This is a genomic window from Pantoea sp. CTOTU50773 (assembly GCF_032082325.1).
GTDB lineage: Bacteria > Pseudomonadota > Gammaproteobacteria > Enterobacterales > Enterobacteriaceae > Pantoea > Pantoea communis.
This window is the reverse complement of record NZ_DAMDQC010000021.1, coordinates 1-42,676: the sequence shown is the minus strand read 5'-3', so window position 1 is coordinate 42,676 and position 42,676 is coordinate 1. Positions and strand designations below refer to the sequence as shown.

Sequence of the window (42,676 nt, the reverse complement as noted above, 5' to 3'; positions counted from 1 at the left end):
TTCATCCATAATGATGACCTTCGACTCGAAGCTAAGTACTTTGGCGATCTCAACCATCTGCTGATCGCCAATCGATAAATCGCCCACCAGCTTATGGCTGTTGAAGCGCAGGTTCAGACGATGTAATAAGGCATCCGCCTCGGCGTACATCCGGTTCCATTCGATGCGGCCAAAGCGGTTAACAAATTCGCGACCGAGGAAAATATTCTCTGCAACGGTCAATTGCGGAATCAGGTTGAGTTCCTGATGAATAATGCCAATGCCCGCTTCCTGCGACGCTTTCGGTCCAGAAAAAGCCACATCCTTGCCCAGCCACTGCAGAGAGCCCGCATCCATGCTGTAAATGCCGGTCAGCACTTTCATCATGGTGGATTTCCCCGCGCCGTTTTCACCCACCAGCGCCATCACGCGCCCCGGATAAACAGCCAGCGAAGCGCCATTCAGCGCTTTCACGCCGGGAAACGACTTTTCAATCCCTTTGAGTTGCAATAACGGTTGCATAACGACCTCAGAAGGTTACGCCAGCGCTCAGGATGACATTCGCATACGGAGAACACTCTCCGCTGCGAATGACGGCCTGACTACGCTGCGTTTCTTGTTTGAACTGTTCATGGCTGGTGTAACGGATGGTGATGACATTCCCCTGGTGCCGTTGCAAGGCATCGAGCACGGCGAGCAGTGCGCTGTGGAGTTGCGGATTGTGTTGCTTGATCTCCTCCGCCATCAGGGCGCTTTCGACTTGCATCTCCTGAGTGACAACATCAACCACCTGTAAAAATTCGGGCGTTCCCGGCGTCAACGCCAGGTCGATTCGCTGTGGTCCGGCCGGAATCGGCAAGCCCGCATCCGCAATCGTCAGCGTATCGGTGTGCCCCAGGCGGGCAATCACATGAGAGAGTTCAGCGTTTAACAAGCGACCTTTTTTCATTTCTTCCACTCCACAGCGAAACGTTTCGCTGAGCGGGAGTGTATTAAATGTGCGCGGCAACTCAATGACGTCATCACGGAAATGTGATCGCCATCGAAACGTTTCGCTTGTGCCGGGAATAATTTGAGTTTGGTGGGGGATGCGAGCCGCCTGAGCGGCTCTGAAGGGTGTTATGGCAGCTTGCGGACCTGCTTAACGTCCAGTTCAATGGAATTAAAGTCCTTATCCAGCTCGCCGGTCAGTTCAACCTGATCCTTCGGAGTGATGGTCTGTCCGTGCCAACGCTTATGGTCGATTTCCACTTTCATGTTGCCGCTACCGTCACGGAACAGATAATCCTCATCGCCGATTTGCTTATCCAGATAACCGCGCACGGTGATCCAGCTGTCATCTTTCATCTCTTCAGCCTGCTTCACTGTTACGACGCTGGTGTTATCGGCCTGGAAGCCGCCGGCGTGAACCTGAGCCTTTGGCGCACTGGGATCAACAAAGCCACCCTGCTGCGCGGCCAGAACCGGCGTCGATGCCAACATCACAATCGCAATTAACGCTGCACTCTTTTTCATTTTTCACCTCTGTTCCATGAATGTGTGGGATACGGAAGCCATTACAGCATAGGGTTCTTAACAGGATCTTAAGGGTTAAAAAAACACGAAAAATAGCCAAAATGCAGCGATTGACGCTGTACAAGCCGGTTTTGGCTTCGTATAACGACTCCTGCACTAAAGGAGAAACGCATGCGCATATTATTGATTGAGGACGACAAGCTTATTGGCGATGGCTTGAAAGTGGGGCTAACGAAACTCGGTTTCAGCGTTGACTGGTTCGTCTCAGGCGAAGCGGGATTCCAGGCCCTGCCAGCCGCGCCATGGGATGCCGTGGTACTGGATCTTTCGCTACCCGAGCGCGATGGACTGGAGATCCTGCGTCAATGGCGTGAGCAAGGCGCAGATGTGCCTGTATTGATCCTCACCGCACGTGATGCGCTCGATCAGCGCATACAAGGATTACAGTCAGGCGCTGACGACTATTTGTGTAAGCCCTTCGCGCTCGCTGAAGTCGCCGCGCGTTTACAGGCGCTGATTCGCCGCCGTCATGGACAACTACAGCCCGAGTTGAAACACGGCAAGGTGGTGATGTCGCCCAGCAGCCACAGCGTCTGGATTGACGGCGAAACCATCAGCCTGAAGAGCCGTGAACTGGCGCTGCTGGAGCTGTTTATGCGCAATCCAGGTCGCGTGCTAACCCGCAGCCAGCTGGAGGAAAAACTCTATAGCTGGGATGACGATGTCTCCAGCAACGCAGTAGAAGTGCATATTCATCATCTGCGCAAAAAGCTCGGCACAGCGTTTATTCGTACCGTTCACGGCGTGGGTTATACACTCGGTGCGGCAGAATGAGTCTATTTCTACGACTCGCCATCGGCTTTGTGCTGCTGATTACGCTGTGCGGTGGGGTAGCCAGTTACAGCGCCTGGCATCAGACCCGCGACACCGTTAATGAGCTATTCGATACCCAGCAAATGCTGTTTGCCAAACGCCTGCTGTCACTCGATCCCACCAGCTTGCACGCCGCCTCTCTGCCAAAAACCAAATCCATTTTGCGCCATCACCGCGGCGATCAGGATGATGATGCACTGGCGTTTGCCATTTTCCGTGCGGACGGCCAGCCGTTGCTTAACGATGGCGAGAACGGGCGCGATATGCAGTTTGATGATAAGCGTGACGGTTTTCGCGAGGGTCGTCTGCGCGGCGACGATGAGAGTTGGCGACTGCTTTGGCTGACTTCTGCTGATAAACAATATCGCGTGGTAGTGGGCCAGGAGTGGGAATACCGCGACGATATGACGCGCGATCTGGCACTGGCGAGTTTGATGCCGTGGCTTTACGCCATGCCCTTTATGCTGCTGATGCTGCTGGTATTGGTGTGGTTCGAATTGCGCCCGCTAAAGCGCCTGACGGCATCACTCCAGTTGCGAGCACCCGATGACGCCACACCGCTCGACGAAGCACGCTTGCCCAAAGAGGTGCAGCCGTTGGTGGCGGCATTAAACGGGCTGTTTCACCGTATGGCGCAACTCGTGCAGCGCGAGCGCCGTTTTACCTCCGATGCGGCGCACGAACTGCGCAGTCCGTTAGCTGCACTGCGCGTGCAGAGTGAGGTGATTCAGCTGGCGGATGATGACGAAGCAATGCGCAAACGGGCATTGCAGCAGCTTGATAGCGGCATCCAGCGCGCCACACGGCTGGTGGATCAACTCTTGACGCTATCAAGAGTGGAAGCGGACGATCTGCGCAGCGAATTTCAGCCGGTGCCACTGGCACCGCTGCTGCAAAAGCTTCTGATAGAACATTTTCCACAGGCCGAGGCGCAACAGATGGATCTGCAATTGCATGCACAGGCCGAACCGGTGATGAACGGTCATCCTCTGCTGTTGAATTTGCTGATGCGTAACCTGCTGGATAACGCGCTGCGCTATGCGCCGCCGGGCAGCCAGATTCAGTTCACGTTAAACGCGCGGACGATAACTATTGAAGATAACGGGTCAGGTGTTAGCGATGAGCAGCTTGCGCGCCTTGGTGAGCGTTTCTGGCGACCGCCGGGGCAAACGCAAACGGGCAGCGGTTTAGGAATATCGATTGTGAAAAACATTGCGCAACTGCACGGTATTCGCATTGCATTCAGCCATGTGCAGCCTCAAGGCTTGCGCGTCACCTTGAGCTGGTGACGCGCTTAATCCTTAAATCTCGACTTGCGTGCCCAGCTCGATCACGCGATTAGGCGGGATTTCAAACTGATCCGGCGCACGCAGCGCATTGCGTTGCAGCGCAAGGAACAGTTTGCCGCGCAGACGCAGATACCACGGGCGATCGCCAATAATCAGCGATTCATGGGACATGAAGAATGAGGTTTCCATCATGCGGCAGTTGAGACCTTCCAGCCCGCAGCGGTGGAAAATTTCTTCCACGTTCGGGGTCTCACGCCAGCCGTAGCTCGCCACCACGCGCCAGAACGTCGGCGACAGCTGTTCGATGGTAACGCGACGCACATTGTGCACGTAAGGCGCATCCTCAGTACGTAGCGTCAGCAGTACCACACGCTCATGCAGCACTTTGTTGTGCTTGAGATTATGCAGCATGGCAAAAGGGATCACGTTCAGGGCACGCGACATATAGACTGCGGTGCCCGGCACGCGTACCGGCGGAGATTTCTCCAGCGAAGCGATCATCGCTTCAAGCGAATTGCCGTGCTCATGCATACGACGCAACAGGCGGAAGCGCTCGCTTTTCCAGGTGGTCATCACGATAAACATCATCAGTGCCAGGGTCAGCGGCAGCCAACCGCCGGAGAACACTTTGACCAGGTTTGCCGAGAACAAGGACACGTCAATACACAGCATGCCAATCAGAATCAGCACCACCAGATAACGGTTCCAGTGCCAGTTCTGAATTGCCACCGTGGAGCAGAGAATCGCAGTCAGCACCATGGTGCCGGTGACTGCGATGCCGTAAGCCGCCGCCAGGTTACTGGAGTGCTCAAAGCCAACAATCACGATCACCACGGAGAAGTAGAGCAGCCAGTTGATCACCGGAATGTAAATCTGACCCGACTCTTCTTCCGAGGTGTGCACGATACGCATCGGCGGGAGATAGCCTAAACGTACCGCCTGACGTGTTAAGGAGAACACACCAGAGATCACCGCCTGCGAGGCGATAACCGTGGCCAGCGTCGCCAGAATCAGCATGGGAATCAGCATCCAGTCTGGCGCCAGCAGGAAGAAGGGGTTTTTGATCGCTTCGGGATGTTTAAGTAGCAGCGCGCCCTGACCAAAGTAGTTCAGCACCAGCGAGGGCAGCACCACGATAAACCAGGCAAGACGAATCGGGAATTTGCCGAAGTGACCCATATCCGCATACAGCGCTTCCACACCGGTAATGGCCAATACCACCGCGCCGAGCGCAAAGAACGACACCGTTTTGTACTGGATAAAGAAGTGCATCGCCCAATACGGGTTCATGGCATGCAGCACATCAGGGTTACTGATGATGCTACGCGCGCCCAGCACGGCCAGAATGATAAACCACACCAGCATCACCGGCGCAAACAGCTTACCCACGATGCCGGTACCGTGCTTCTGAATCACAAACAGCAGCGTCAGCACTGCAATCGCAAGCGGAACGATATATGCATCCAGGCTCGGTGCCGCAATCTCCAGCCCTTCAATCGCCGACAACACCGAGACGGCGGGCGTGATCACCACTTCACCATAGAAGAAGCTGCCACCAATCAGCCCCATGATGACAAGAATCGCCGTTGCACGTGCGCCGGTATTGCGCCCGGCCAGTGACATCAAGGTCAGGATCCCACCTTCACCGGCGTTATCGGCACGCATCACGTAACTGATGTACTTCAGTGACACCACTAAAATCAGCAACCAGAAGATCAGCGAGAGAAAGCCAAATACCGCTTCGCGTTCTACGCCAAAGCCGAACTGACCGGAGAGACATTCACGCAAAGTATAGAGCGGGCTGGTACCGATATCGCCATACACCACGCCAATCGCGGCGAGTGTGACTGCGCCAAGGGACTGCTTCTTATCCGAGCTCATAAGTTGTCTTTTGTTGGAGCCGATGAGGCACTTGCCTACCGCTCAGGCCATCAAAAAGCGCACAGTATGCACATATTCCCAAAAAAACCTACTCTTACAACATGTCATCATGACGTCAGCGAGGCGGTTTTTCGCCGAAATTAGGCGCCAAAAACCGTCTGAAGCAGCGAGTTCTCCCGCCTCAACCTTCTGAAACAAAAAAGCTGACGGCTATCAACGCAATCAAGCATGATAACCAGTAGAGTATTGCGCTCGCCAGAATATGACGGCTCCAGGATCAGAAGGACAATGATGTGATTATGGCTCAACCCCATCTTTTGGCAGAAAGAATTTCTCGCCTGAGTAACGCCCTGGAGAAAGGGCTGTATGAACGGCATCATGCGATCCGCCTGTGCTTATTAGCTGCACTCAGTGGCGAGAGCGTATTTTTGCTGGGGCCGCCCGGCATTGCCAAGAGCTTGATTGCTCGCCGCCTGAAATACGCCTTCCAACACGCCCGCGCCTTTGAATACCTGATGACCCGTTTTTCTACCCCTGAAGAAGTGTTTGGCCCGCTGTCGATTCAGGCGTTAAAAGATGAAGGTCGTTATCAGCGATTAACCAAAGGCTATCTGCCGGATGCCGAAATCGTCTTCCTTGATGAAATCTGGAAAGCCGGTCCGGCGATATTGAACACCTTACTCACCGCCATCAACGAACGCCGCTTTCGCAATGGCGACAGCGAAGAAAAGATTCCGATGCGCCTGCTGGTGACCGCTTCCAACGAATTGCCGGAGGCCGATAGCGGGCTGGAAGCCTTGTATGATCGCATGTTGATTCGCCTATGGCTGGATAACGTGCATGAGAAGCAGAACTTCCGCAGCATGCTCACCCACCAGCAGGACGAAAATGATAATCCGGTGACGGAAGCGCTACGCATCAGTGATGAAGAGTATCACCAGTGGCAGAAAGGCATCAGCCAGGTCTCCTTACCTGATCATGTGTTTGAGCTGATTTACCAACTGCGTCAGCAACTGGAGAATTTGCCCAGCGCACCTTACATTTCCGATCGCCGCTGGAAAAAAGCGATTCATCTGCTGCAGGCAAGTGCGTTTTACAGTGGCCGCGTGACCATTGCGCCGATCGATCTGATTCTGCTCAAGGATTGCCTGTGGCATGACGTCGCATCGATGCAGCTATTGGATCGCGAAATTGATGCTTTGATGACGCAGCACGCCTGGCAACAGCAGGCGTTGCTGCACAAACTGCAGCAGATCAAAGCACGTCGTCTCGCCTTGCAACAGCAGCAGAGCGTGGCACAAGCGCTGACGCTGGAGAAACACAGCGGTATGTTTAGCCGCAAACCTCATTACGAATTACCTGCTGCCATCAGCGATGAACAACTGACGCTCATGCTGCAACAGCCGTTAACGCTGCACGACATGCAAGTGACGCATGTGCTGATTGCCCGTGAAGCCTTAACCCAGTGGCTGATTAAAGGCGGTGAAATTCGCGGCAAACTGAATGGCATTGGTTTTGGCCAGACGCTGGATCTGCTGGTGGATGCGCATCACTGCCTGACGCTACGCGATGTCAGCCTGCAATCCACACGCTTAACGTTGCCCGGAGCCAGCAACAGTAGCGACATGCCGCAGGAAATCCAGGATGAATACGAAGCGCTGGATACCCAGCTCCGCGCACAGCGCACGCTGTTTAGCCAGCACCAGCGCTGCTTGTTTATCAGCGATGACTGGCTGGCACGTATTGAAACCAGCCTGCAGGATGTGGCAGAACAGCTGAAACAGGCGCGTAAATGATCTCACTGGAGACGCTGAGCACGCTGTTATCGATTGGCGAAACGGAGTTAATCGAAGAGTTGATTCTGGCCCTGCTTGCGTCGCCACAGCTGGCGCTGTTCTTTGAAAAATTTCCGCGCATGAAACAAGCCTTAATGCGCGATTTACACCGCTGGCGCACTGAAATCGCGGAACAGATGAAAACCACGCCGGTGCCGGAAGCGCTGGCGCAGGAGTTTCAGCTGTTTCAGCAAATGCAATTGATCAGCACGCAGGATTTCAGCCACCAGCTTCCCTACATTATGTTGCAGCTAAAAAACCTGCCGTCGCCATTTCTCGATGAAGCCAGCAAACTGCTGCTGCACAACGAAGCTGAACAACTGAGCAATGCTCAGCACACGCTGTTTTTGCAACGCTGGCGACTCAGCCTGACGCTGCAAACGCTCACGCTCAACGAAACCCTTCTTGAGGAGCAGCGCGAACGTCTGATGGCCGAGCTGCAGCAACGGATGGCAATCAGTGGCCAGCTGGCGCCAATCCTTACCGACGATGATGAAGCCGCAGCCGGACGTTTGTGGGATATGAGCAAAGCGTCACTTCAGCACGGTGATTATGAGCTGATTGTGCAATATGGTGATTTCCTCGCACAGCAGCCGGAATTAATGAAACTGGCGCAGCAGTTGGGCCGCAGCCGCGAAGCCAAATCGGTGCCGTCGCAGGATGCACCGCTGGAAGAATTTCACCAACTGGTGCGCGAGCCCGATCATGTGCCGGAAGAGGTCAGCGGCATTCATCAGAGCGACGATGTGTTGCGCTTGCTGCCGCCCGAACTGGCTGCCTTGAGTATTAGCGAGCTGGAGCTGGAATTTTATCGTCGCCTGGTGGAAAAACGCCTGCTGACTTACCAGTTACAAGGTGATGCCTGGCACGAGAAAGTCACACTGCGCCCGGTCAGCCACCAGCAACATGAAGCGCAGCCGCGCGGCCCTTTTATTGTTTGTGTCGATACATCAGGCTCGATGGGCGGATTTAACGAGCGCTGCGCCAAAGCCTTCTGCCTTGCGCTGTTAAAGGTGGCATTAGCCGATAAGCGCCGCTGCTACATCATGCTGTTCGCTCACGAAGTGATTGGCTACGAACTTACTGCCGATAGCGGCATTGAGCAGGCTATCCGTTTTCTTAGCCAACGTTTTCGTGGTGGCACCGATCTGGCGGCTTGCCTTGCTGCGGTGGTTAAACGTATGGAGGGCAGCGTCTGGGATGAGGCCGATGCGGTGATCGTGTCGGATTTTATCGCCCAGCGTTTACCGGATGACACCATCAACGCGATCAAGCAACGCCAGCGCCAGCATCAACAACGTTTCCACGCGGTGGCGATGTCGCTTCACGGTAAACCGGGCATTCTGCGTATCTTCGATCATATCTGGCGCTTCGATACCGGACTGAAAAGCCGCCTGCTGCGCCGCTGGAAACGCTAATTCATCTGGCAGAAATGCTTATTTGCTATAGTGAATAGTTCGCACACTGAGCATCTGGAGCATCTTGTGAACACCGCCCAACTTCCTGCACCGACCCGCACTTTGCAGCTCTCCGGCCAAAACGCCGAACAAAAACGGAGCGAGCTGCTGACGTATTTCACCCAAACCTGGGAGCTGTACGAAAGCCTGTTTGATTGCCTTGCCGACGAACGCGCGTATTTCAACAAAGCGATCTCATTACGCCATCCGCTGATCTTCTACTTTGGCCACACCGCTACGTTCTATATGAATAAGCTGATCGCTGGTCGCTATCTGGACAATCGCGTGGACGATCGCATCGAAGCCATGATGGCAATCGGTGTGGACGAGATGAGCTGGGACGATCTCAACGACAGCCATTACGCCTGGCCGACGGTCGAAGAGGTGCGTGACTACCGTGGAAAAGTCAAAAACGTGGTGAGCGAGTTTATTCGCACCATGCCGCTGGAACTGCCGATCACCTGGGAAAGCCCGGCGTGGGTGGTATTGATGGGCATTGAACATGAGCGTATCCACCTGGAAACCTCCAGCGTGCTGATCCGCCAGCTACCGATAGAATGGGTAAAACCGCAGGCGCATTGGCCGGTTTGTCCGCAGGCGCGCCACGATCGCGCATCGGTTCCAGATAACTCGCTGATTGCGATGCCTGGCGGTCGCGTGCAACAAGGCAAAACGGATGATACTTACGGCTGGGATAACGAATACGGCAATCAGGTAACTGAACTCAAACCATTTAAGGCCAGTAAAATGCTGGTCAGCAACGCCGAGTTTTATCGCTTTATCGCCGCTAACGGCTATCAGGATCAGCGCTGGTGGGATGAGGAAGGCTGGGGCTGGCGTGAATTCTCTGGCGCGCAAATGCCCACCTTCTGGGTCGGCGAGATTACGCAACCCGATCAACTGAAACTGCGCTTAATGACTGAAGAAGTCGCTCTGCCGTGGGACTGGCCAGCGGAAGTGAATCAGCTTGAAGCCGCCGCGTTTTGTCGCTGGCTGGCGGAAGAGACGGGTAAATCTATTCAACTCCCTTGTGAAGCCGAATGGATGCAGCTACGCGAACAGGTGAGCGGCGATCAGCCCGACTGGATCGAGGCGCCCGGCAATATCAATCTGGCCTATTGGGCTTCATCCAATCCTGTGGATCGCTTTGCGCAGGGCGAGTTTTTCGACATTGTTGGCAACGTCTGGCAGTGGACCACAACGCCAACTAACGGTTTCGAAGGTTTCAAAGTTCATCCGCTGTATGACGATTTCTCGACGCCGACCTTCGACGGCAAACACGCGCTGATCAAAGGTGGCAGTTGGATTTCCACCGGCAACGAGGCGTTAAAATCGGCTCGTTATGCCTTCCGTCGTCATTTCTTCCAGCACGCCGGTTTCCGCTATGTGGTCTCCTCACATAAAGAGACCATGGCACTCAATCCGTATGAAACGGACAGCATGGTGTCACAGTATCTCGATTTCCAGTACGGACCGGGCTACTACAACGTGCCGAATTACGCCGTGGCGCTGGTGGAAAAACTGCTGCCACACTGCAAACAACGTGGTGCGGCACTGGATCTCGGCTGCGCGACCGGCCGTGCCAGTTTTGAACTGGCACGCCATTTCGCGACGGTCACAGGCATGGATTATTCCGCGCGCTTTATTGATGTGGCGCTGCAGCTGACCTCCGGTGAGGACTTCCGCTATGTGGTGCCGGAAGAGGGCGAGCTGGTGGAATATCGCCAGGTGCGCCTGAAGGACTTCAATGTTAGTGACGAGCAAGCGGCACGCATTCAGTTTGTGCAGGGCGACGCCTGTAATCTTAAACCGCAGCCGGATCGTTACGATCTGGTATTGGCTTCAAACCTGATCGATCGTCTGCGTCAGCCGAAACGTTTCCTGCAGGACGTCATCCCGATGATCCGCTCTGGCGGGCTTTTGGTGCTTTCGTCGCCTTATACCTGGCTGGAGGAATTCACGCCCAAGGAGAACTGGCTGGGCGGCGTGCGTGAGAACGGTGAAGCTTTGACGACCTATCAGGCATTGCAGCGTTTGCTGCGTGATGCCTTTGAAGAAGTGGTGCCGCCGCAGGATGTGCCGTTTGTGATCCGCGAGACGGCGCGCAAGTATCAACATACCGAAGCGCAGCTCACAATCTGGCGTAAGCGATAAAAAAAGCGTGCAGACTGCGGCTACCACGCGGTCTGCACCTTGCCTGCACTGCTAATTTGCTGCACATTCTCCACTGTTCATAGAAGAAGAACTTAAAGAGGATGGATGATGGCAGAACAACTGCAACTGGATAACCTTGATCGCGGCATTCTCAATGCGCTGTTGGAAAACGCGCGCACCGCATATGCCGAGCTGGCCAAACAGTTCAATGTCAGCCCCGGCACCATTCACGTTCGCGTAGAAAAAATGCGCCAGGCAGGCATTATCCTGGGCACTCGTGTTGAAATCGATCCTCGTCAGTTGGGTTTTGATGTCTGCTGCTTTATCGGCATCATTCTGAAAAGCGCCCGCGATTATCCCGCAGCACTCAGCAAGCTGGAGGCGCTGGATGAAGTGGTAGAAGCCTGGTACACCACCGGCCACTACAGCATCTTTATTAAAGTGATGTGCCGATCCATCGATGCACTTCAGCAGGTGTTGATCAACAAGATCCAGACCATAGACGAAATCCAGTCCACCGAAACCCTGATCTCGTTGCAAAACCCGATCATGCGTACCATCAAGCCGTAATTCCCTCTCTTTCCTGTGCACAACCTTTTCCCAGGCGGATCACTTGTGTGATGCGCCTTGTCGGCTGATGCTTTCTGTTATTAACCCTGTTTTCCACAGGTGGATCACGGCTTGATCACAGCGTACAATGCTCGCCTTTAGTGCGGGAGAAGATCATGGCCGATATTACCTTAATCAGTGGCAGTACCCTTGGCAGCGCCGAATACGTCGCCGAACATCTGGAAGCAAAACTGCAGGAAGCGGGCTTTTCAACCGAGGTGCTGCACGGGCCAGAGCTGGACGAGCTGCCACAGGAAGGGATCTGGCTGATTGTGACTTCCACGCACGGTGCGGGCGAACTGCCAGACAATCTGCTTCCTTTATATGAAGCCTTGCAGGAGACGCAGCCGGACCTTTCCGCGGTACGTTATGGCGCAGTGGGTATCGGCAACCATGAATATGACCTTTTCTGCGGTGCCATTAAACTGCTGGAAGATCAGCTCAACCAGTTAGGCGCCAAACGCATTGGCGATCGCCTGGAGATCGACGTTCTCGAACATGAGATTCCTGAGGATCCGGCTGAAGTGTGGGTTGAGACCTGGAAAACGCAAATTTAAGACGATCTTTGCCGGTTGGGGATCGGGAAAAGTGAAAGATCCCCAGTTTATTTCGCTGTTTTATTGTTTTTTTTATGCCATTGTCTGTGGATAACACAGCCTTAATCTTGCGTATAACCGGTAGTTATCCCAATAACAACCCGTGATGCTTTTTTCGGCTGTGTATAAGTCGCCATTTAGATCCCAGCTTATACGGATCAGGATCACCGATCATTCACAGCAAGCGATCCTCTCTAATCCTCTGTTAATGCTTTGCTTTTCGGGGTTATCAACAGACCCTGACGATCCTAATAAGAGATCTAACAGAGAGATCATATAAAAGAATAAAGATCCTTTCTTTTAAACCGAAGGATCCCGCGGCTTTCGCAGTCGACAGAATTTCAGTAGAATCCACCGCCTAGGGCAACGATCCCTGTCCGAACATTAACGAGGACCCACTTCATGTTTTATCCAGATCCTTTTGACGTCATCGTAATCGGTGGTGGTCATGCGGGCACAGAAGCCGCGATGGCAGCTGCCCGAATGGGTCAGCAAACGCTGTTACTCACCCATAACATTGATACGCTTGGACAAATGTCCTGCAACCCGGCGATTGGTGGCATTGGGAAAGGACACCTGGTGAAGGAAGTGGATGCCTTAGGCGGTTTGATGGCAACGGCAATTGACCAGGCCGGCATTCAGTTTAGGATACTAAACGCAAGCAAAGGCCCTGCTGTGCGGGCAACGCGTGCGCAAGCCGACCGCGTCCTGTATCGCCAGGCGGTACGCACTGCGTTGGAAAACCAGCCGAACCTGATGATCTTCCAGCAGGCCGTTGACGATCTGATTGTGGAGAACGATCGCGTCGTCGGTGCTGTCACGCAGATGGGCCTGAAATTCCGTGCCAAAAGTGTGGTGCTGACAGTCGGGACATTCCTCGACGGCAAAATTCATATTGGTCTGGATAACTACAGCGGTGGCCGTGCTGGTGATCCGCCATCCATTCCACTGGCGAAACGCCTGCGTGCTTTGCCGCTGCGTGTAAATCGTCTGAAAACCGGTACGCCGCCGCGTATTGATGCACGCACCATCGATTTTTCGGTGCTGACACCGCAGCATGGCGATACGCCAATGCCGGTGTTCTCGTTTATGGGCAATGTTTCTCAGCACCCGCAACAAGTACCGTGCTGGATCACTTACACCAACGAACAAACACACGATGTGATCCGCAATAACCTCGATCGCAGCCCGATGTATGCCGGGATCATCGAAGGGATCGGACCACGTTACTGCCCATCGATCGAAGACAAAGTGATGCGCTTTGCCGATCGTAATGCGCATCAGATCTTCCTTGAACCGGAAGGGCTGACCAGCAACGAGATCTACCCTAACGGTATCTCCACCAGCTTGCCGTTTGACGTGCAGATGCAGATCGTCCGTTCGATGAAAGGTCTGGAGAACGCAAAGATTGTGCGCCCAGGTTATGCCATCGAGTACGATTTCTTCGATCCGCGCGATCTGAAGCCGACGCTGGAAAGCAAATTTATCCACGGGCTGTTCTTTGCCGGTCAGATTAACGGCACCACCGGTTATGAAGAAGCTGCGGCGCAGGGCTTGCTGGCCGGTTTAAACGCTGCACGTGCCTCAGCAGACAAAGAGGGCTGGGCGCCGCGCCGCGACCAGGCTTATCTCGGTGTGCTGGTTGACGATCTCTGCACCCTCGGCACCAAAGAACCGTACCGTATGTTTACCTCGCGCGCGGAATATCGTTTGATGCTGCGCGAAGACAACGCCGATCTGCGTTTGACAGAAAAAGGTCGCGAGTTGGGTCTGGTCGATGATGCGCGTTGGGCGCGTTATAACCAGAAGCTGGAAGCGATTGAGCAGGAGCGCCAGCGCCTGCGCGATCTGTGGGTACATCCGAAATCAGACAATGTGGGCGAAGTGAATAGCGTCATCAGTGCGCCACTGACGAAAGAAGCCAGCGGTGAAGATCTGTTGCGTCGCCCGGAAATGACCTACGAACTGCTGATGACGTTACCGAGTTATGGCCCGGCATTATCTGACGAGCAATCTGCAGAGCAGGTTGAGATTCAGGTGAAGTATGAAGGGTACATTGCACGCCAGCAGGAAGAAATTGACCGCCAGCAACGCAACGAAAACACCTTGCTGCCTGGCGATCTCGACTATCGTCAGGTTAATGGCTTGTCGAATGAAGTGATCGCCAAACTCAACGATCACAAACCTACCTCCATTGGGCAGGCCTCGCGTATTTCAGGCATTACACCAGCAGCGATCTCCATTTTGCTGATTTACCTGAAAAAACAGGGCCTGCTGCGTAAAAGTGCCTGATCGACCCTGGGGCGAGGTCACTCGCCCCCGTTTATGGAACGTTCCTTGTGATTAACAAACTCTCCCAGCTGCTCGATGCGGCAAATATTTCACTTACCGATCAACAAAAACAGCAGCTCGTCGGCTATGTAGAATTGCTGCATAAGTGGAACAAGGCGTACAACCTGACATCGGTGCGCGATCCGCAGCAGATGCTGGTGCGCCATATTCTCGACAGCGTGGTCGTCGAACCGCATTTACAAGGCGAGCGCTTTATTGATGTGGGCACCGGGCCGGGTCTGCCAGGGATTCCGTTAGCCATTGTCCGTCCGCAGGCGCATTTTACGCTGCTGGATAGCCTGGGAAAACGCATCCGTTTCCTGCGTCAGGTACAACATGAGTTAGGGCTCACTAACATCACCCCGGTACAAAGTCGTGTGGAAGAGTTCCCCGCAGAGCCTCCGTTTGATGGCGTTATCAGCCGTGCCTTTGCTTCGCTGGAAGACATGCTGAACTGGTGCCATCATTTACCGGGCACCTCGGGCCGCTTCTACGCATTGAAGGGGGTGCGTCCGGATGATGAAATTTCAGCCTTGCCTGCGGACTTTGTGGTGGAGAAGATTGAATCACTGCATGTGCCAGAACTGGATGGTGAACGTCATTTAGTGGTGCTGTCTCGCCAATAGCCATAAAGAAGGTGCGGATTTAACACCAACCGCACCTTTAGTCAGTGAAAACGTCCTGAATAAAAAAACAGCAGTTGAACACTTTTAGTCAAAAGCTTTTATTCGGCAGGGCAGGGTGAGACGGTTAACAAGCGCCACGGAAATTATCCGAAAAGCTCTGTTACATTTAACGAACATTTCACATTTCATTATCAGTTAGATCACTTTATTGGCTGTATTTACCTGCGCAAATAGTCACGTCAGAAAATATAACGCTGCAATAAATCGGCGTGCGTAATATCAGTTTTACGTTTTTATTGCGATGTACGATGTCAATAGAGTGTTTTTATCGAAAATCATGACCTGATACCGGATGGATAATTCTATCGTTATGATAAAAAACAGCTTTCATCACTTTTGAAATCTAAAAATTCATGCTTAAAACAAATTCATTCGCCAGCCTATTGCCTATAATGTGATCTGAAGCACGCTTTAAAAGCAAGCCAACAAGGCAATTTCAGCGATTTAGCTGAGTCATAGTGGAAGGTGATGTTTTGAAAAATAGCCCTCCAGAAAGAAATTTAAATAATTGTTCACCTTTTCGCTACTTACCGATTGAAATCGCAGGTGGCGCCCGTATAATTTGCACGGCTTTTGCTGCTTGACTCAAATGAGTAAAGGCAGTCTTATACGACACGCGACATACCCCGTTCGGGGCAGGAGAGTTCAACGCCATGTCAGTGTCTCTTTACAGTGTGAAATTAGCCCGGACCGTGCTGGTGATCCAGCTGGTGACGTTTGTCATCATCGGTGCACTCTTTACTCTGAAAGATGTTATCTGGGGCGCCTCCGCCATCGCGGGTGGAGCGGCAGCCTGGCTGCCGAATGTGTTGTTTATGTTTTTAGCCTGGCGCCTGCAGGATCAAACGCCTGCCAAAGGTCGTGTGGCCTGGAGCTTCGCCCTCGGTGAAGTGTTGAAGGTCTTCACGACAGTCATTCTTCTCATGGTGGCGTTAGGTGTGTTTGGAGCGGTCTTTTGGCCTCTCGCAATCACTTGGTTATCGGTGCTGGTGGTGCAGATCGTCGCGCCGGCTGTAATTAACAACAAAGGGTAAGAGGCATCATGGCTGCTGGAGAAATCTCTACTCCGCAAGAATACATAGGTCACCACCTGAATAACCTTCAGCTGGACCTGCGTACTTTCGAGTTGGTGAATCCGCACGACGCTCCTGCGACGTTCTGGGTATTAAATATCGATTCCATGTTTTTCTCTGTGGTACTGGGACTGCTTTTCCTGGTGTTGTTCCGTAAAGTGGCAAAAAGCGCCACCAGCGGTGTGCCAGGGAAACTTCAAGCGGCTATCGAACTGGTTGTCGGTTTCGTTGATAACAACGTTCGCGACATGTACCACGGTAAAAGCAAACTTATCGCCCCGCTGGCGCTGACAATTTTTGTCTGGGTCTTCCTGATGAACTTCATGGATCTGCTGCCTATCGATTTGCTGCCGTTTATCGGTGAGCACTATCTTGGCCTGCCAGCGCTGCGCGTTGTGCCGTCTGCAGATGTGAACATCACGCTGTCTATGGCGTTGGGCGTCTTTATTTTGATTCTGTTCTACAGCATCAAAATGAAAGGCATTGGCGGCTTCACCAAAGAACTGACGCTGCAGCCTTTTAATCACCCGATCTTCATCCCAATCAACCTGATTCTTGAAGGTGTTAGCCTGCTGTCTAAACCGGTTTCACTCGGTCTGCGACTGTTCGGCAACATGTATGCGGGTGAACTGATCTTTATCCTGATTGCCGGCTTGCTGCCGTGGTGGTCGCAGTGGGTGTTGAATGTGCCATGGGCCATTTTCCACATCCTGATCATTTCGCTGCAGGCTTTCATTTTCATGGTCCTCACGATCGTCTATCTGTCGATGGCATCTGAAGAACATTGATTTTTTTATCTCAACACTAAGCTTTTAACTGAAACAAACTGGAGACTGTCATGGAAAACCTGAATATGGATCTGCTGTACATGGCTGCCGCTGTGATGATGGGTCTGGCGGCAATCGGTGCTGCGATCGGTATCGGCATCCTCGGAGGTAAATTCCTGGAAGGCGCAGCGCGTCAACCGGATCTGATTCCTCTGCTGCGTACGCAGTTCTTTGTTGTAATGGGTCTGGTGGATGCAATCCCAATGATCGCTGTAGGTCTGGGTCTCTACGTGATGTTTGCGGTCGCCTAAACCTGGTAGCCTTGTTCACTCATGGCACCCGGTGTGATGAGGAACGGATTCTGCCGTTTATCGCTGATAGCGGCAGAGCAAGTTAACTTAATAAGAGGCATTGTGCTGTGAACATTAATGCAACAATCCTCGGCCAGGCCATCGCGTTCATTCTGTTTGTCGCGTTCTGCATGAAGTACGTATGGCCGCCGATCATGGCTGCCATCGAGAAGCGTCAGAAAGAAATTGCTGATGGCCTTGCTTCTGCTGAGCGCGCGAAGAAAGATTTAGATCTCGCGCAGGCCAATGCGACCGACCAGCTGAAAAAAGCGAAAGAAGACGCTCAGGTCATTATCGAGCAGGCGAACAAACGCCGTGCACAGATTCTGGACGAAGCGAAAACCGAAGCTGAGACTGAACGTAACCGCATCGTGGCACAAGCGCAGGCAGAAATCGAAGCCGAGCGTTCACGTGCCCGTGAAGAGCTGCGTAAGCAAGTCGCGTTGCTGGCATTAGCTGGCGCCGAGAAAATCATCGAACGTTCCGTGGATGAAGCTGCTAACAGCGACATCGTTGATAAACTGGTCGCTGAACTGTAAGGAGGGAGGGGCTGATGTCTGATCTGATTACTGTAGCTCGCCCCTACGCCAAAGCAGCTTTTGACTTTGCTGTTGAGCATCAAAGTATCGATCGTTGGCAGACCATGCTGGCGTTTGCCGCTGAAGTGGCTCGCAACGAACAGATGGCAGATCTTCTTTCCGGTGCGCTCGCGCCGGAAGCTTTATCTGCTTCTTTCAACGCGGTATGTGGCGATCAACTTGATGAACCCGCTCAGAACCTGATTAAGGTAATGGCGGAAAACGGACGTTTGACAGCACTTCCAGCGGTACTGGAACAGTACATCCAACTGCGTGACGCTTATGAAGCGACCGCCGAAGTGGATGTGATTTCTGCCAGTACCCTGAGTGACAGCCAGCTGAGTAAAATCAGCGCCGCGATGGAAAAACGTCTGTCACGCAAAGTTAAGCTGAATTGCAAAATTGACAAGTCTGTAATGGCAGGTGTGGTTATCCGTGCGGGTGACCTGGTCATTGATGGTAGCGTACGCGGCCGTCTTGATCGTCTGGCAGACGTCTTGCAGTCTTAAGGGGACTGGAGCATATGCAACTGAATTCCACCGAAATCAGCGAACTGATCAAGCAGCGCATTGCTCAGTTCAATGTGGTGAGCGAAGCTCACAACGAAGGTACTATTGTTTCTGTAAGTGACGGTATCATCCGCGTACACGGCCTGGCCGATGTGATGCAGGGTGAGATGATTGCCCTGCCGGGCAACCGTTACGCTATCGCACTGAACCTCGAGCGTGACTCGGTTGGTGCAGTAGTGATGGGCCCGTACGCTGACCTCGCCGAAGGCATGAAGGTTAAATGTACTGGCCGTATTCTTGAAGTTCCAGTTGGCCGTGGCCTGCTGGGCCGTGTGGTGAACACCCTGGGTGCACCGATCGACGGTAAAGGCGCAATCGACAACGACGGCTTCTCGCCGGTTGAAGTGATTGCACCGGGCGTTATCGACCGTCAGTCAGTAGACCAGCCTGTTCAGACCGGTTACAAATCTGTCGATGCGATGATTCCAATCGGCCGTGGCCAGCGTGAGCTGATCATCGGTGACCGTCAGACCGGTAAAACCGCAATGGCAATCGACGCCATCATCAACCAGCGCGATTCAGGCATCAAGTGTGTCTACGTTGCGATTGGCCAGAAAGCGTCAACCATTTCTAACGTGGTACGTAAGCTGGAAGAACACGGCGCGTTGGCTAACACCATCGTCGTTGTGGCTTCTGCTTCTGAATCCGCTGCACTGCAATACCTGGCGCCATACGCCGGTTGCGCGATGGGTGAGTACTTCCGTGACCGCGGTGAAGATGCCCTGATCGTATACGATGACCTGTCTAAGCAGGCTGTTGCTTACCGTCAGATTTCTCTGCTGCTGCGCCGTCCACCAGGTCGTGAAGCATTCCCAGGCGACGTGTTCTATCTCCACTCTCGTCTGCTGGAGCGTGCATCACGCGTAAGCGCTGACTACGTTGAGCGTTTCACTAACGGTGCTGTGAAAGGCCAGACCGGTTCTCTGACCGCGCTGCCAATCATCGAAACTCAGGCGGGTGACGTTTCTGCGTTCGTTCCGACCAACGTAATCTCGATTACTGATGGTCAGATCTTCCTGGAATCGAACCTGTTCAACTCCGGTATTCGTCCAGCCGTTAACCCGGGTATCTCTGTATCCCGTGTTGGTGGTGCTGCACAGACCAAGATCATCAAGAAACTGTCCGGTGGTATCCGTACCGCTCTGGCACAGTATCGTGAACTGGCTGCGTTCTCTCAGTTCGCATCCGATCTGGACGATGCAACGCGTAAACAGCTGAGCCACGGTCAGAAAGTGACCGAGCTGCTGAAACAGAAACAGTATGCGCCGATGTCTGTCGCGCAACAGGGTCTGGTGCTGTTTGCTGCTGAGCGCGGCTTCCTGAACGACGTTGAACTGGCGAAAATCGGCAGCTTCGAAGCCGCTCTGCTGGCGTTCGCAGACCGCGATCACGCTGAGCTGATGGCTGAAATCAACCAAGCGGGCAACTTTAATAACGAAATCGAAGAGAAGCTGAAAGGCCTCCTCGAAACGTTTAAAGCAACCCAGTCCTGGTAATGCCTGGCGGCTTGTCTGAAAAGGCAGGCCGCAAGGCTTTGAGGAGAAGCTAATGGCCGGTGCAAAAGAAATACGTACCAAGATTGGAAGCGTAAAAAATACGCAGAAGATCACCAAAGCGATGGAAATGGTCGCCGCCTCCAAAATGCGTAAAACGCAGGAACGCATGGCGGCCAGCCGTCCGTATGCAGACACCATGCGCAAAGTGATTGGTCACCTTGCGTTAGGGAATCTGGAATACAAGCACCCTTACCTGGAAGAGCGCGACGTTAAGCGCGTCGGCTATTTGGTCGTTTCTACCGACCGCGGGCTTTGTGGTGGTTTGAACATTAACCTGTTCAAAAAATTGCTGGCAGATATGAAGGGCTGGGCTGATAAAGGTGTACAGAGCGATCTGGCCGTTATCGGTTCTAAAGGCAATTCATTCTTCGGCTCTGTCGGTGGCAACATCGTGGCACAGGTCACTGGTATGGGCGACAAGCCTGCACTGTCTGATCTTATCGGCCCAGTAAAAGCGATGTTGCAGGCCTATGATGAAGGCCGCATCGACAAGCTGTATATCGTCAGCAACAAGTTTAATAACACCATGTCTCAGACTCCGACCATTACCCAACTGCTGCCGTTACCGCCAGCGGAAGGTGAAGAAGAGATGAAGGCGAAGACCTGGGATTACCTGTACGAACCCGATCCGAAAGCGCTGCTGGATACCCTGCTGCGCCGTTATGTCGAATCGCAGGTTTATCAGGGTGTGGTGGAAAACCTGGCCAGTGAGCAGGCTGCACGTATGGTGGCAATGAAAGCTGCAACCGATAACGGCGGAAACCTGATCAAAGAGCTGCAGTTGGTTTACAACAAAGCTCGTCAGGCCAGCATCACCCAGGAACTTACCGAGATCGTCTCGGGAGCCTCCGCGGTTTAACCAGGCATATATCCTGTCGCGCGAGCGCGGCCGGATATTCTCGTATTAGGTAGAGGATTCAAGATGGCAGCTGGAAAGATTGTCCAGATTATCGGCGCCGTAGTTGACGTCGAATTCCCTCAGGACGCGGTACCACAGGTATATAGCGCGCTTGAGGTTCAAAATGGTGACGCTCGTCTGGTGCTGGAAGTTCAGCAGCAGCTGGGTGGTGGCGTGGTGCGTACCATCGCCATGGGTACTTCTGACGGCCTGAAGCGCGGTCTGCAAGTTACCGACCTGAAAAAACCGATCCAGGTACCGGTTGGTAAAGCAACCCTCGGCCGTATCATGAACGTATTGGGCGAACCAATCGACATGAAAGGCGACCTGCAGAATGACGACGGCACCACTGTAGAGGTTTCCTCTATTCACCGTGCTGCGCCTTCTTATGAAGATCAGTCTAACTCGCAAGAGCTGCTGGAAACCGGCATCAAGGTTATCGACCTGATGTGTCCGTTCGCTAAGGGCGGTAAAGTCGGTCTGTTCGGTGGTGCGGGTGTAGGTAAAACCGTAAACATGATGGAGCTGATCCGTAACATCGCGGCTGAGCACTCAGGTTACTCGGTATTTGCTGGTGTGGGTGAACGTACTCGTGAGGGTAACGACTTCTACCACGAAATGACTGACTCCAACGTTATCGATAAAGTAGCGCTGGTGTATGGCCAGATGAACGAGCCGCCGGGTAACCGTCTGCGCGTAGCACTGACCGGTCTGACCATGGCGGAGAAATTCCGTGATGAAGGCCGTGACGTTCTGCTGTTCATCGACAACATCTACCGTTACACCCTGGCCGGTACTGAAGTATCAGCACTGCTGGGTCGTATGCCATCTGCGGTAGGCTACCAGCCAACGCTGGCAGAAGAGATGGGTGTGTTGCAGGAGCGTATTACCTCCACTAAGACGGGTTCAATCACCTCTGTACAGGCCGTTTACGTTCCTGCGGATGACTTGACTGACCCATCACCAGCAACCACCTTTGCTCACTTAGACTCAACCGTTACGCTGAGCCGTCAGATCGCGTCTCTGGGTATCTACCCGGCCGTTGACCCGCTGGATTCCACCAGCCGTCAGCTGGATCCACTGATCGTGGGTCAGGAGCACTACGACGTTGCGCGTGGCGTGCAGTCTCTGCTGCAGCGTTACCAGGAACTGAAAGACATCATCGCCATCCTGGGTATGGACGAGCTGTCTGAAGAAGACAAACTGTTGGTGGCACGTGCGCGTAAGATTCAGCGCTTCCTGTCTCAGCCGTTCTTCGTTGCTGAAGTCTTCACCGGTTCTCCAGGTAAGTACGTGACCCTGAAAGACACGATTCGTGGCTTCAAAGGCATCATGGAAGGCGAATTCGACCACCTGCCAGAGCAGGCGTTCTACATGGTCGGCGCTATCGAAGAAGCTGTAGAAAAAGCGAAGAAACTGTAATAACGGTTTCCCAGGAGGAATAGTATGGCTATGACTTATCATCTGGACGTTGTCAGCGCGGAGCAACAAATGTTCTCCGGTCTGGTTGAGCGCATCCAGGTGTCAGGTAGCGAAGGTGAGCTGGGTATTTACCCAGGCCACGCCCCGCTGCTGACAGCCATCAAGCCTGGTATGATTCGCATCGTGAAACAGCACGGCGAAGAGGAGTATATCTACCTCTCTGGCGGCGTGCTGGAAGTACAGCCGGGCAGCACGACCGTTCTGGCCGACACCGCGATTCGCGGTGAAGACCTCGACGAAGCGCGCGCGCTGGAAGCGAAACGTAAAGCAGAAGAGCACATGAACAGCAGCCACGGTGATGTGGACTATGCTCAGGCCTCTGCGGAACTGGCGAAAGCTATCGCGAAACTGCGTGTAATCGAGCTGACCAAGAAAGCGATGTAATCAGGCTTTATGCGTCACGAAATGCCAGCCCATTGGGCTGGCATTTTTTTTGCGCGCTATAAAGCATCCTGCTTTGGGGGAGGGCGATGTTGTCTTGCTCTGCCCGATTCTATCGGCAAAATGCATCGCGTGATGCCCAGGCCGGCACTGGTTTTATCTCCAATCAGCCTTTCATCTTTATCCGCTAATTTCGGTCCGAGAAAAATGTAGTAATCTCAGAGGTAAACCTTACACTTTCGAAAGTTAAATTGAGTCTGGATAGTTATGTCTACAAGCGCGATGAGTGTGGTGATCCTGGCCGCTGGCAAAGGCACCCGAATGTATTCCGATCTGCCAAAAGTTCTGCATAGCCTGGCAGGAAAACCGATGGTTCAGCATGTGATCGATGCCGCGACCGGTCTGGGTGCCCAGCAGGTGCATCTGGTGTACGGTCACGGCGGCGATTTACTGCAAGAGAAACTGGCCCACAACACCCTGAACTGGGTACTGCAGGCTGAACAGCTCGGTACCGGCCATGCAATGCAGCAGGCAGCACCTTTCTTTGCCGATGACGAAGACATCCTGATGCTGTACGGCGACGTACCGCTGATCTCGCAAGCCACTTTACAGCGTTTGCGTGAAGCGAAACCTGAAGGTGGAATCGGTTTGCTCACCGTGGTGTTAGACAACCCTACCGGCTATGGTCGCATCGTGCGTGAAAACGGCACGGTGACCGGCATCATTGAGCAGAAAGATGCCTCAGCAGAACAGCTTAAGATTCAGGAAATTAACACCGGCATCCTGATTGCAAACGGCGGCGACCTCAAACGCTGGCTGGCGCAGCTCAACAATAACAATGCTCAAGGCGAGTTTTATATCACCGATATCATCGCCATGGCGCATCACGAAGGTCGCGTGATCAACGCGGTACATCCTGCGCGTATCAGTGAGACCGATGGTGTGAATAACCGCCTGCAACTGGCCACGCTGGAGCGTGCCTATCAGAGCGAGCAGGCAGAACAATTGCTGCTGGCGGGCGTCATGCTGCGCGATCCTGCGCGTTTCGACCTGCGCGGTTCGCTGCAACATGGGCGTGATGTCGAGATCGATACCAACGTTATCATTGAAGGCACCGTGACATTGGGCGACCGCGTCAAAATTGGCGCTGGGTGCATCATCAAAAATAGCGTTATTGGTGATGATTGTGAAATCAGCCCTTATTCAGTCCTCGAAGATGCCACCTTAGCCGCTGCCTGCACCGTTGGGCCATTCGCGCGTCTGCGTCCTGGCAGCGAGTTGGCGGAAGAGGCACATGTCGGCAATTTCGTTGAGATGAAAAAGGCCATCTTGGGCAAAGGTTCTAAAGCGGGTCATCTTTCCTATCTTGGCGATGCCGAAATTGGTGCGGGCGTGAATATCGGTGCAGGTACCATCACCTGTAACTACGATGGCGCGAATAAATCGAAAACCATTATCGGCGACAACGTGTTTGTCGGCTCCGATACCCAGTTGGTGGCCCCGGTCACCGTCGCGGCTGGCGCGACCATCGCGGCAGGTACCACGGTAATGAAAGATGTCACCGCCGCCGATTTGGTCTACAACCGCAAAGAACAGAATCAGAAGTCTGGCTGGCAGCGTCCGGTTAAGAAAAAATAAATTTTAAGGGTCGGCAAAGATCGGCCCGTGAAAAAAACTACCCGAACTCATTCGAGTTTCAGAAAGGCGGCAAGCGCGAGTCCTCAGGAGTTGACTGAAGTCAGTGACTAAGGTGAATGCGCATAGCCAACGCACCTGAAATTTGATGTATGAAGGGTAGATCCCCCACTCTCTACAAGGCTCGGGGAATAATCAGGTCAGAAGACAACGCAATGGCCGAAAGCCATGAAGTCAGGAAACTATTATGTGTGGAATTGTTGGTGCAGTAGCGCAGCGTGACATCGCAGAAATTCTGCTGGAAGGTCTGCGTCGTCTTGAGTATCGCGGTTATGACTCAGCGGGTCTGGCCGTTGTCGATCGCCAGGGACATATGACGCGTCTGCGTCGTCTTGGCAAAGTGGCTAATCTGGCCGAAGCCGCAGAGCAGCAGCCACTAATTGGTGGCACTGGTATTGCTCATACGCGTTGGGCAACCCACGGTGAGCCATCAGAAGCCAATGCGCATCCGCATGTCTCTGAGCACATCATCATTGTGCATAACGGCATCATTGAGAACCATGAGCCATTGCGTGCGCAGATGATCGAACGCGGTTACCAGTTTGCCTCAGAAACGGACACCGAAGTGGTGGCGCATCTGGTGCACTGGGAGCAGAAGCAGGGCGGCACATTGCGTGAAGTGGTACTGCGCGTGATCCCGCAACTGCGCGGTGCTTATGGCATGGTGATCATGGACAGCCGCGATCCATCCGTGCTGGTGGCTGCGCGTTCAGGTAGCCCGCTGGTGATTGGCCGTGGCGTGGGTGAAAACTTCATTGCTTCTGACCAACTGGCGCTGCTGCCGGTGACCCGCCGCTTTATGTACCTGGAAGAGGGCGATATCGCCGAGATTACGCGCCGTGAAGTCACCATCATCGATCGTGATGGCAAGCCAGCCAAACGCGCGGAAATCGAATCCACGGCGCAGTACGATGCTGGTGATAAAGGTGCCTATCGTCACTACATGCAGAAAGAGATCTATGAGCAGCCGAACGCGATTAAAAACACCATCACTGGTCGTTTTAATCATGGGCAGATCGATCTCAGCGAACTGGGTGCCAATGCCGAAACCTTGCTGAGCAAGGTTGAGCACATCCAGATTATCGCCTGCGGTACCTCGTATAACTCCGGGATGGTGTCGCGCTACTGGTTTGAGTCGCTGGCCAACATTCCTTGCGATGTGGAAATCGCCTCCGAATTCCGCTATCGCAAATCCGCTGTGCGTAAAAACAGTCTGCTGATCACCCTGTCGCAATCGGGTGAAACCGCCGATACGCTGGCCGCGCTTCGCTTGTCTAAAGAGCTGGGTTATCTCGGTTCGCTGGCCATCTGTAACGTTGCCGGCTCTTCGCTGGTGCGTGAATCCGATCTGGCGCTGATGACCAAAGCCGGCACCGAAATTGGTGTGGCCTCAACGAAAGCCTTCACCACGCAGTTGGTAGTGTTGCTGATGCTGGTGGCAAAACTGGGTCGTCTGCGTGGCATGAAGCCAGAAACCGAGCACGAAATTGTGCATGCGCTGCAGGCATTGCCAAGCCGCATTGAGCAGATGTTGGCGCAGGATAAAGTGATTGAAAGCCTGGCTGAAGGTTTCTCTGACAAGCATCATGCGTTGTTCCTGGGCCGTGGCGATCAGTATCCGATTGCGATGGAAGGCGCGCTGAAGCTGAAAGAGATCTCCTATATTCACGCAGAAGCCTACGCCGCCGGAGAGCTGAAACACGGCCCGCTGGCGCTGATTGATGCCGATATGCCGGTGATCGTCGTTGCGCCGAATAACGAGCTGCTGGAGAAGCTGAAATCGAACATTGAAGAGGTGCGCGCGCGCGGCGGTTTGCTGTATGTATTTGCCGATCAGGATGCGGGTTTCACCGACAGCGAGGGCATGAAAATCATCTCACTGCCACACGTCGAAGAGGTGATAGCACCGATCTTCTATACCGTGCCGTTGCAGCTGCTTTCGTATCATGTTGCGCTGATTAAAGGCACCGACGTTGACCAGCCCCGTAACCTGGCAAAATCGGTTACTGTTGAATAATCTATAAAAAGGGCGGGCCTGCAACGGGTCCGCTTGCTTTTTAAACGGTGTCATATAACTGTCATATTTCGTACATTTCACTGTCATCAAACTGTCCTATTTTCCCTCCAGCAGCAATCACTGACTCCAACTAAAATGGCATTGAGCCTGATTTTTTTAAATCCCCTGGAGGGAACATGACACTGATGCGTACATCCGTAGCCCGAATCCTCGCCGCCACCTTCGCAGTAAGCGCGGTATCTGCTTTTGCAGCCACCGACCTGACTGGCGCTGGCGGTACATTCCCGGCACCGGTTTATGCCAAGTGGGCAGCAGAGTATCAGCAAGCCACCGGTAGCAAAATCAACTATCAGGGTATTGGTTCTTCAGGCGGCGTTAAGCAAATCATCGCTAAAACCGTCGATTTCGGTGCGTCTGATGCGCCGTTAAGTGATGCCGATTTGGAAAAAAATGGTCTGTTCCAGTTCCCTACCGTTATCGGTGGCGTGGTACTGGCCGTTAACATCCCAGGCGTGAAATCAGGTGAACTGACGCTGGACGGCAAAACCGTTGGCGATATCTACCTGGGCAACATCAAAAAGTGGAACGACCCGGCGATCACTAAACTGAACCCAGGCGTGAAACTGCCAGACACCAACATCAACGTGGTTCGCCGCGCAGATGGTTCAGGTACCTCTTTCGTGTTCACCAGCTACCTGTCTAAAGTCAACGCAGACTGGAACAGCAAAATTGGTAAAGGCAACACCGTTAACTGGCCAACCGGTCTGGGCGGTAAAGGTAACGACGGCGTTGCAGCCTTCGTACAGCGTCTGCCTGGTTCAATCGGCTACGTTGAGTATGCTTACGCTAAGCAGAACAACCTGACCTACACCAAACTAATGGATGCAGATGGCAAGCCAGTTGCGCCAAGCGAAACCAGCTTCTCAAACTCTGCTAAAGGCGCAGACTGGAGCAAATCTTTCGCTCAGGACCTGACCTTCCAGAAAGGTGCAGATGCATGGCCAATCTCTTCTACCACCTTCATCCTGATCTACAAAGAGCAGGCTGATGCGGCTAAAGGTGCTGAAGTGATGAAGTTCTTCGACTGGGCTTACAAAGGCGGCAGCAAAACTGCAACCGCACTGGATTACGCTGCGCTGCCAGAAAGCGTTGCTAACCAGATTCGTACTGCCTGGAAAGCGAACATCAAAGACAGCTCAGGCAAAGCGATTTACAAGTAAGCGAATGACCCGGTCAGTCTCCCCTGACTGACCAACCCGATGGGCGGCATGGTATGCCGCCCTGAACTTCCTCTGAGAACCGAGAAACTTATGGCTGCCACTAAGCCGACGTTCAAAGCCCCAGGTAAACAAGGTGACATGATTTTCGGCGCGCTGGTGAAACTTTCCGCGCTTATCGTGTTGTTGTTGATGGGTGGCATTATCGTCTCCCTGATTTTCTCCTCCTGGCCAAGCATCCAAAAATTTGGTTTTTCCTTCTTATGGACCAAAACCTGGGATGCGCCAAACGAACAATTTGGTGCGCTGGTACCGATCTACGGCACCCTCGTCACCTCCATCATTGCCTTAATCATCGCTGTGCCGGTGAGCTTTGGCATTGCGCTATTCCTGACGGAACTGGCACCTAACTGGTTGCGTCGCCCGCTGGGTACCGCAATTGAGTTGCTGGCAGCGATCCCGAGTATCGTTTACGGCATGTGGGGCCTGTTTATCTTCGCCCCGCTGTTCGCTGAGTACTTCCAGACACCGGTCGGCAACATCATGTCGAACATTCCCATTGTGGGTGCCCTGTTCTCAGGCCCGGCATTCGGTATCGGTATTCTGGCCGCTGGCGTGATCCTCGCCATCATGATCATTCCGTACATTGCATCGGTCATGCGTGATGTGTTTGAGCAGACGCCAGTGATGATGAAAGAGTCCGCCTACGGTATTGGTTGCACCACGTGGGAAGTGATCTGGCGCATCGTGCTGCCGTTCACCAAAAACGGTGTAATCGGTGGTGTGATGCTGGGCCTGGGTCGTGCACTGGGTGAAACCATGGCGGTGACCTTCATCATCGGTAACACCTACCAGCTCGACAGCGCCTCGCTGTTTATGCCGGGCAACAGTATCACCTCCGCGCTGGCGAACGAATTCGCTGAAGCTGAATCCGGTGTGCATGTGGCGGCATTGATGGAACTGGGTCTGATTCTGTTCGTGATTACCTTTATCGTACTGGCCATCTCCAAACTGATGATCCTGCGCCTGGCGAAGAGTGAAGGAGCCCGTTCATGACCGCTATCGAAATGCATGCTCGTGCTGAGCTGGAAGCCTCGCGCCGTAAAATGCAGGCACGTCGCAGTGCTAAAAATAAAGTGGCACTGACGCTGTCGATGCTGACCATGGCCTTTGGCCTGTTCTGGCTGGTGTGGATTCTGTTCACTACCGTCACCAAAGGCATTGATGGTCTGAGCTGGTCACTGTTCACTGAATCAACCCCGCCACCGAACACCGCAGGCGGTGGTTTAGCCAACGCCCTGGCGGGCAGTGGGTTACTCATTCTGTGGTCAACGGTGTTCGGTACACCGCTGGGTATCATGGCTGGTATCTATCTTGCCGAATATGGCCGTAAGCACTGGCTGGCGGAAGTGATTCGCTTCATCAACGACATCCTGTTGTCAGCACCGTCGATTGTAGTGGGCCTGTTCGTCTATACCATCGTGGTGGCACAGATGCAGCACTTCTCTGGCTGGGCGGGTGTGGTGGCGCTGGCGCTGTTGCAGATTCCTATCGTGATTCGTACTTCTGAAAACATGCTGCGTCTGGTACCTGACAGCATGCGTGAAGCGGCTTATGCACTGGGTACGCCGAAGTGGAAGATGATTTCTGCCATTACGCTGAAAGCTTCAGTCTCCGGCATCATTACCGGTGTCCTGCTGGCCGTGGCACGTATCGCGGGCGAAACTGCACCGCTGCTGTTTACTGCGCTGTCGAACCAGTTCTGGAGTACCGACATGATGCAGCCGATCGCCAACCTGCCGGTGACGATTTTCAAATTCGCCATGAGCCCATTTGCCGAGTGGCAAAGCCTGGCATGGGCGGGTGTGTTGATCATTACCCTGTGCGTGCTGCTGCTGAACATTGTCGCGCGAGTGGTTTTCGCCAAGGGCAAACATTAATTTCCCGGCGCGGCTTCGGCGGCGCTGCACATGAGAGATGAGCAATGAGTATGGCAACGACTTCTGCCGGTAAAATTCAGGTTCGCAATCTGAACTTCTATTACGGAAAGTTTCACGCTCTGAAGAACATTAACCTGGATATCGCGAAGAACCAGGTCACCGCCTTCATCGGACCATCAGGTTGTGGTAAATCCACCCTGCTGCGCACCTTCAACAAAATGTACTCGCTCTACCCTGAGCAGCGTGCTGAAGGTGACATTCTGCTGGATGGCGACAATATTCTGGCTTCCCATCAGGATATCGCCCTGCTGCGCGCACGCGTTGGCATGGTGTTCCAGAAGCCAACGCCGTTCCCGATGTCGATTTATGACAACATCGCGTTTGGCGTGCGTCTGTTTGAAAAGCTGTCACGTGCCGATATGGACGAGCGTGTGCAGTGGGCGCTGACCAAAGCCGCGCTGTGGAATGAAACCAAAGACAAGCTGCATCAGAGCGGTTACAGTCTCTCCGGCGGTCAGCAGCAGCGTCTGTGCATCGCACGCGGTATCGCGATTCGCCCGGAAGTGCTGTTGCTGGATGAGCCATGCTCAGCCCTCGACCCGATCTCTACCGGTCGTATTGAAGAGCTGATCACCGAGCTGAAGCAGGATTACACCGTGGTGATCGTGACGCACAACATGCAGCAGGCCGCGCGTTGTTCTGACCATACCGCTTTCATGTATCTGGGCGAGCTGATCGAATTCAGCGACACCGATACACTGTTTACCAAGCCCGCGCAGAAGCAGACCGAAGATTACATCACCGGTCGTTACGGCTGATTCAGGAGACGCACATGGACAATTTGAATCTGAACAAACACATCTCCGGTCAGTTCAACGCGGAGCTGGAACACATTCGCACCCAGGTGATGATCATGGGTGGCATGGTTGAGCAGCAGCTTACCGATGCCATTACCGCGATGCACAACCAGGATGGCGAGCTGGCACGTCGCGTGATCGACGGTGATCAGAAGGTCAACATGATGGAAGTGGAGATTGATGAAGCCTGCGTGCGCATCATCGCCAAACGTCAACCTACCGCCAGCGACTTGCGTCTGGTGATGGCAATCATCAAGACCATCTCTGAGCTGGAACGTATCGGTGACGTCGCTGAGAAAATCAGCCGCACGGCGCTGGAGAAGTTCAGCCAGCAGCACCTGCCTCTGCTGGTGAGTCTGGAGTCTCTGGGTCGCCACACCGTGCAGATGCTGCATGACGTGCTGGATGCCTTCGCGCGTATGGATCTGAATGAAGCCATTAAGATCTATCGTGAAGATAAGAAGGTCGACAAAGAGTACGAAGGCATTGTGCGTCAGCTGATGACCTACATGATGGAAGATCCCCGCACCATCCCAAGTGTACTGACGGCGCTGTTCTGTGCCCGCGCCATCGAGCGTATCGGTGACCGTTGCCAGAACATCTGCGAAATTATCTTCTATTTCGTTAAAGGTCAGGATTTCCGTCACGTTGGCGGCGACAAGCTGGATGAACTGCTGTCAGGTGACGACGGCAGCAATAAACCCTCTTAATTGCCGTTTCGGCTGCCTGTTGCCACTGTGGCAAACAGGCAGCCATCTTCATTTCTGATTGGTCTCCGCGATTCCCTCTCTTTATACTTGGCGCACTTTTTTCTGCCAGGTGCTGTTAAATGTCTTCCCCAATAACGAAAAAAAACGCCGTGACGCCGGCAAAAGCGATGGTTGCTGCCATTAGTGGCTATGCGATGGACGGCTTCGATCTGTTAATTCTGGGCTTTATGTTACCGGCGATCAGCGTCTCGCTGGCGCTCGATCCCTCTCAGGCCGGTTCGCTGGTCACCTGGACGCTGATCGGCGCGGTGATCGGTGGCATTGTGTTTGGTCATCTCAGCGATCGCTATGGTCGTATCCGTATTCTTACCGTGACGATCCTGATGTTCTCCATCTTCACCGGGCTGTGCGCGGTGGCGCAGGGCTACTGGGATCTGTTGGCCTATCGCACGCTGGCGGGCGTGGGCTTAGGCGGTGAGTTTGGTATTGGCATGGCGCTGATTGCGGAAGCCTGGCCGAAGGAGAAGCGTAATCGCGCCTCGGCATGGGTCGGCATCGGCTGGCAGCTCGGTGTGCTGCTGGCGGCGTTTATTACTCCGCCGCTACTGAGTGTGATCGGCTGGCGCGGCATGTTCCTGGTGGGCCTGTTGCCTGCACTGGTGTCGTTTGTGATTCGCCGTAGCATGGGCGAGCCGGAAGGCTTCACGCGTCACGTTGAGAAGACGCCGCAGCTATCATTCGCCGCACGCATCAAATTGCTGTTCGCCGACCGCGCCACCAGTAAAGCCAGCCTCGGGATTTTCATCCTCTGCTCAGTGCAGAACTTCGGTTACTACGGCTTGATGATCTGGATGCCGAGCTATCTGTCATCGAGCTTTGGATTCAGCCTGACCAAATCCGGCTTGTGGACAGCGGTGACCGTGGTCGGCATGACCTTTGGCATCTGGCTGTTTGGTGTATTGGCCGATCGCTTCGCGCGCTGGAAGATTTTCCTGCTGTACCAGTTTGGCGCAGTGGTGATGGTGGTGGTGTATGCGCAGCTGCGCGATCCTACCGTGATGTTGTTCACTGGCGCGATCATGGGGATGTTTGTGAATGGCATGATTGGCGGCTACGGTGCGCTGATCTCCGACACTTTCCCACCGCAGGCGCGTGCCACTGCGCAGAACGTACTGTTTAACCTCGGGCGCGGTGTTGGCGGCTTTGGTCCGCTGGTGATTGGCCTGCTGGCGGCGCAAATATCCTTTACTGCGGCCATCACTTTGCTGGCGCTGATTTATCTGTTGGATATCGTTGCGACACTGTTCCTGCTGCCGAAGAAACAGAGCAACGAGGATTCACTGGGCGCGATTGGCTAAGGCGTTTAGGTTACCTGGTGCGCATAAATGCGCACCCTATTAGATCTGCGAACAGATCAAAATCGCACATCGGCCTCTGTAGAGGCAGCACCAGGTTCCACCGGGCACAGAGGTAACAGATCAGACCGACCACAGAGGTAACACTTTTGGGGTCAGTCGATTTGCATCCTGCATTGCCCGGACATCGTGCGCCGGTTTCTGCAGGGGCGACATTCATGCCGCCCTGGGTTTACACCAAATCCCAACCCCGTGCGCGCCACAGTGCGGGCAGTTGCGTCATATCATCAAAGCGCGTCACCAGCGGATGATCCAACTCCGGATTGTGCGCATCAGCGCAGTAGTAAAATACCGGAATGCCCGCCGCGATCCCCGCACGCGCACCGGCTTCTGAATCATCCACCAGAATGCACTTCTCAATCGGCACCTGCATTTGCTCCGCCGCGTGATACATCAATTCCGGATCGGGCTTCCAGTGATTGATGTCGTATCCGCTGTACAGCCGACCTTCGAGGTACGGCAGCATGCCGGTTAAGCCCAGCGAGTGCTGCATCTTCTTCACTGTCCCGTTCGAGACCACGCACATCGGCACTTTCACGCTTTCCACCAGCGCTTTGGCACCGGCAATCGGCTTTAGGTCGAGGTCAAACAGGCGGGCGACATCTGCACGATACGCCGTTTCGAACTCGTCTAACGGCACCTCTTTCTGATGCTGCGCCAGTACATCCCGCACGATGTCATAGAGCTTTACCCCTTTGTACTGCTCAAACATCTGCTGCAAAGAGAGCTCAATACCGTATTGGGCAAAGGTGTTGACGTAGGATTGCGTACAGATCACTTCACTGTCGACCAGCGTACCGTCGCAATCGAAAAACACACATTCAACTGACATCGCACATCATCCTTTTATTAAACAGCCAGCTGACACTCTAGCGCACTGAGCGTAGAAAGCGACCCCGGCAACCGTTTGCGAATAATCAGTGTTTTGCTGCGCTAAAATCTATAGGATACACGGCGATAAATTTTTTTCCGGGACAGTTGAATGAACAATCAGGGCTTGTTGCAGCGTATCTTTAAGCTGCAGGAACACGGCACAACCGCGCGCACCGAAGTGATCGCCGGTTTCACGACTTTCCTGACGATGGTGTATATCGTCTTTGTAAACCCGCAAATTCTGGGCGCCGCAGGCATGGATACTCAGGCGGTGTTTGTCACCACCTGTTTGATAGCGGCCTTTGGTAGCATCCTGATGGGGCTGGTGGCGAACTTGCCGGTCGCGCTGGCACCGGCGATGGGGCTGAACGCCTTCTTCGCGTTTGTGGTGGTCGGCGCGATGGGTTATTCATGGCAGGTTGGTATGGGCGCGATCTTCTGGGGCGCACTGGGTCTGCTGATCCTCACGCTGTTGCGTGTGCGCTACTGGATGATTGCTAATATCCCGATGAGTCTGCGCGTCGGCATCACCGCCGGTATCGGCCTGTTTATCGCCATGATGGGCCTGAAAAACGCCGGTATCATCGTGCCGAATGCCGACACCATTGTGACGGTCGGGAACCTGACCTCGCATAGCGTACTGCTGGGGGCGCTGGGCTTCTTCATTATCGCGATTCTGGCCTCACGCAATATCCACGCGGCGGTGCTGGTATCGATTGTGGTCACCACGGCGATTGGCTTAGCCATTGGCGATGTGAAATTCAGCGGTGTGTTTGCCGCGCCGCCGGCAGTGACATCGGTGGTGGGTCAGGTCGATATTAAAGGGGCGTTCAACATCGGCATGGCGGGAGTGATCTTCTCCTTTATGCTGGTCAACCTGTTCGACTCTTCCGGCACGCTGATCGGTGTCACCGATAAGGCCGGATTGACCGATGAAAAGGGCACTTTCCCGCGTATGAAGCAGGCGCTGTATGTTGATAGCATCAGCTCGGTGACCGGTTCGCTCATCGGCACCTCTTCAGTGACGGCGTATATCGAAAGCTCTTCCGGCGTGGCGATTGGTGGCCGTACCGGCTTGATGGCGGTCATCACCGGGATTCTGTTCCTGCTGGTGATGTTCCTGTCACCGCTGGCCGCGATGGTGCCTTCTTATGCGGCAGCAGGTGCGCTGATCTATGTGGGAGTCTTGATGACGGCGTCACTGTCACGCGTGCGCTGGGACGATCTCACCGAAGCGGTCCCGGCGTTTGTCACGGCGGCGATGATGCCATTCAGCTTCTCGATCACCGAAGGTATCGCGCTGGGCTTCATCTCGTACTGTGTGATGAAGCTTGGCACAGGACGCTGGCGTGAAATCAGCCCGTGCGTGGTGATTGTTGCCCTGCTGTTTGTGCTAAAAATCGCGTTTATCGACGCGCACTAAAAACAACAGGCCGCGATTGCGGCCTGTTTTGTTAGAGATGTCCGATTTCCTGGGGGGTGGGAGTGAGGCTGGTCAGACGCAGCGAGCGCGGGCCAATATTCGGTTTGCTCATTTCAACGTCGCGCAATGGCTGCCATTGCTGTTGTGCATCAATCTCCCACAGGCATAAGCGCTCAGTGCCCGGAGAGAGCGCGCACGACCACACTAGCATCGGCTCGGCATCACAGACCGCCTGAATATCCGGAAACACGCTGGAGCGCAGACGGCCGGCAGCAGGGTGCAACTGCAGCGAACCGGCACCGTTCTCACTTTCACCGGTTAATTTGAGGATGCTCTGGCGCAGCGTCCAGATTTGCGTCACCGCTTCCATAAAATCCTGCTGCGCGTTGATCCACGCTTTCTCACCCGATGAGAGATCCTGCGTGAGCGTGTCCTGCGTCTGACGGCTGTGGGCGCGGACAATCTCCATATCCAACCCCGCACGTCCGCCTTCTTCCGCCAGCAGCACACCGACCATATTACCGGCGTACGCAATGCTGAAGTCAGGGAGGTTGGGATCGGCAAAGCAAGGGCGTCCGCTGCTGGTGGTGATGAGCGGCGGCAGTTCACGAATGCCATAGACGCGCAGCATCAGCTGAGCCAGCAATTCGCGTGCGGCGAGAAAACGGCTACGGCGCTTGTCAGGGAAGCGCTCGGCGCTGTTAATCACATCCTGTGGAACCCGAAACAGCTCTGAAGAGAGCGGCGAGTTACCCATCCAACGTACAAAATGACTAGCCATCTGTCGCTCCGTGAAAATGGTCAGATAATCATCAGCGCTATTGTAGGAATTTTCTCAGAGGTTTGCATCCGGCATAACATGGAATGACCAAAAATCAGATAAGACCGAAGCGGCGGCTAATCCCATCAGTTGAATTTGCATATAACGCTTTTGCTGATTTTGCGCGGATAGGGTGCCGTAAAGTCTGAGGTAGTGTAGGATTTGGGCAACCAAAAGCACATCTAAGTGCGTGAACAATCCACCTCAAGATAATCGTGCCCATCGCAGCAGCATGCACGTCGGAGTTTTTTTATGTCAGTAACTTCACTTACTCGCCAGGAATCAATCTCACTTGATGAATTTCGTCATGGTATGCGCCGCCTGACCGCAGGCGTTTCTTTAGTGACCACTGAGTTTCAGGGCGAAAAGCTGGGTCTGATTGCGACCTCCGTTAGCTCACTGGCTGCCGAGCCGCCAAGCTTGCTGGTGTGTGTTAACCGTAGTGCATCCAGCCACGACGCATTTGTGAATGCTGGCCATTTCGCTGTGAACGTCTTGCGAGAACAGCATGACGATTTATGCGCGCAGTTCAGTCAGTCTGCACGTCGCGCAGAACGCTTCCAGAGCGGTGAGTGGCAAACGCTGAACACCGGTGCACCGGTGCTGGCTGATGCATTGGTGAGTTTTGACTGCCAGCTGGAGAAAGTGGTGGAGTGGAATACGCACAGCGTGCTGCTGGCGCGCATCGTTGGCATTTCACAGCCAAGTGAAGCGGCGGAGCCGATGGTCTATTTCAACAGCGGTTTTCACTCGCTGGGTTAATATGAGTGACAGGCGTCGCGCAATGCCCGACGCCTGGAATCAATCAGGCAAATTTGCAGGCTTCATCAAAGCCGAGACGCGGTAAACGCGCATGCAGTTTGCTGGCTTCGCCATAGCCCAGATTAATCAGTAAATTCACCTGCCATTTGCTTTCGCTAAAGAAGGCTTCATTGACTTTTGACGGGTCAAAACCGGACATCGGGCCGGCATCCAGCCCCAGCGAACGCGCCGCCAGAATTAAATATCCTGCCTGCAGGCTGCTATTGCGGAAAGCCGTCTCTTTAGCCAAATCCGGGCTGCTGGTGAACCAGCTACGCGCATCACCGTGCGGGAAGAGTTTGGGCAGCGCTTCATAGAACTCAGGATCCCACGCCACGATCACCGTTGCCGGTGCTGCCATGGTTTTGTCCACGTTGCCGGAGGAGAGCGCAGGTTTCAGCTTCTCTTTGCCTTCCTGCGAAGTGACAAACACGAACCGTCCTGGTGAACAGTTGGCTGAAGTCGGGCCGAGCGCGGTCAGGCTATAGAGTTGCTGCAGCACTTCGTGAGAAATCGGTTTGTCCTGCCAGTAGCTGTGGGTGCGAGCGTCATTGAACAGCGCGTTCAGCGCCACGCTGTCGAGCGGTGTACTCATGTTTCTCTCCTGTTCAGGCAGCAACTTGCGCCTAATATTTAGCATGAATCGTGGGTGAGGCCGATACGCTTTAGCACGGCCAGCGATCGTTATACTGCAAAGGAGAGGGGGTGCCAAATAACAAAGACGCATGTTTCCCCCAACCAAACAGTGATGGGGGAAACAGGGTAAAGACTACTTACCAATACAGAAGCTGGAGAAAATCCTGCCGAGCAGGTCGTCGGAGGTGAATTCACCGGTGATCTCGCTCAGTGCTTGCTGCGCCAGACGCAGCTCTTCCGCCAGCAGTTCACCGGCCCATGCACCCAGCAGCTGGTTTTTACCCTGCTGTAAGTGAGTGGCTGCTAACTCTAATGCCTGCAGATGGCGTCGGCGTGCCAGGAAGCCACCTTCCATATTGCCAGAGAAGCCCATGCTCTGTTTTAGATGGTCGCGCAGTGCATCCACGCCTTCCCCCGTCCGCGCAGAGAGACGAATCAGTGAGTGATCATTCACTTCTGTCAGACCTAGCACCTCACCGGTCATATCGGCTTTGTTACGCACCACAGTAATCGGCAGTTGTGCCGGTAAACGTGCGACAAAATCAGGCCAGATTGCGGCCGCTTCGGTGGCATCGGTGGTGGTGCCATCCACCATAAACAGCACGCGATCGGCTTGCTCGATTTCCTGCCAGGCGCGTTCAATTCCAATTCGCTCAACTTCATCACTGGCTTCACGCAGCCCCGCAGTATCGATGATGTGCAGCGGCATGCCGTCGATATGAATATGCTCACGCAGCACGTCACGCGTGGTGCCAGCGATATCGGTGACAATCGCGGCTTCACGACCGGCGAGGGCATTCAGCAAGCTGGATTTACCGGCATTAGGACGACCAGCAATCACCACTTTCATTCCTTCGCGCAGCAGGCTGCCCTGACGCGCTTCGGCGCGCACGTTATCAAGATCGCCGATCACCGCATTAAGCTGACCTTCGATTTTGCCGTCAGACAGAAAATCGATCTCCTCATCCGGGAAGTCGATAGCGGCCTCCACGTAGATGCGCAGGTGAGTGAGTGCTTCCACGAGTGTATTGATGCGCAGGGAAAATGCGCCTTGCAGTGAATTCACGGCGGAACGCGCGGCCTGCTCTGAACTGGCGTCGATCAGGTCGGCGATCGCTTCCGCCTGCGCCAGATCGAGTTTGTCGTTGAGGAACGCCCGTTCGGAGAATTCACCCGGCTGAGCGATGCGTACACCCGACAGCGCCACGATGCGTTTCAGCAGCAGATCCAGAATCACCGGGCCGCCGTGACCCTGCAGCTCCAGCACATCTTCGCCGGTGAAAGAGTGGGGGCCTGGAAACCACAGCGCAATCCCTTGATCCAGCACGCTGCCATCCGCATCGCTGAATGGCAAGTAGTCGGCATAACGCGGTTTCGGCAATTTGCCGAGCACGGCTTGCGCGACGTCAGCGGCTTTGGCGCCGGAAATACGCAGAATGCCGACGCCGCCACGGCCGGGAGGTGTCGCCTGGGCAACGATAGTATCGCTGTGGCTCATGATTCTCTCTCTTACCCGTCATACTTCAAGCTGCAGCGGCGTTGGCTGCGCTCGAATTATTCAGGGTACAAATTTTGAAAAAAAACAGGGCGACATAAATGCCGCCCCTTGAGTATACGCTGCTGCTGTTGCAGTCAGACGTTACGCTTTCTTCTTGTCGCGGCTGTGCAGACCACGTTTTTCCAGCCCGCGATAAATCAGCTGCTGCTGGAGGATGGTCACCAGGTTACTGACGATGTAGTACAGCACCAGACCCGCAGGGAACCACAGGAAGAACACGGTAAAGATAACCGGCATGTAGGTCATGATCTTCTGCTGCATCGGATCGGTCACGGTGGTCGGTGACATCTTCTGGATGAAGAACATGGTGATACCCATGATAACCGGCAGAATGTAGTACGGATCCTGCGCGGAAAGGTCATGAATCCACAGAATGAACGGTGCATGACGCAGTTCAATCGAACCTGACAGCATGTAGTACAAGGCCAGGAAGATAGGCATCTGGATAACCAGCGGCAAGCAACCACCCAGCGGGTTCACTTTCTCTGCTTTGTACAGCGCCATCATTTCCTGGCTCTGCTTCTGCTTGTCATCGCCCAGACGCTCACGCATAGCCTGAATCTTCGGCTGCAGCATACGCATCTTCGCCATGGAGGTGTACTGCGCTTTAGTCAGCGGGTACATGATGCCACGAACGATGAAGGTGATAACGATAATCGAGAAGCCCCAGTTACCGATAAAGCTGTGCAGGAACTTCAGCAGCTTAAACAGTGGCTGAGAGATGAACCACAACCAACCGTAATCCACGGTCAGATCCAGGTGAGGCGCGATAGCGGCCATCTTGTCCTGGATTTCTGGCCCCAACCACAGGGTCGCGCCCAGGTCTTGCTGTGCGCCTGCTGCCACGGTCACCGGTGAAGATTTATAACCGATTGCCGCAACGCCGTTACCGAGGTTGCTGGTGTACAGGGTGTTGTTACCCTGAGTACGCGGCACCCAGGCGGTAGCGAAGTACTGCTGCAGCATCGCCACCCAACCATTGCTGGTGGTGGCGTTCAGGTTCTCGTTATCCGCGATGGTATCGAATTTGTATTTTTCGTATTTCGCTTCGCTGGTCGAGTACGCTGCGCCACGGAAGGTGTGCAGGGCAAAGTTGTTGCTGCCGGTATCACGATGCTTCGGCAGATCAATGGTCTGCTTCAACTGACCGAACATCGACACTTCCAGCGGTTGCTGCGAGGCGTTATTGATGTTGTAGTCAACGTTAACCGCGAAGTCGCCACGCTTGAACACGAAGGTTTTGGTATAAACCACACCTTTTTCATCGGTCCAGGTCAGTGGTACACGCAGCTCGGTCTGGCCATCGGCCATCTCGAAGTGATCCTGAGTGGTGGTGAACAGCGGACGAGCGCCATTGTTCGGGTTATCCGGGCCATTACGACCGGTTAAGCCACTTTGCGCCTGATAAACGAAGGCGGGGGTGGTTTCCAGCAACTGGAACGGTGCGTCTGAACCCAGTTTGTCCGGGTAAGTCAGCAGCTGTGCCTGCTCAATATCGCCACCGCGAGTATTGATGCTGAGTGACAGGACATCAGTCTTAACGGTGATCGTTTGGCCCTGACCGCTAGCCGGCACGCCGGAAGAGGCGGCATCACCCGCTGCGCTGCTTGTGTTCTGCGTGGTCTGAGTCTGCTGTGGCTGCGGAGCGTGGTCCGTCTGCCAGGCTTGCCAGATCATAAAAGACACGAACAGAAAAGCGATGAGAAAGAGATTGCGTTGCGAATCCATCGTTAATGTTCTCTGGTATCAAAGGTTTTTGGCGGCACAGGATCGTCACCACCCGGGTTCAAAGGGTGGCATTTTAATACGCGTTTTATCGTCAACCAACTACCTTTTACGACGCCGAAACGGCGTAATGCCTCAATCCCATACTGCGAGCAGGTGGGATGGAACCGACAATGAGGTCCAAGTAGTGGGCTGATGGCGCGTTGATAAACGCGTATCAGGGCGATCAGGAGCCGCGCGCCAGGCGACAGTGCCGACGCCATAATTTCTCCAACGCTTCCGTTAACGCACGGTTATCGAGGTCAGCAATCCCCTTTTTCGCCACGATGACAAAATCCATCGCAGGCAGCTCATGTTGGCGCAGACGAAAGCTTTCGCGGGTCAATCGCTTGATCCGGTTGCGTTCATGGGCGCGTTTCACATGCTTTTTGGCGACGGTAAGACCGATGCGGGGATGCCCCAGCGAGTTAAGGCGGCCGAGGATGGTGATTTGCGGCGTACCGGCTCTTTGTGGCTGCTGGAAGACGAAAGTGAAATGAGTGGGAGTTAACAAACGTAACTCCCTGGGAAATGCGAGCTTAACCACTCAGGGGTTAGCTTTATTACTTGGAAACGGTCAGACGAGCGCGGCCTTTAGCACGACGACGTGCCAGAACCTGACGACCATTTTTAGTAGCCATACGAGCACGGAAGCCGTGAGAACGGTTGCGCTTCAGTACGGACGGTTGAAAAGTGCGTTTCATGGCGATTTCTACCTAAACTTGAAAATTTTCACTGGGTGACGCGTTTTCGGGCCAGTAAATCGACCTACGCCTCAATGTGTCTTTAATAAAGAGGCGGGATTGTAATAATTGTACAGTCCAGAGTCAATTTACTTCGCAGTTCGCGGCACCTGGAAACCAGATACAGCCCGCTGATTCCGGGCATCAAGGCTTCACGCAATAATGCCGGGTGGGGAATTATACGGGCTATAGGGTAAAGCGCAAGGATCGCGCAGGATCTTCTTGCGATCAATTTGCAGATTTATTGCGCGGAAACGAGAGGCGACCAGAAAAATTGCCTCTTTCAGCAAGATCACCGCTCGCTTTTTCCACAGAAAGCGTAAACTCATTAGCGCTTCACTAGCCTGTGGATAAATTGGATCAAAACTGTGTAGAAAGGGAAGATCTCTGTGCCGCTTTGCGCTATGATCCGCCCTTCCGCTGACGATCCTCACTGCGATCGCCAGGGATGACTACCGCGGATAGCGGTCGCAGGCGCTTTCTGATCGCCTGTGTCAAAAAAGACAGTTTCTATTATTAGCGCCTGAAATTCTTATCGATTTTGTACGAGTGGAGTCCGCCGTGTCACTTACGCTTTGGCAACAGTGTCTTGCCCGTTTGCAGGATGAGCTTCCTGCCACCGAATTCAGCATGTGGATTCGTCCGCTGCAAGCTGAATTAAACGACAATACGCTGACCTTGTATGCACCAAATCGGTTTGTACTCGACTGGGTTCGGGATAAATATCTCAATAGTATTAATGGGCTGCTGAATGAATTCTGCGGTCCGAATGTGCCTTTGCTGCGTTTTGAAGTGGGCACGCGCCCGGCTGCGCAGGTTGCAACCAGCCAGCCAGCCATGGCGGCTTACAGCACCCCTGCTCCTGTTGAAAACCGTCCTGCTCCGGCGCAAATCTTGCGTCCAAGCTGGGACTCAGTGCCCGCCCCGGCGGATGTCACCTACCGCTCAAATGTGAATAACCGCCATAACTTCGATAACTTCGTTGAAGGTAAATCTAACCAACTGGCGCGCGCGGCGGCACGTCAGGTGGCGGATAACCCTGGTGGCGCTTACAACCCGCTCTTCCTTTATGGCGGAACCGGTTTAGGTAAAACTCACCTGTTACATGCAGTGGGAAATGGCATTATTGCGCGCAAGCCGAATGCCAAGGTGGTTTACATGCACTCAGAACGTTTTGTGCAGGACATGGTAAAAGCGCTGCAGAACAACGCCATTGAAGAATTTAAGCGTTATTACCGCTCCGTCGATGCACTGTTGATCGATGACATTCAGTTCTTTGCCAATAAAGAGCGCTCGCAGGAAGAGTTTTTCCATACCTTTAACGCCCTGCTGGAAGGCAATCAGCAGA

42 protein-coding genes are annotated in these 42,676 nt (G+C 53.9%); 29 read left to right on the top strand and 13 right to left on the bottom strand.

Annotation, left to right across the window (positions count from 1 at the left end; all coding sequences use genetic code 11):
- The 3 genes from RT340_RS05600 to RT340_RS05590 form a co-directional block, all read right to left on the bottom strand.
- On the bottom strand, positions 1 to 501 hold a 501-nt coding region (locus RT340_RS05600), incomplete at its 3' end, for an ATP-binding cassette domain-containing protein (protein WP_313374666.1).
- 7 nt (positions 502 to 508) lie between these two features.
- Positions 509 to 928, bottom strand: a complete 420-nt coding sequence (gene rbsD / locus RT340_RS05595) for a D-ribose pyranase (RefSeq protein WP_038643989.1) — start codon at positions 926 to 928, stop codon at positions 509 to 511.
- 170 nt (positions 929 to 1,098) lie between these two features.
- On the bottom strand, positions 1,099 to 1,494 hold the full coding sequence (locus RT340_RS05590) for a YgiW/YdeI family stress tolerance OB fold protein (RefSeq protein WP_160833298.1): 396 nt from the start codon (positions 1,492 to 1,494) through the stop codon (positions 1,099 to 1,101).
- 171 nt (positions 1,495 to 1,665) lie between these two features.
- Between RT340_RS05590 and qseB the strand changes: the two genes are divergently transcribed.
- Positions 1,666 to 2,328, top strand: a complete 663-nt coding sequence (qseB, locus tag RT340_RS05585; protein WP_097118414.1) for a quorum sensing response regulator transcription factor QseB — start codon at positions 1,666 to 1,668, stop codon at positions 2,326 to 2,328.
- Positions 2,325 to 3,656 carry a quorum sensing histidine kinase QseC gene (gene qseC, locus RT340_RS05580; RefSeq protein ID WP_097118415.1) on the top strand — a complete coding sequence of 444 codons (1,332 nt, stop codon included), beginning with the start codon at positions 2,325 to 2,327 and terminating at the stop codon, positions 3,654 to 3,656. The genes qseB and qseC overlap by 4 nt, the downstream gene beginning before the upstream one ends.
- A gap of 12 nt (positions 3,657 to 3,668) precedes the next feature.
- Here the strand turns inward: qseC and kup are convergent, their stop codons facing one another.
- The gene (gene kup / locus RT340_RS05575; protein WP_034830061.1) at positions 3,669 to 5,537 is read right to left on the bottom strand and encodes a low affinity potassium transporter Kup; all 1,869 of its coding nucleotides are present in this window, start codon (positions 5,535 to 5,537) and stop codon (positions 3,669 to 3,671) included.
- 299 nt (positions 5,538 to 5,836) lie between these two features.
- On the opposite strand from kup, the gene ravA reads away from it, so the two are divergent.
- From ravA to RT340_RS05455, 24 genes are all read left to right on the top strand, one after another.
- Complete coding sequence (gene ravA / locus RT340_RS05570) at positions 5,837 to 7,333, top strand: ATPase RavA (protein WP_034830059.1); 1,497 nt, start codon at positions 5,837 to 5,839, stop codon at positions 7,331 to 7,333.
- Positions 7,330 to 8,790: an ATPase RavA stimulator ViaA gene (gene viaA, locus RT340_RS05565; RefSeq protein ID WP_313374659.1), complete on the top strand. Its 1,461-nt coding sequence runs from the start codon at positions 7,330 to 7,332 to the stop codon at positions 8,788 to 8,790. Before ravA ends, viaA begins: the two co-directional genes overlap by 4 nt.
- A gap of 66 nt (positions 8,791 to 8,856) precedes the next feature.
- Positions 8,857 to 10,983 (top strand): 5-histidylcysteine sulfoxide synthase, encoded by a 2,127-nt coding sequence (ovoA, locus tag RT340_RS05560; protein WP_313374657.1) that lies wholly within the window; start codon positions 8,857 to 8,859, stop codon positions 10,981 to 10,983.
- Positions 10,984 to 11,091: 108 nt separating this feature from the next.
- On the top strand, positions 11,092 to 11,553 hold the full coding sequence (gene asnC / locus RT340_RS05555) for a transcriptional regulator AsnC (RefSeq protein ID WP_034830053.1): 462 nt from the start codon (positions 11,092 to 11,094) through the stop codon (positions 11,551 to 11,553).
- Positions 11,554 to 11,708: 155 nt separating this feature from the next.
- Positions 11,709 to 12,149, top strand: coding sequence for an FMN-binding protein MioC (gene mioC, locus RT340_RS05550; protein WP_034830052.1), 441 nt, complete (start codon positions 11,709 to 11,711; stop codon positions 12,147 to 12,149).
- Between the two features lie 441 nt (positions 12,150 to 12,590).
- Entirely contained in the window at positions 12,591 to 14,480 is a 1,890-nt protein-coding gene (gene mnmG / locus RT340_RS05545; protein ID WP_097118419.1) for a tRNA uridine-5-carboxymethylaminomethyl(34) synthesis enzyme MnmG, read from the top strand.
- Between the two features lie 47 nt (positions 14,481 to 14,527).
- Entirely contained in the window at positions 14,528 to 15,145 is a 618-nt protein-coding gene (rsmG, locus tag RT340_RS05540; protein ID WP_211728901.1) for a 16S rRNA (guanine(527)-N(7))-methyltransferase RsmG, read from the top strand.
- 713 nt (positions 15,146 to 15,858) lie between these two features.
- Positions 15,859 to 16,239, top strand: a complete 381-nt coding sequence (gene atpI / locus RT340_RS05535; protein ID WP_034830047.1) for a F0F1 ATP synthase subunit I — start codon at positions 15,859 to 15,861, stop codon at positions 16,237 to 16,239.
- Between the two features lie 8 nt (positions 16,240 to 16,247).
- Positions 16,248 to 17,066: a F0F1 ATP synthase subunit A gene (gene atpB / locus RT340_RS05530; RefSeq protein WP_034830046.1), complete on the top strand. Its 819-nt coding sequence runs from the start codon at positions 16,248 to 16,250 to the stop codon at positions 17,064 to 17,066.
- Positions 17,067 to 17,116: 50 nt separating this feature from the next.
- Entirely contained in the window at positions 17,117 to 17,356 is a 240-nt protein-coding gene (atpE, locus tag RT340_RS05525; protein WP_003849523.1) for a F0F1 ATP synthase subunit C, read from the top strand.
- Positions 17,357 to 17,463: 107 nt separating this feature from the next.
- A complete protein-coding gene (gene atpF, locus RT340_RS05520) occupies positions 17,464 to 17,934 on the top strand; it encodes a F0F1 ATP synthase subunit B (protein WP_034830044.1) in 471 nt (156 codons plus the stop codon).
- A 14-nt stretch (positions 17,935 to 17,948) separates the two neighbouring features.
- On the top strand, positions 17,949 to 18,482 hold the full coding sequence (gene atpH, locus RT340_RS05515; RefSeq protein WP_034830043.1) for a F0F1 ATP synthase subunit delta: 534 nt from the start codon (positions 17,949 to 17,951) through the stop codon (positions 18,480 to 18,482).
- A 14-nt stretch (positions 18,483 to 18,496) separates the two neighbouring features.
- Positions 18,497 to 20,038, top strand: coding sequence for a F0F1 ATP synthase subunit alpha (gene atpA / locus RT340_RS05510; protein WP_058961695.1), 1,542 nt, complete (start codon positions 18,497 to 18,499; stop codon positions 20,036 to 20,038).
- Positions 20,039 to 20,090: 52 nt separating this feature from the next.
- Positions 20,091 to 20,957: a F0F1 ATP synthase subunit gamma gene (gene atpG, locus RT340_RS05505; protein ID WP_313374650.1), complete on the top strand. Its 867-nt coding sequence runs from the start codon at positions 20,091 to 20,093 to the stop codon at positions 20,955 to 20,957.
- A gap of 63 nt (positions 20,958 to 21,020) precedes the next feature.
- The gene (gene atpD / locus RT340_RS05500; protein ID WP_034830039.1) at positions 21,021 to 22,418 is read left to right on the top strand and encodes a F0F1 ATP synthase subunit beta; all 1,398 of its coding nucleotides are present in this window, start codon (positions 21,021 to 21,023) and stop codon (positions 22,416 to 22,418) included.
- Between the two features lie 24 nt (positions 22,419 to 22,442).
- Positions 22,443 to 22,862 (top strand): F0F1 ATP synthase subunit epsilon, encoded by a 420-nt coding sequence (locus RT340_RS05495; protein ID WP_034830038.1) that lies wholly within the window; start codon positions 22,443 to 22,445, stop codon positions 22,860 to 22,862.
- Between the two features lie 264 nt (positions 22,863 to 23,126).
- Positions 23,127 to 24,497 (top strand): bifunctional UDP-N-acetylglucosamine diphosphorylase/glucosamine-1-phosphate N-acetyltransferase GlmU, encoded by a 1,371-nt coding sequence (gene glmU / locus RT340_RS05490; protein ID WP_313374647.1) that lies wholly within the window; start codon positions 23,127 to 23,129, stop codon positions 24,495 to 24,497.
- Between the two features lie 244 nt (positions 24,498 to 24,741).
- A complete protein-coding gene (gene glmS, locus RT340_RS05485) occupies positions 24,742 to 26,571 on the top strand; it encodes a glutamine--fructose-6-phosphate transaminase (isomerizing) (RefSeq protein WP_097118421.1) in 1,830 nt (609 codons plus the stop codon).
- Between the two features lie 176 nt (positions 26,572 to 26,747).
- Positions 26,748 to 27,791, top strand: coding sequence for a phosphate ABC transporter substrate-binding protein PstS (gene pstS, locus RT340_RS05480; protein ID WP_097118422.1), 1,044 nt, complete (start codon positions 26,748 to 26,750; stop codon positions 27,789 to 27,791).
- A gap of 90 nt (positions 27,792 to 27,881) precedes the next feature.
- Entirely contained in the window at positions 27,882 to 28,844 is a 963-nt protein-coding gene (gene pstC / locus RT340_RS05475; protein ID WP_034830032.1) for a phosphate ABC transporter permease PstC, read from the top strand.
- Complete coding sequence (gene pstA / locus RT340_RS05470; RefSeq protein WP_034830030.1) at positions 28,841 to 29,728, top strand: phosphate ABC transporter permease PstA; 888 nt, start codon at positions 28,841 to 28,843, stop codon at positions 29,726 to 29,728. The genes pstC and pstA overlap by 4 nt, the downstream gene beginning before the upstream one ends.
- 44 nt (positions 29,729 to 29,772) lie before the next feature.
- A complete protein-coding gene (gene pstB / locus RT340_RS05465; protein ID WP_034830029.1) occupies positions 29,773 to 30,546 on the top strand; it encodes a phosphate ABC transporter ATP-binding protein PstB in 774 nt (257 codons plus the stop codon).
- A gap of 14 nt (positions 30,547 to 30,560) precedes the next feature.
- Positions 30,561 to 31,295 carry a phosphate signaling complex protein PhoU gene (phoU, locus tag RT340_RS05460; RefSeq protein WP_038643963.1) on the top strand — a complete coding sequence of 245 codons (735 nt, stop codon included), beginning with the start codon at positions 30,561 to 30,563 and terminating at the stop codon, positions 31,293 to 31,295.
- A 119-nt stretch (positions 31,296 to 31,414) separates the two neighbouring features.
- Positions 31,415 to 32,653 carry an MFS transporter gene (locus RT340_RS05455; protein WP_097118423.1) on the top strand — a complete coding sequence of 413 codons (1,239 nt, stop codon included), beginning with the start codon at positions 31,415 to 31,417 and terminating at the stop codon, positions 32,651 to 32,653.
- 229 nt (positions 32,654 to 32,882) lie between these two features.
- Here the strand turns inward: RT340_RS05455 and yieH are convergent, their stop codons facing one another.
- Positions 32,883 to 33,542 (bottom strand): 6-phosphogluconate phosphatase, encoded by a 660-nt coding sequence (yieH, locus tag RT340_RS05450; RefSeq protein WP_160833305.1) that lies wholly within the window; start codon positions 33,540 to 33,542, stop codon positions 32,883 to 32,885.
- A 150-nt stretch (positions 33,543 to 33,692) separates the two neighbouring features.
- Here yieH and RT340_RS05445 point away from each other — a divergent pair, with 150 nt between their 5' ends.
- Positions 33,693 to 35,006, top strand: a complete 1,314-nt coding sequence (locus RT340_RS05445; protein WP_034830020.1) for an NCS2 family permease — start codon at positions 33,693 to 33,695, stop codon at positions 35,004 to 35,006.
- A 31-nt stretch (positions 35,007 to 35,037) separates the two neighbouring features.
- Here RT340_RS05445 and RT340_RS05440 read toward each other — a convergent pair whose 3' ends face one another.
- Positions 35,038 to 35,787, bottom strand: coding sequence for a 4'-phosphopantetheinyl transferase family protein (locus tag RT340_RS05440; protein WP_097118425.1), 750 nt, complete (start codon positions 35,785 to 35,787; stop codon positions 35,038 to 35,040).
- A 291-nt stretch (positions 35,788 to 36,078) separates the two neighbouring features.
- Here RT340_RS05440 and RT340_RS05435 point away from each other — a divergent pair, with 291 nt between their 5' ends.
- A complete protein-coding gene (locus RT340_RS05435; protein ID WP_313374640.1) occupies positions 36,079 to 36,588 on the top strand; it encodes a flavin reductase family protein in 510 nt (169 codons plus the stop codon).
- Positions 36,589 to 36,631: 43 nt separating this feature from the next.
- Here the strand turns inward: RT340_RS05435 and RT340_RS05430 are convergent, their stop codons facing one another.
- From RT340_RS05430 to RT340_RS05400, 7 genes are all read right to left on the bottom strand, one after another.
- Positions 36,632 to 37,222: a malonic semialdehyde reductase gene (locus RT340_RS05430; protein ID WP_160833306.1), complete on the bottom strand. Its 591-nt coding sequence runs from the start codon at positions 37,220 to 37,222 to the stop codon at positions 36,632 to 36,634.
- 174 nt (positions 37,223 to 37,396) lie between these two features.
- Positions 37,397 to 38,761 (bottom strand): tRNA uridine-5-carboxymethylaminomethyl(34) synthesis GTPase MnmE, encoded by a 1,365-nt coding sequence (gene mnmE / locus RT340_RS05425; protein WP_160869110.1) that lies wholly within the window; start codon positions 38,759 to 38,761, stop codon positions 37,397 to 37,399.
- Between the two features lie 141 nt (positions 38,762 to 38,902).
- Positions 38,903 to 40,549 (bottom strand): membrane protein insertase YidC, encoded by a 1,647-nt coding sequence (yidC, locus tag RT340_RS05420; RefSeq protein ID WP_038643953.1) that lies wholly within the window; start codon positions 40,547 to 40,549, stop codon positions 38,903 to 38,905.
- Between the two features lie 2 nt (positions 40,550 to 40,551).
- The gene (gene yidD / locus RT340_RS05415; RefSeq protein ID WP_313374635.1) at positions 40,552 to 40,809 is read right to left on the bottom strand and encodes a membrane protein insertion efficiency factor YidD; all 258 of its coding nucleotides are present in this window, start codon (positions 40,807 to 40,809) and stop codon (positions 40,552 to 40,554) included.
- Positions 40,773 to 41,132, bottom strand: a complete 360-nt coding sequence (rnpA, locus tag RT340_RS05410; RefSeq protein ID WP_034830013.1) for a ribonuclease P protein component — start codon at positions 41,130 to 41,132, stop codon at positions 40,773 to 40,775. The genes yidD and rnpA overlap by 37 nt, the downstream gene beginning before the upstream one ends.
- A gap of 16 nt (positions 41,133 to 41,148) precedes the next feature.
- Positions 41,149 to 41,289: a 50S ribosomal protein L34 gene (gene rpmH, locus RT340_RS05405; RefSeq protein WP_000831330.1), complete on the bottom strand. Its 141-nt coding sequence runs from the start codon at positions 41,287 to 41,289 to the stop codon at positions 41,149 to 41,151.
- 191 nt (positions 41,290 to 41,480) lie between these two features.
- Complete coding sequence (locus RT340_RS05400; RefSeq protein ID WP_166933364.1) at positions 41,481 to 41,657, bottom strand: hypothetical protein; 177 nt, start codon at positions 41,655 to 41,657, stop codon at positions 41,481 to 41,483.
- Between the two features lie 232 nt (positions 41,658 to 41,889).
- Here RT340_RS05400 and RT340_RS05395 point away from each other — a divergent pair.
- On the top strand, positions 41,890 to 42,676 hold a 787-nt coding region (locus RT340_RS05395; RefSeq protein ID WP_313374619.1), incomplete at its 3' end, for a DnaA ATPase domain-containing protein.

What these genes read in the sequence shown, in the direction of transcription:
- rbsD (WP_038643989.1), bottom strand. Translation starts at nt 928, where the DNA reads ATGAAAAAAGGTCGCTTGTTAAACGCTGAACTCTCTCATGTGATTGCC.
- RT340_RS05590 (WP_160833298.1), bottom strand. Translation starts at nt 1,494, where the DNA reads ATGAAAAAGAGTGCAGCGTTAATTGCGATTGTGATGTTGGCATCGACG.
- qseB (WP_097118414.1), top strand. Translation starts at nt 1,666, where the DNA reads ATGCGCATATTATTGATTGAGGACGACAAGCTTATTGGCGATGGCTTG.
- qseC (WP_097118415.1), top strand. Translation starts at nt 2,325, where the DNA reads ATGAGTCTATTTCTACGACTCGCCATCGGCTTTGTGCTGCTGATTACG.
- kup (WP_034830061.1), bottom strand. Translation starts at nt 5,537, where the DNA reads ATGAGCTCGGATAAGAAGCAGTCCCTTGGCGCAGTCACACTCGCCGCG.
- ravA (WP_034830059.1), top strand. Translation starts at nt 5,837, where the DNA reads ATGGCTCAACCCCATCTTTTGGCAGAAAGAATTTCTCGCCTGAGTAAC.
- viaA (WP_313374659.1), top strand. Translation starts at nt 7,330, where the DNA reads ATGATCTCACTGGAGACGCTGAGCACGCTGTTATCGATTGGCGAAACG.
- asnC (WP_034830053.1), top strand. Translation starts at nt 11,092, where the DNA reads ATGGCAGAACAACTGCAACTGGATAACCTTGATCGCGGCATTCTCAAT.
- mioC (WP_034830052.1), top strand. Translation starts at nt 11,709, where the DNA reads ATGGCCGATATTACCTTAATCAGTGGCAGTACCCTTGGCAGCGCCGAA.
- mnmG (WP_097118419.1), top strand. Translation starts at nt 12,591, where the DNA reads ATGTTTTATCCAGATCCTTTTGACGTCATCGTAATCGGTGGTGGTCAT.
- atpI (WP_034830047.1), top strand. Translation starts at nt 15,859, where the DNA reads ATGTCAGTGTCTCTTTACAGTGTGAAATTAGCCCGGACCGTGCTGGTG.
- atpB (WP_034830046.1), top strand. Translation starts at nt 16,248, where the DNA reads ATGGCTGCTGGAGAAATCTCTACTCCGCAAGAATACATAGGTCACCAC.
- atpE (WP_003849523.1), top strand. Translation starts at nt 17,117, where the DNA reads ATGGAAAACCTGAATATGGATCTGCTGTACATGGCTGCCGCTGTGATG.
- atpH (WP_034830043.1), top strand. Translation starts at nt 17,949, where the DNA reads ATGTCTGATCTGATTACTGTAGCTCGCCCCTACGCCAAAGCAGCTTTT.
- atpA (WP_058961695.1), top strand. Translation starts at nt 18,497, where the DNA reads ATGCAACTGAATTCCACCGAAATCAGCGAACTGATCAAGCAGCGCATT.
- atpG (WP_313374650.1), top strand. Translation starts at nt 20,091, where the DNA reads ATGGCCGGTGCAAAAGAAATACGTACCAAGATTGGAAGCGTAAAAAAT.
- atpD (WP_034830039.1), top strand. Translation starts at nt 21,021, where the DNA reads ATGGCAGCTGGAAAGATTGTCCAGATTATCGGCGCCGTAGTTGACGTC.
- RT340_RS05495 (WP_034830038.1), top strand. Translation starts at nt 22,443, where the DNA reads ATGGCTATGACTTATCATCTGGACGTTGTCAGCGCGGAGCAACAAATG.
- glmU (WP_313374647.1), top strand. Translation starts at nt 23,127, where the DNA reads ATGTCTACAAGCGCGATGAGTGTGGTGATCCTGGCCGCTGGCAAAGGC.
- glmS (WP_097118421.1), top strand. Translation starts at nt 24,742, where the DNA reads ATGTGTGGAATTGTTGGTGCAGTAGCGCAGCGTGACATCGCAGAAATT.
- pstS (WP_097118422.1), top strand. Translation starts at nt 26,748, where the DNA reads ATGACACTGATGCGTACATCCGTAGCCCGAATCCTCGCCGCCACCTTC.
- pstC (WP_034830032.1), top strand. Translation starts at nt 27,882, where the DNA reads ATGGCTGCCACTAAGCCGACGTTCAAAGCCCCAGGTAAACAAGGTGAC.
- pstA (WP_034830030.1), top strand. Translation starts at nt 28,841, where the DNA reads ATGACCGCTATCGAAATGCATGCTCGTGCTGAGCTGGAAGCCTCGCGC.
- pstB (WP_034830029.1), top strand. Translation starts at nt 29,773, where the DNA reads ATGAGTATGGCAACGACTTCTGCCGGTAAAATTCAGGTTCGCAATCTG.
- phoU (WP_038643963.1), top strand. Translation starts at nt 30,561, where the DNA reads ATGGACAATTTGAATCTGAACAAACACATCTCCGGTCAGTTCAACGCG.
- RT340_RS05455 (WP_097118423.1), top strand. Translation starts at nt 31,415, where the DNA reads ATGTCTTCCCCAATAACGAAAAAAAACGCCGTGACGCCGGCAAAAGCG.
- yieH (WP_160833305.1), bottom strand. Translation starts at nt 33,542, where the DNA reads ATGTCAGTTGAATGTGTGTTTTTCGATTGCGACGGTACGCTGGTCGAC.
- RT340_RS05445 (WP_034830020.1), top strand. Translation starts at nt 33,693, where the DNA reads ATGAACAATCAGGGCTTGTTGCAGCGTATCTTTAAGCTGCAGGAACAC.
- RT340_RS05440 (WP_097118425.1), bottom strand. Translation starts at nt 35,787, where the DNA reads ATGGCTAGTCATTTTGTACGTTGGATGGGTAACTCGCCGCTCTCTTCA.
- RT340_RS05435 (WP_313374640.1), top strand. Translation starts at nt 36,079, where the DNA reads ATGTCAGTAACTTCACTTACTCGCCAGGAATCAATCTCACTTGATGAA.
- RT340_RS05430 (WP_160833306.1), bottom strand. Translation starts at nt 37,222, where the DNA reads ATGAGTACACCGCTCGACAGCGTGGCGCTGAACGCGCTGTTCAATGAC.
- mnmE (WP_160869110.1), bottom strand. Translation starts at nt 38,761, where the DNA reads ATGAGCCACAGCGATACTATCGTTGCCCAGGCGACACCTCCCGGCCGT.
- yidC (WP_038643953.1), bottom strand. Translation starts at nt 40,549, where the DNA reads ATGGATTCGCAACGCAATCTCTTTCTCATCGCTTTTCTGTTCGTGTCT.
- yidD (WP_313374635.1), bottom strand. Translation starts at nt 40,809, where the DNA reads ATGGCGTCGGCACTGTCGCCTGGCGCGCGGCTCCTGATCGCCCTGATA.
- rpmH (WP_000831330.1), bottom strand. Translation starts at nt 41,289, where the DNA reads ATGAAACGCACTTTTCAACCGTCCGTACTGAAGCGCAACCGTTCTCAC.
- RT340_RS05400 (WP_166933364.1), bottom strand. Translation starts at nt 41,657, where the DNA reads ATGAGTTTACGCTTTCTGTGGAAAAAGCGAGCGGTGATCTTGCTGAAA.